Raw genomic sequence first — 57,671 nt, 5'->3', positions numbered from 1 at the left:
AAATATATAAAGGGTTTTTCTGAGAAAGAAATTGCTACTATCCTCGATTTGAATCAGAACACTGTGAAATCGAGGCTTTTTAACGGAAGAAACTTGTTAAAGACTCAATTAGAATTGCTGGAAATGGAGGGAAGTTAAAATGGACCAATTAGATGATCGAGTTAAGAAAGAAATTTTAGACCATACGAAAGATACTCCTTCTGCATTAAAAGATGATATTTGGAGCCAAATAGACCAAGAACTCTTCCAAACGAAAAGCCAAAAAGAGAAGAAAAGAAAATCCAAAATAATTCCAATCGCTATTGCTGCTGCAGCTGGAGTAATGATTCTATTTAGCACACAAACGGAGTCAGGTAATGCCTTTATTAAACAAATAAAAGATATGTTCGTTCCGGAAAAAGAGATTATACAAAGTATTGAAGGAAACAACGAAGAAACTAATGTAAATCTACAAGAAGGGAAGGATTCCAACTATATTATCTATATAGATGAAGACCGCTATAAACTTGTACCAGGTGAAACGTCTGATATTATCACAACTAAAGAGCCATTAGAAAAAAGGTATCCCGAAGTCTCAATGGAAATTAAACAGTATACAGATATCACTCCTCAAGAAATGGTCATGACCCTAGAAACAGACCTTGCTTCGGAATATACAAAGGTGACAGAAACAGAATCTGTGTCTGATCCAGTAGAAGGTTTTAAATTACACGGTATTAGCGGATCAGAATGGAATAGTCCTGTAACAAATGTATACGTTGTAGATAATTTAAAAGGTGGAAGCTTTGTCATTACGGAGAGATATTTTTTAGAAGCAGCGGAAGGCCATGGCGCAAGATTTTATGCTATGCTGCAAGAGTTTAAGATAGTAGAGTAAGTTTAAAACTTCTCCACCAGGGTATTTAAATAGTAGAGTATAAAAACTGAAGGAGGAATTTACATGAGTGGATTATCTGACAAAGTTAAAGGTGCCGTAAACAAAACAAAAGGTGAAGCAAAAGACCAAGTTGGAAATGCAACCAACGATCATAAATTACAAGCAGAAGGTAAAGTGGATAAGTTAAAAGGTGAAGTTCAACAAGAAGTAGGAGAACTAAAAGACCGCTTCGACCGCAAAGATAAACACTTATAAAAGCAAGACCGCTGGCTAATTAAATTAGTCAGCGGTCTTTTTCCTTTTAGATACTCTTTAATGTCACAACGACGATCTCAGGTGAATTGAATATTCTAAATGGAATTGCACTATTACCCAATCCCCTACTCACAACCATATGCGTACTGTTCTCGGTATACATTCCAGCAGTGTATGTTGGGAAAAAGCCTTGTCCTGGTGCCACTAGTCCCCCAAGTCCTGGAAGTCGAAACTGCCCACCATGTGCATGTCCAGTAAAAACAACATCCATTTTGTTCTCTACATAATCTTGAAAAGTCTCAGGTCGATGGGAAAGTACGAGAGTAAATAAATCATTATCCGCAAATTGACTTAAAGCCTCGCTTACTAAAACTCCATTTAGAGGATCTTCGATACCGATAATTCGAATGTCTTCCCCTTTATGTTCTATTATTTGTTCCTCATTAGACAGTACATTTACGCCAAGTTCAGTTAAGGAATTCTTTATGTTCTCGGTGTCATTAGTAGCGATTTCGTGGTTTCCCGTTACGTAATAAATGGGAGCAAAATCTATAATCTGCCTTACTAATTCTAAACTTTGGTCCAAATTATATCGGTTACTATCAACTAGATCTCCTGTGATAAAAATAAGTTCTGCTTTTGTTTTCTTTATCTTTTCAACTAAGTTCTCCTGGTTTTCTCCAAAGGTTGCATCATGTAAGTCCGAAATCTGCAGGATTTTCACTCCATCATAACTCATAGGAACTTTATCTGATTCTACAATAATTTCGGTAGTTTGAATCCTACTATTACTTATGTACAATAAAGTAATAACCACTACGATTAACATTAACAGTTTCTTCATTTATTTTCTCCTAGTATCGTGGACTCTTTATACCTACTCTGTAACCCAAATGTTCATTTTTCATTAGCTCTTTTACAGTGAATAAGGCAGTATCTCCAGTGGTAGTTTGCACAGCACCCTCTGGCAGGTAATCTCTCATTACAATGTAATCATCTGTAGAAGCTCCAGTCGGTAAATAGGTTGGACAAACAATTGTCCAATCGAGTGCAGTATCTTTTAATATATTGAAAACTTTATGGTGTTCTTGTGCAGCCGTTACCGATTTACGCTTAGATTCAGATGATTGATAACGAAGCAATCCTGGTTCTGCTCTACTATTTAATATTCCCGCAGTACCAATTGTAATAATCCGCTTTAGCTGCTGTTGGTGCATTATGGGAACGATGTGTGAGGTGAACTCTGTTAATACACTTGTTTTGTCGGTTCCAAGTGCACTTATAATTGCATTTACTCCTAGCGTAGCTTTTACAATATCTGCACTATTTTTTGCGTCGCCTTGTAGGACGGATAATTTAGCATGAGGTTGCATCTTTTCAGGGTTTCTTACCATTGCAGTTACTTCTATACCCTGTTCTAGTAATAACGTTAGAATAGCATGTCCCACACGTCCAGTGGCTCCAAAGAGTGCTACTTTCATCTATTTCATCTCCCTTAAAAAGAACTAATCTTATGTTTTTAGTTAGTTTCCGTCTAGTACTAAACTTCTCAAGTTACTTCTTCGGTATATAAAGGCAAAGAACGCCTTTATATGAAATCCTTCCAGTGCTAGTCGGAGGCCCGCAGGATGTGGGTCAGTCAGTCGCTGCGACACGATGTCGCGATCTTAGACTGACTTCCTAACTAGGCGATTTCGCTTTTCTTTATTATAACATCAAAAAGAGTATTCCTTCTTTTACAAAGAAATACTCGGTCGTGTCGAACTATGCTATTTCCCAGGAAATACTTAATAACTATTAAAAGAATTAAAAATAAATGCAATTGCTACTCCATAAAAAATAAGCATTAATACTATACTGATTGCCATCCAGATTAGTGAAGCTCGTGCGTAGTTACGTCTTGGGTCTGGATTTCCAAAACTCCAAATGAACAGCATAACAATATTAACAATTGGAATAATTAGTATAAGCGTCGTAATTAACCAATCCCCAACTGTCATCTCATTACTAGTCTTTTCAAAATTGTCATATTGCTGTTCTTGCACTTTCTCTAAAGAATCCACCAAATCCCCCCTTTTTCGACTTTCACATACTTTAGTGCCTACTTTATTATTATGACATAGCCCTAGAAAAAGACTACTTTTTTTAAGAATTATTCTATTTTCAGTAGACTCATTGGAGTAATAATCCCGATCAATTTATTACTTGCTTTTCCATCTTCTGTTATGAGCAGTGCTTCTAAGCGCCTCCCACGTGTAACAGAAGATTTAAATATATCTACTGCCTCAAAAACAGATGCTTTCGATTGTATAAATCGGTGATTATCTCTATTGCTTTCATGTGCCAGTATTTCTGATAACATTGTTCTCTTTCTTGAGAAGGAATCTGAATCCACTTTACTTGCCATCCACTTAGTTATGCCTACAGGGGTGATTAAACCTTTAAAAGTATTTCCCTTATATACTGGGAATTGATTGTACTTTTTATCTTTGATTACTTTTAGGGCATAGCTAAGTGAATCGGTCTCTTGAAAGATCGTCACATTTGTCTGGAACATTTGAGCTACTGTAATTGGCTTAGCTAATGCCCCTTCAATTTCCTCCATTTTTTTTACAACCTCATCATGAGGTTCAGCAATAGCGTATTCCAATGAGGTACGATGGTGTATAATGGCATTTCTTAAATCACCAAATTCTCGTAAATCTGCCTCATACCGTCTGATAATGGCGTTTTTCTTTTTAGCAAAATCAATTAATCTAAAAAATGCCATATGTTCATTTGTACCAAGAAGATCTTTCATCAATTGGTCTATTCGGTTGTAGGATACAATAAATTTATCAGAGTTACGAGCCACCATCTTAAATCACCTCATTATTATATTTTTGCCTTTGATACATTTCTTTTTGTTATAAAAGCTGCTCCGACGATTAATAGTACAATTATCACCAATGTTACAATCAAACTCCAAATATAAGGTGTATTGTCTATACTGCTACTTAATATTTGTCCCGCATACATTGGTAACTTCCATGGTGAAATAGTCCAGTAAGTACCTAAGAGACCATCTACTAACGGTACAATTATGAGAAAGAAAATCGATGTAACAGAAGCAACTCCTGTAGAAAAAGCTGCACTGCTACAAATAACAATACTAATGGCAAACAACATCCAAATACTGTATGTTCCTAAGAACCCAATAAATGCTGCCGTCTCCACTGCTCCATATAAAATATACGTGTAGTAGAGATTTGCCAACAGGCCTATACATGCACTTCCTACTATTAAGATGCCCATAATAGCTAACTTACTAAACACGTATGCGTTATAAGAAATTGGTCTTACATATAACATAGTTGCTGTTCCGTTTTTGCGCTCCCTAGCAATGATACCGGCAAACCCAAATGCTATGATTAACATTCCGATAAACTGATATTGCCCTACAGTTGACATAACAATTTGTTCTGGGGTGTACTCGGGAAGCTGAAACACCATATCACTTGGCATATTTCCTACCGTATTCAAAATTTGTGGCAAATAATAGTAAGTCAAAGGTTCAGAAATACCAAACAGGATAAATACAAGCGGTATCCATAAAATTTTGAAATTCCGTACATTTTCACGCCACTCTTTTTGAAATAGTATTGAGAAGTTACTCATGTTTATTCACCACCTGCAAAAAGATTTCTTCTAAACTAGCTGATGCTCGCTCAACCTTCGATAAGCGTAAATTTCTATTAGCTAGTACCTGTAATACTTCATTCATTATCGGTTTCTTATCTTCCAGATGGACAAAGGCAACCTCATTTTCCTGTCTAGCAGGCCATGGGCTAATTTCGACAAATTTTGCTGCTTCTTCCGTATCAGCGAATAAGATTCTATACTGGGGATTTGCGTATTTGTCTCGCACTTCCTTTAAGGATCCTTGCTCAACTAATTCCCCTTTTCTTAAGAACAATAACTGGTCGGTCATTTCTTCGGCGTCATTTAAAATATGAGTTGAATATAAAATAGTCGTATGTTCTTGTAGTTCTTTCAGTAAATTCAACACTTCACGTCTACCCATCGGATCTAATGCAGATACAGGTTCATCTAGCAAAAGCAAACCAGGTTTGTGGACGATTGCTTGCGCTAACCCAAGTCGTTGCTTCATGCCCCCAGAAAATGTTCCTACTTTCTTGTTTTTAGCATCTGCTAGACCAACAAAATCTAATGTTCTAACTGACTGAGATTTAATCATTTTCCCGTCTATTCCACTTAACTTCGCTACCATCTCGATAAATTCAAGTGCTGTTAACCACGAATAGAACTGAGGATACTGAGGCAAGAAGCCAATTTCACTTCTAATATCTCCTTGTATGTCTCCATCAATAACTACCGATCCGCTAGTCTGTTTTAATAACCCCGCTAGTATAGACAGAGTGGTTGTTTTCCCAGCACCATTAGGACCAATCAAAGCCGTTGCAGTATTTTTATATAATGAAAAAGTAACTTGATTTACCGCTTTTTCTTTGCCATATTCCTTTGTTAGTGCCTGTACATGTAGAAATGTTTTCAATCATTTCGCCTCCCCAATATAAAATACACAACTGGACCAATAATATTAATAAAAACAATGATAAGTGCCCACATCCACTTTGGTCCATTGGTGCTCTTGACACGTACTAGATCGATTAATGCGACCACTACTAATAATAATTGAATTACTAGAACAGGTAAGATGAGGTTCCAAGGTATTGAATTCAAGTCCATTGCTATTCCTCCTTTTCTCTTTCTATTCTACTATATATAGAACAGAAAAGTTTCATTTATTTTTTTAATTTTCCTATTATTTATAATCCTAAGTAGTCAACAAGTCTATTTAGACAACTTATGGTATAATTACGAGTTGGAAGGTGAACATTAAATGGAAATATTAATCAGAAAAGCTTACAAAGAAGACGCAGCTCAGGCTATTCCTCTTATCATGGAGGCTATTGGAGACATCTCTATGCAGATGACTGGTGAAACAGAAGAAGTAGCCATTACCAAAGAATTTATACACCTATTTACACGGACTGATAATCGACATTCTTATTTAAATACGTATATTGCAGAACTGAATGGTCATGTCGCGGGTGTACTGGTATTTTATAATTCGGAACAGGCAATTAGCCTTGATGCAAATTTAGAAGCTTATCTTTCTAACAAAAAAGGTGCTACTGTCACTATAGATCCGGAAACTGCCCCGGGAGAATGGTATATAGATACGGTTGTAGTTAATCCAGCCTACCGTGGTCATGGCATAGGCACGAAATTATTGAGTTATGCTGAACATTTAGTTAAAAATTCAGGTGGCGGTAAGCTAGCCTTGAATGTGGAGATGGAGAAAGATGCAGCAATTCGCTTGTATAATCGTCTAGGATTTGTTACCCTATGTCCTTGGACAATTATTGGTGAGCCTTTTCATCATATGGTGAAAACAGTAGTTGCAAATTAAAGGAGAATTTTTTATGAAATTATGGATTTACCCCCTAATGGTTGTGTTTGCTGCAAGCAGTTACGGGACATTATCAACTATGGTTAAACTAGCAATTGGAGATGGCTATACGGCTTCAGAAGCAATTTCTAGTCAATATATCGTTGGATTTCTTTTAGCATTATTAATATATTTGTTAACACAACGAAAACTGCCTCGTTTAAATGGTGGCTTTAAGATTATTTTATTGGCAGGTGTGTTTACCGCTACAACAGGAATTGTGTACGGGATGTCTCTCATATACTTACCTGCCTCTCTTGCAGTTGTTATGCTTTTCCAATTTACATGGATTGGAACACTAATCGATTGTATTATTAGAAAAAGACTTCCATCTAGAGCAGAAACTATTTCTCTTATTATCTTATTTATAGGAACTATTCTAGCTGCAGGAATACTAGATGTCGACTTAAGTGGAATTGACTGGAGAGGCTGGGTTTATGGTTTAGCTGCTGCCGTTTCTTTTTCCTTAAATATGAATGTCAACACAAAGCAAGTAGAAGGTATGAATACAACAACTCGTCTATTATTCGTCTCTTTTATCGCAATGATTATGATTGCCATCTTCCAAAGTCCAGAAATTATGTGGAATGGAAAACTGTTTACAGAACCACTATTGTTTTATGGACTAGCTCTTGGATTAATGGGTATCATCATCCCAATTTACTTCTTTGTAATTGCAGTTCCTAAAGTTGGCGGTGCGGTTTCTTCCATATTAAGTGCAATGGAGTTGCCAGTTGCTGTTATCGTATCAGTTATTGTGTTAAGTGAAGCTCTTTCTATATTACAAGTAGCAGGAATAGTGATCATTTTATTGGGAATGTGTATTCCATCATATGCCGATAATCGAAAAAACAAAAAGCTGAAGGTTAATATATAACCTCCAGCTTTTTTTTATTCTATTTTAATTGTAAAAGTCACGAGTACAAAGACTGCAAAGCTCAGCAATAAAGTAGATCCACCAATAATATACGCAACTAATGCAAACGTTTCGTTTATATTGAACGGTTGGATGAACTGTAGGTACATTCCTGCCGTTAAACCAATTGCCCCAATTATAGCTGACCACCCGTGAAACGCAACAAGCTTAGGAAACTTCACTTTGTATAATTTATAAAATAATCCATACACAAACAATGATAACCATCCTACCAATAATATATGGGCATGAATTGGACGAAGTGCATATGATCCCGCACCTGCCATATGAGAACCAAGATACGCTCCCAATAATCCAAATAATGCTCCTGCTCGAACTAGTCGTATACTCCATCTTTTTTGCATATTCATTTCCCCCTATTTTTCGTAGTAATTGTTAATAACGCAGGTAATAATAACGGTCGAACGATAAACGTATCCAACAATACCCCAACTGCGACAGCGAAACCAAATAGTTTAAGCTCTATAACTGGCTGTGATATTAAAACGGCAAATGTAGCCGCAAGTATTAATCCTGCTGAAGAAATAACACCACCTGTTTTTTCCACAGCCTTCGCAATTGCCATTCGTTCATCATACTGTTTTCGTTCTTCTTTCAACCTACTCATTAACATAATTGAGTAATCTACACCTAGTGCTACCAAAAAAACAAACGTGTAAAGTGGGATTCGATAACTAAAAGACATATATCCGTAAAATAACTCAAAAATCCATGTGGAAAATCCTAAAGCTGCTCCGAATGACAACAAAATAGAGAATATCATCAACAAGGATGCCCGAATAGAACGAGATTGAAAGACTAGTATTAATCCGATTAATAACGTCATCAACCCCATTACAAGTAAGGTATCTCTATTATTAATCTCTCGGATATCTACTTGTTTCACTGTCTCACCACTTACTAAAACCTGGCTGTCTTTCAATTCAGCCCTTATTGTTTCGACCTCATTCAAAGCCTCCATACTATAAGGGTTTGCTTTTAAAATGATGGAAAACTGTGTGTATAGATCGCTTTTGGAAGGAGATGGTCGTACCTCACTTATTAGTGGTCTATCTTCTATCTTCTCTCGAATATTGGCAATCGTATTCTCATCTTTTGACTTTATGAGAATTGTTGTTGGTGCTATTTCCCCTTCGGAAAATGCATCTCCAAGTTTCGCAAAGCCTTCTCTAGAAGATAACTCCTCTGGGAATGCTGCCAATAAATCGTATGAATAGGAGATTGTTGTTACATGCCACGTACCAATACCTAGCAGTAACAAAATTGGTATTGCTACTTTCCATGGTTTGCTAGTACTAATATATCCGACTTTTTCCCAAATCTTTGTTGTTTTTTCTCCTTTTTTCGGTGTTCTTACTACTGCAAACAAAGCTGGCAATAATGTAAGCCCTGCGATTAACATAATAACTATTGCAATCGCAAACACTGGAGCAAAATTTCGATATGGTTCATAAAGGGCAAAAGCAAGTGTTGCAACACCTACCAAAATAGTTCCACCACTATAAAGAATGGTTTCTTTCGTTTTAGTAAGTGCTATCTTCATGTCTTGCTCTTCTTTATATCTCGCATATACCAATAGAGAATAATCCGTTATCACGGCAAACAACAAGATCGTCATAATTGACAGTGCCTGGCTTTCAATCGTAATAGATGTGAACTTACCAGTAAGACCAATAATTCTATCCACTACTCCATACACTATACCTGCTCCAATTAAAGGAATAATAGCAAGTATGAATGAACGATAAATAATAATTAGTAGGATAAAAATAATCGCTACTGTAGCTAGGAGTAAAACTACATCTGCTTCTGAAAATAGCTCAATTGTATCGCTTGCGATTCCAGCCGGTCCAGTATAATAAATATTAAAATCAGATGGGATAATGTGAGATACATTACTCTTTATTTCTTCTACTTTTTTATGAATCTCTTTGCTTTCTAATTCTCCTTCTAAGATTAAAGGCACAAAGAATGTTTTTTTATCTTCAGACACAAAAGAACCTCTTTGCTCCAAAGGAATTTTAGAAAACTTCGTTATACTTGTGTAATTTTGTTCCATTAATTCTAATACACTTTGGATTTCTTCCTCAGTATTAGCCTTGTATTTCTCGAAAACAATGATTAGAGGTATTCCTTCATTACTAGAAAAATTTTCTTCTATAACTTTATCTGCTTGAATCGACAAAGAAGTTTCTGGAAGTCCACTATTTTTTGATGTACTTGCTACTTCTTTACTGGAAGGAGCAAAGAACGAAAGTAATCCTAACACTATAAGCCAACTAACTATTATAACTAGCCAGTTCCGTTTATTTTTCATAACTGTACCTCCTATTGTATTTCCTTATAAGAGGTACTATACAAGTTGAAAGTGAACGGAAGATGAACAGATAATTACAGCTTGTTTAATTGGATAATTACTTTGGTTCCATGAGGTACAACACTTTCAAAAGAAAGAATACCTTCATGTGATTGTATAACTTCCTGAACAATCGCTAGGCCTAGTCCACTTCCCTCAATCTGAGTAGAACGAGCCTCATCCTCTCTATAAAACCTTTCAGTCCATTGGTTATATTTAGTATGCTTACTCCCACTTCCCGTGTCCTGAACAGTGACAGTTACAAATTCTTCTCTTTCTTCTAAAGCAATATGTATTTCCCCCGGAGAGTGATTATACTTTATAGCATTAGAAATAATATTTTCCCAAACATACTCAAGCATTTCACTATCACCGTATATAATTACAGGTCTTAACTTTATATTAATAGATATCTCTTTTTCATCCAGTAGCCACCTAAATTTTTGAATGACTTGTTTTAACTGAATATCTAGTGAAAAGAATTCTTTTTTTGTACGGCTGTGAGCTTGATCAAATGAAGTAATAACTAGTAGCTGCTTCATAACATTTGAGAGCCGCTTGGATTCTTGTTGAATAATTGTAACGTACTTTAAATGATCAATCGGGTTTAGATCTCCCTCTTTTAATAAATGAGCATATCCTTGTATATTCAAAAGTGGTGTTTGAAAGTCATGGGATACTCTGGAGATGAATTCCTTTTTGTACCGATCAGTTGCATCCAGTTGCTTGGCCATATTTCGAACGCTATCTGCTAGTTGTCCTATTTCATCTCGCTGATATACCGGTAACTCTGCTTGGAAATCTTCATTAGCTATTTTATTTGTTGCTATCGTCAATTTAGTTAACGGCACAACCATTATTTTAGCCACTACCAACATCGCTATCACACTTAAAATAATCATTATCGCTACTAATCCACCTAATAACAGATGAATTTCATTGAATAAGAATTTAATATTCGGTCGTTGAAATAAGGCGTAATTTTCCCCTCCGTAGGTAAACGGGACACCAACCGTATTAGTTAATTCATTTGAAAAATAACCTGTTATAAAAGTTTCTTTAGGAAACTCTCTCATACCATGATAAGTTTCCCCACTTAAAACACTTTCAACAATTGTCTGATCAATCTTCTGAACTCGAAATTCACCCCCGTAAGCTCTTTTAAACCCATTTTCGCCTACGACGTATATCTGATATCCGGTATTGCCTAATGAGTGGAGAAGAGGATCCAGCTCACTATTAGACATATTAATACTTTCAACAATTGATCTTGCAACTAATACATTTTTTTCATCATTTTTCTCCTTAAGATTGTGGTGGTAATACGTATTTACTACCATAAATCCCAACGTTCCACTAGCGATCATTATCAACAGGGTCATCCACACGAACTTACTATATAAAGTTTTCATCATATAGACTCTTCCAACTTATAACCCACGCCACGGATAGTAGTAATCTGTACAGACGTTTCTAGTTTAGTTAGTCGCTCTCTTACCCTTTTTATATGAACACTTAATGTTTGTTCATCTCCTTCAAAATCAATCCCCCATACTGTTTCTATTAACTGATCTCGAGTAAACACCTGGTTTGGTTTAGAAGCCAACTTAGATAGCAACTCAAACTCTTTTAATGGTAAAACTAAAATTTCCTCTCCCACTAGTACTTCAAAGCTTTTACGATTGATTAACATATTACCAAAGCGGATGTTCACATCGCTTGTTTTATCATACCTTCTTAAAATAGCGCGGATACGAAATAACAATTCCTTAGGTTCAAAAGGTTTTACTAAATAATCATCTGACCCAGCAATATATCCTTTTTCTTTATCTTCTAGTTTTCCTTTTGCTGTTAAAAGCAATACAGGAATATTGTATTGTTCTCGTATTAACCTGGTTAGTTGAAGGCCATCCATAACAGGCATCATGACGTCAATTATTGCGAGATCTGGAAGTTGACGTTCCAACATATGTAGTCCCTCTGTTCCATTTACAGCTTTAATAACACGGTACCCAGATTGAGATAAATAAATCGAAATTAGTTCAAGTGTATGAATATCATCGTCTACTGCTAATATTACTGCCACTTTAACCCTCCTATATAAATGTAGTTACTACGTATTGTGTCTGTTTAATTGTAATACAGCAAGTAGTTAGTAGGGAAAATATAGAAGTACTTTAAAATAGACGTAAAAGCCGTTACCATTTTGCTTAGTAACGATTGCTTTTTACTGCCCATCGTACCCTACTCTGACAAGAGAGACCCCGGCTATTATTGGATACAAAGCTTAACCTCCATTTCCCCGGCTACAAAAGCAGATAGACGGCAGATTTCTTCTATAGAGGAACTGACTGCTGCTAACTTTTCGGGGGAATGTGTAAGGGAAAGGATTTTTATAGTAGAATGGGATGATGATACCTACTACTTTACTTCTGACTATAATTAATGGAGGGGATTAAATGAACATTGAGAAAATATATAGTGATTTACCTACCCTTGAAACAGAACATCTTATTCTTAGAAAAGTCACGAAAGAAGATATTGAGGATATGTATTTGTACGGTTCAGATGAAGAAGTATCTAAGTATGTAACTTGGAATACTCATGAAACAATAGCGGATACAAAAGGTTTTGTTGAATTTGTATTGAATTAATATGAAAATAAGCAGGTGTCACCGTGGGGAATCGAATATAAGGTAAACGGAAAATTTATCGGGACTATCGATTTTGTTTGGTGGCAACCAGATCATAAAATTGCTGAAATCGGATATGTTATTTCTAAAGACTATTGGGGAAAAGGCCTAACTACTGAAGTAGCAAAGGAATTAGTAAAGTTTGGCTTTGAAGAAATGGATTTGGTTCGTGTTCAAGCAAGGTGTGATGTAGAAAATATTGCTTCAGCACGAGTAATGGAAAAAGCAGGAATGACTTTTGAAGGAATAATTAGAAAAGGTATATTTGTGAAAGGAGAACATCGAGATTTAAAAATGTACTCTATCTTAAAAGAAGAGTTTTAATGATCTCGATGAAATTCCAGAATGCAGATTATTGCTAACTCACTTGGTGTGCATTTTTATTACAAACAGTATTGGTTCCCACATAATCCATGAACACTAGCTAAGATAAACATTCATTCTATTGTTAAAGAATTTGAAAACACACTAAATCATAAATATGTAAAAAGAAGTCGTTACCGATTTTACTCGGTAACGACTTCTTTTAGTGCCCAGCGACGTCCTACTCTCACAGGGGGAAACCCCCAACTACCATCGGCGCTGAAGAGCTTAACTTCCGTGTTCGGTATGGGAACGGGTGTGACCTCTTCGCCATCATCACTAGACCTTATTAACTTGAAAGACAATACTTAGTATAACACAACTTGAAAATAATTCAAGCTATTGTTATATTTTTTTTATTCTTTCAAAACTGGATAAACGACATTGTTACGTTAAACAAATTTGGTTAAGTCCTCGATCGATTAGTATTCGTCAGCTGCACGTGTCGCCACGCTTCCACCCCGAACCTATCTACCTCATCGTCTTTGAGGGATCTTACTTACTTGCGTAATGGGAAATCTCATCTTGAGGGGGGCTTCGTGCTTAGATGCTTTCAGCACTTATCCCGTCCACACATAGCTACCCAGCGATGCTCTTGGCAGAACAACTGGTACACCAGCGGTGTGTCCATCCCGGTCCTCTCGTACTAAGGACAGCTCCTCTCAAATTTCCTACGCCCACGACGGATAGGGACCGAACTGTCTCACGACGTTCTGAACCCAGCTCGCGTACCGCTTTAATGGGCGAACAGCCCAACCCTTGGGACCGACTACAGCCCCAGGATGCGATGAGCCGACATCGAGGTGCCAAACCTCCCCGTCGATGTGGACTCTTGGGGGAGATAAGCCTGTTATCCCCGGGGTAGCTTTTATCCGTTGAGCGATGGCCCTTCCATGCGGAACCACCGGATCACTAAGCCCGTCTTTCGACCCTGCTCGACTTGTAGGTCTCGCAGTCAAGCTCCCTTCTGCCTTTACACTCTTCGAATGATTTCCAACCATTCTGAGGGAACCTTTGGGCGCCTCCGTTACACTTTAGGAGGCGACCGCCCCAGTCAAACTACCCGCCTGACACTGTCTCCTACCCGGGTTACGGGTATGGGTTAGAATTTCAATACAACCAGGGCAGTATCCCACCGACGCCTCCTCCGAAGCTGGCGCTCCGGGCTCTAAGGCTCCTGCCTATCCTGTACAAGTTGCACCAAAATTCAATATCAAGCTATAGTAAAGCTCCACGGGGTCTTTCCGTCCTGTCGCGGGTAACCTGCATCTTCACAGGTACTATAATTTCACCGAGTCTCTCGTTGAGACAGTGCCCAGATCGTTACGCCTTTCGTGCGGGTCGGAACTTACCCGACAAGGAATTTCGCTACCTTAGGACCGTTATAGTTACGGCCGCCGTTTACTGGGGCTTCAATTCGCACCTTCGCTTGCGCTAAGCACTCCTCTTAACCTTCCAGCACCGGGCAGGCGTCAGCCCATATACTTCACCTTACGGTTTTGCATAGACCTGTGTTTTTGCTAAACAGTCGCCTGGGCCTATTCACTGCGGCTCTTCTAGGCTATGAACCCAAAAGAGCACCCCTTCTCCCGAAGTTACGGGGTCATTTTGCCGAGTTCCTTAACGAGAGTTCTCTCGCTCACCTTAGGATTCTCTCCTCGACTACCTGTGTCGGTTTGCGGTACGGGCACCTTTCACCTCGCTAGAGGCTTTTCTTGGCAGTGTGAAATCAGGAACTCTAGACATACGTCCTCGCCATCACAGCTCAATGTTAAAGAATGCGGATTTGCCTACATTCACACCTTACTGCTTGGACATGCATAACCAACAGCATGCTTACCCTATCCTTCTGCGTCCCCCCATTACTCAAACGGTGGTTTGGTGGTACAGGAATATCAACCTGTTATCCATCGCCTACGCCTATCGGCCTCGGCTTAGGTCCCGACTAACCCTGAGCGGACGAGCCTTCCTCAGGAAACCTTAGTCATACGGTGGACGGGATTCTCACCCGTCTTTCGCTACTCATACCGGCATTCTCACTTCTAAGCGCTCCACCAGTCCTTCCGGTCTGACTTCAACGCCCTTAGAACGCTCTCCTACCACTGATACCAAAGGTATCAATCCACAGCTTCGGTGATTTGTTTAGCCCCGATACATTTTCGGCGCAGCGTCACTCGACCAGTGAGCTATTACGCACTCTTTAAATGATGGCTGCTTCTAAGCCAACATCCTGGTTGTCTAAGCAACGCCACATCCTTTTCCACTTAACAAATACTTTGGGACCTTAGCTGGTGGTCTGGGCTGTTTCCCTCTTGACTACGGATCTTATCACTCGCAGTCTGACTCCCAAACATAAATCATTGGCATTCGGAGTTTGTCTGAATTCGGTAACCCGGGATGGGCCCCTAGTCCAAACAGTGCTCTACCTCCAAGATTCTAACGTTTGAGGCTAGCCCTAAAGCTATTTCGGAGAGAACCAGCTATCTCCAGGTTCGATTGGAATTTCTCCGCTACCCACACCTCATCCCCGCACTTTTCAACGTGCGTGGGTTCGGACCTCCAGTAAGTGTTACCTTACCTTCATCCTGGACATGGGTAGATCACCTGGTTTCGGGTCTACGACCACATACTCATTCGCCCTATTCAGACTCGCTTTCGCTGCGGCTCCGTCTTCTCGACTTAACCTTGCATGGGATCGTAACTCGCCGGTTCATTCTACAAAAGGCACGCTATCACCCATTAACGGGCTCTAACTACTTGTAGGCACACGGTTTCAGGATCTATTTCACTCCCCTTCCGGGGTGCTTTTCACCTTTCCCTCACGGTACTGGTTCACTATCGGTCACTAGGTAGTATTTAGCCTTGGGAGATGGTCCTCCCAGATTCCGACGGAATTTCACGTGTTCCGCCGTACTCAGGATACACTCAAGAGAGAATGAATTTTAGACTACGGGGCTTTTACCCTATCCTGCGGACCTTTCCAGATCGCTTCGTCTAACTCATTCCTTTGTAACTCTATGTAGAGTGTCCTACAACCCCAAAAGGCAAGCCTTTTGGTTTGGGCTATTCCCGTTTCGCTCGCCGCTACTCAGGGAATCGAATTTTCTTTCTCTTCCTCCAGGTACTTAGATGTTTCAGTTCCCTGGGTGTGTCTCAGATGCGCTATGTATTCACGCAAATGTACTGCTCCATTACGAACAGTGGGTTTCCCCATTCGGAAATCTCCGGATCAAAGCTCACTTACAGCTCCCCGAAGCATATCGGTGTTAGTGCCGTCCTTCGTCGACTCCTAGTGCCAAGGCATTCACCGTGCGCCCTTATTAACTTAACCTAAAAGTTAAAAAGTCTTACACGTCGTGATTACGTAAATAATCACAACAGAATTTCTTGTTGTTTATTGTTTCAATGTCGTTTTATCCAGTTTTCAAAGAACAAATTATAATCTTTGGTGGAGCCTAGCGGGATCGAACCGCTGACCTCCTGCGTGCAAGGCAGGCGCTCTCCCAGCTGAGCTAAGGCCCCGAAACAAAAAAAGGGTATGGTGGGCCTAAATGGACTCGAACCATCGACCTCACGCTTATCAGGCGTGCGCTCTAACCAGCTGAGCTATAGGCCCTCTTTGAATTTCCATATATTAATATGAACATTCAAAACTGAACTGCAAAACGTTAAGATACGAATAAAGATTCGTATTCCGATATTATCCTTAGAAAGGAGGTGATCCAGCCGCACCTTCCGATACGGCTACCTTGTTACGACTTCACCCCAATCATCTGTCCCACCTTCGGCGGCTGGCTCCCGTAAGGGTTACCCCACCGACTTCGGGTGTTACAAACTCTCGTGGTGTGACGGGCGGTGTGTACAAGGCCCGGGAACGTATTCACCGTGGCATGCTGATCCACGATTACTAGCGATTCCGGCTTCATGTAGGCGAGTTGCAGCCTACAATCCGAACTGAGAACGGTTTTATGGGATTTGCTCACCCTCGCGGGGTTGCGACCCTCTGTACCGTCCATTGTAGCACGTGTGTAGCCCAGGTCATAAGGGGCATGATGATTTGACGTCATCCCCACCTTCCTCCGGTTTATCACCGGCAGTCACCTTAGAGTGCCCAACTAAATGCTGGCAACTAAGATCAAGGGTTGCGCTCGTTGCGGGACTTAACCCAACATCTCACGACACGAGCTGACGACAACCATGCACCACCTGTCACCGCTGTCCCCGAAGGGAAAAGCCTATCTCTAGGCCGGTCAGCGGGATGTCAAGACCTGGTAAGGTTCTTCGCGTTGCTTCGAATTAAACCACATGCTCCACCGCTTGTGCGGGCCCCCGTCAATTCCTTTGAGTTTCAGTCTTGCGACCGTACTCCCCAGGCGGAGTGCTTAATGCGTTAGCTGCAGCACTAAGGGGCGGAAACCCCCTAACACTTAGCACTCATCGTTTACGGCGTGGACTACCAGGGTATCTAATCCTGTTTGCTCCCCACGCTTTCGCGCCTCAGCGTCAGTTACAGACCAGAAAGCCGCCTTCGCCACTGGTGTTCCTCCAAATCTCTACGCATTTCACCGCTACACTTGGAATTCCGCTTTCCTCTTCTGTACTCAAGTCCCCCAGTTTCCAATGACCTTCCACGGTTGAGCCGTGGGATTTCACATCAGACTTAAAGGACCGCCTGCGCGCGCTTTACGCCCAATAATTCCGGACAACGCTTGCCACCTACGTATTACCGCGGCTGCTGGCACGTAGTTAGCCGTGGCTTTCTAATGAGGTACCGTCAAGGTACGAGCAGTTACTCTCGTACTTGTTCTTCCCTCACAACAGAGTTTTACGATCCGAAAACCTTCTTCACTCACGCGGCATTGCTCCATCAGACTTTCGTCCATTGTGGAAGATTCCCTACTGCTGCCTCCCGTAGGAGTCTGGGCCGTGTCTCAGTCCCAGTGTGGCCGATCACCCTCTCAGGTCGGCTACGCATCGTCGCCTTGGTGAGCCGTTACCTCACCAACTAGCTAATGCGCCGCGGGCCCATCCTGTAGTGACAGCGAGATGCCGTCTTTTAACATCTCCCCATGAGAGGAAATGGATTATTCGGTATTAGCCCCGGTTTCCCGGAGTTATCCCAATCTACAGGGCAGGTTGCCCACGTGTTACTCACCCGTCCGCCGCTAAATCAGAAGAAGCAAGCTTCTTCGTCATTCGCTCGACTTGCATGTATTAGGCATGCCGCCAGCGTTCGTCCTGAGCCAGGATCAAACTCTCCATAATAGTTCACTTCCAGTATGCAGAGCACATTGAAAGCAAACAAATTAGAACTAGTTTAAAAGCTCATTTTGTTTTGCTGGCATCATCATTAAATGATGTCCAAAATTGTTTTGCTATCATCCTAACAAGTTAGTTGAAAGCTATGTTTCTTAACGTTTTGCATGTTCAGTTTTCAATGTTCAATGTTCATGGTGGAGCCTAGCGGGATCGAACCGCTGACCTCCTGCGTGCAAGGCAGGCGCTCTCCCAGCTGAGCTAAGGCCCCGAAAATAATAACTGGTCGGGAAGACAGGATTCGAACCTGCGACCCCTTGGTCCCAAACCAAGTGCTCTACCAAGCTGAGCTACTTCCCGTTATATGGTGCGCTCGGCAGGACTCGAACCTGCAACCTCTTGATTCGTAGTCAAGTGCTCTATCCAATTGAGCTACGAGCGCAATGTTTCAAAAAAGTGGTGCCGAGGACCGGAATCGAACCGGTACGGTAGTCACCTACCGCAGGATTTTAAGTCCTGTGCGTCTGCCAGTTCCGCCACCCCGGCACTTTAGTGAATCTTTGGAGCGGAAGACGAGGTTCGAACTCGCGACCCCCACCTTGGCAAGGTGGTGTTCTACCACTGAACTACTTCCGCTCGGTTATTAAATTAAATGGTGCGGGTGAAGGGAGTCGAACCCCCACGCCTTGCGGCGCTAGATCCTAAGTCTAGTGCGTCTGCCAGTTCCGCCACACCCGCAAAAAATATAATTCACTATAAAAAGTGATGAGCCATGTAGGATTCGAACCTACGACCCTCTGATTAAAAGTCAGATGCTCTACCAACTGAGCTAATGGCTCGAAAAAAGTGGTGCCGGAGAAAGGACTTGAACCCTCAACCTACTGATTACAAGTCAGTTGCTCTACCAGTTGAGCTACTCCGGCAGGAGTAAATATATGGTGGAGGATGACGGGCTCGAACCGCCGACCCTCTGCTTGTAAGGCAGATGCTCTCCCAGCTGAGCTAATCCTCCATGGGATATATAATTTTATTGCAAGCCCAGCGACGTCCTACTCTCACAGGGGGAAACCCCCAACTACCATCGGCGCTGAAGAGCTTAACTTCCGTGTTCGGTATGGGAACGGGTGTGACCTCTTCGCTATCGTCACTAGACTTGAATACTTTTGAAAGACACCCTTTATTATAACAACTCTGTAGAATAATGCAAGAATTATTTTAAAAAAGTTTTATTCTTTCAAAACTGGATAAACGACATTGTTACGTTAAACAAAATTTGGTTAAGTCCTCGATCGATTAGTATTCGTCAGCTGCACGTGTCGCCACGCTTCCACCCCGAACCTATCTACCTCATCGTCTTTGAGGGATCTTACTTACTTGCGTAATGGGAAATCTCATCTTGAGGGGGGCTTCGTGCTTAGATGCTTTCAGCACTTATCCCGTCCACACATAGCTACCCAGCGATGCTCTTGGCAGAACAACTGGTACACCAGCGGTGTGTCCATCCCGGTCCTCTCGTACTAAGGACAGCTCCTCTCAAATTTCCTACGCCCACGACGGATAGGGACCGAACTGTCTCACGACGTTCTGAACCCAGCTCGCGTACCGCTTTAATGGGCGAACAGCCCAACCCTTGGGACCGACTACAGCCCCAGGATGCGATGAGCCGACATCGAGGTGCCAAACCTCCCCGTCGATGTGGACTCTTGGGGGAGATAAGCCTGTTATCCCCGGGGTAGCTTTTATCCGTTGAGCGATGGCCCTTCCATGCGGAACCACCGGATCACTAAGCCCGTCTTTCGACCCTGCTCGACTTGTAGGTCTCGCAGTCAAGCTCCCTTCTGCCTTTACACTCTTCGAATGATTTCCAACCATTCTGAGGGAACCTTTGGGCGCCTCCGTTACACTTTAGGAGGCGACCGCCCCAGTCAAACTACCCGCCTGACACTGTCTCCTACCCGGGTTACGGGTATGGGTTAGAATTTCAATACAACCAGGGCAGTATCCCACCGACGCCTCCTCCGAAGCTGGCGCTCCGGGCTCTAAGGCTCCTGCCTATCCTGTACAAGTTGCACCAAAATTCAATATCAAGCTATAGTAAAGCTCCACGGGGTCTTTCCGTCCTGTCGCGGGTAACCTGCATCTTCACAGGTACTATAATTTCACCGAGTCTCTCGTTGAGACAGTGCCCAGATCGTTACGCCTTTCGTGCGGGTCGGAACTTACCCGACAAGGAATTTCGCTACCTTAGGACCGTTATAGTTACGGCCGCCGTTTACTGGGGCTTCAATTCGCACCTTCGCTTGCGCTAAGCACTCCTCTTAACCTTCCAGCACCGGGCAGGCGTCAGCCCATATACTTCACCTTACGGTTTTGCATAGACCTGTGTTTTTGCTAAACAGTCGCCTGGGCCTATTCACTGCGGCTCTTCTAGGCTATGAACCCAAAAGAGCACCCCTTCTCCCGAAGTTACGGGGTCATTTTGCCGAGTTCCTTAACGAGAGTTCTCTCGCTCACCTTAGGATTCTCTCCTCGACTACCTGTGTCGGTTTGCGGTACGGGCACCTTTCACCTCGCTAGAGGCTTTTCTTGGCAGTGTGAAATCAGGAACTCTAGACATACGTCCTCGCCATCACAGCTCAATGTTAAAGAATGCGGATTTGCCTACATTCACACCTTACTGCTTGGACATGCATAACCAACAGCATGCTTACCCTATCCTTCTGCGTCCCCCCATTACTCAAACGGTGGTTTGGTGGTACAGGAATATCAACCTGTTATCCATCGCCTACGCCTATCGGCCTCGGCTTAGGTCCCGACTAACCCTGAGCGGACGAGCCTTCCTCAGGAAACCTTAGTCATACGGTGGACGGGATTCTCACCCGTCTTTCGCTACTCATACCGGCATTCTCACTTCTAAGCGCTCCACCAGTCCTTCCGGTCTGACTTCAACGCCCTTAGAACGCTCTCCTACCACTGATACCAAAGGTATCAATCCACAGCTTCGGTGATTTGTTTAGCCCCGATACATTTTCGGCGCAGCGTCACTCGACCAGTGAGCTATTACGCACTCTTTAAATGATGGCTGCTTCTAAGCCAACATCCTGGTTGTCTAAGCAACGCCACATCCTTTTCCACTTAACAAATACTTTGGGACCTTAGCTGGTGGTCTGGGCTGTTTCCCTCTTGACTACGGATCTTATCACTCGCAGTCTGACTCCCAAACATAAATCATTGGCATTCGGAGTTTGTCTGAATTCGGTAACCCGGGATGGGCCCCTAGTCCAAACAGTGCTCTACCTCCAAGATTCTAACGTTTGAGGCTAGCCCTAAAGCTATTTCGGAGAGAACCAGCTATCTCCAGGTTCGATTGGAATTTCTCCGCTACCCACACCTCATCCCCGCACTTTTCAACGTGCGTGGGTTCGGACCTCCAGTAAGTGTTACCTTACCTTCATCCTGGACATGGGTAGATCACCTGGTTTCGGGTCTACGACCACATACTCATTCGCCCTATTCAGACTCGCTTTCGCTGCGGCTCCGTCTTCTCGACTTAACCTTGCATGGGATCGTAACTCGCCGGTTCATTCTACAAAAGGCACGCTATCACCCATTAACGGGCTCTAACTACTTGTAGGCACACGGTTTCAGGATCTATTTCACTCCCCTTCCGGGGTGCTTTTCACCTTTCCCTCACGGTACTGGTTCACTATCGGTCACTAGGTAGTATTTAGCCTTGGGAGATGGTCCTCCCAGATTCCGACGGAATTTCACGTGTTCCGCCGTACTCAGGATACACTCAAGAGAGAATGAATTTTAGACTACGGGGCTTTTACCCTATCCTGCGGACCTTTCCAGATCGCTTCGTCTAACTCATTCCTTTGTAACTCTATGTAGAGTGTCCTACAACCCCAAAAGGCAAGCCTTTTGGTTTGGGCTATTCCCGTTTCGCTCGCCGCTACTCAGGGAATCGAATTTTCTTTCTCTTCCTCCAGGTACTTAGATGTTTCAGTTCCCTGGGTGTGTCTCAGATGCGCTATGTATTCACGCAAATGTACTGCTCCATTACGAACAGTGGGTTTCCCCATTCGGAAATCTCCGGATCAAAGCTCACTTACAGCTCCCCGAAGCATATCGGTGTTAGTGCCGTCCTTCGTCGACTCCTAGTGCCAAGGCATTCACCGTGCGCCCTTATTAACTTAACCTAAAAGTTAAAAAGTCTTACACGTCGTGATTACGTAAATAATCACAACAGAATTTCTTGTTGTTTATTGTTTCAATGTCGTTTTATCCAGTTTTCAAAGAACAAGAGTTGAATCTTCATATAAAATGAACATTCAAAACTGAACTGCAAAACGTTAAGATACGAATAAAGATTCGTATTCCGATATTATCCTTAGAAAGGAGGTGATCCAGCCGCACCTTCCGATACGGCTACCTTGTTACGACTTCACCCCAATCATCTGTCCCACCTTCGGCGGCTGGCTCCCGTAAGGGTTACCCCACCGACTTCGGGTGTTACAAACTCTCGTGGTGTGACGGGCGGTGTGTACAAGGCCCGGGAACGTATTCACCGTGGCATGCTGATCCACGATTACTAGCGATTCCGGCTTCATGTAGGCGAGTTGCAGCCTACAATCCGAACTGAGAACGGTTTTATGGGATTTGCTCACCCTCGCGGGGTTGCGACCCTCTGTACCGTCCATTGTAGCACGTGTGTAGCCCAGGTCATAAGGGGCATGATGATTTGACGTCATCCCCACCTTCCTCCGGTTTATCACCGGCAGTCACCTTAGAGTGCCCAACTAAATGCTGGCAACTAAGATCAAGGGTTGCGCTCGTTGCGGGACTTAACCCAACATCTCACGACACGAGCTGACGACAACCATGCACCACCTGTCACCGCTGTCCCCGAAGGGAAAAGCCTATCTCTAGGCCGGTCAGCGGGATGTCAAGACCTGGTAAGGTTCTTCGCGTTGCTTCGAATTAAACCACATGCTCCACCGCTTGTGCGGGCCCCCGTCAATTCCTTTGAGTTTCAGTCTTGCGACCGTACTCCCCAGGCGGAGTGCTTAATGCGTTAGCTGCAGCACTAAGGGGCGGAAACCCCCTAACACTTAGCACTCATCGTTTACGGCGTGGACTACCAGGGTATCTAATCCTGTTTGCTCCCCACGCTTTCGCGCCTCAGCGTCAGTTACAGACCAGAAAGCCGCCTTCGCCACTGGTGTTCCTCCAAATCTCTACGCATTTCACCGCTACACTTGGAATTCCGCTTTCCTCTTCTGTACTCAAGTCCCCCAGTTTCCAATGACCTTCCACGGTTGAGCCGTGGGATTTCACATCAGACTTAAAGGACCGCCTGCGCGCGCTTTACGCCCAATAATTCCGGACAACGCTTGCCACCTACGTATTACCGCGGCTGCTGGCACGTAGTTAGCCGTGGCTTTCTAATGAGGTACCGTCAAGGTACGAGCAGTTACTCTCGTACTTGTTCTTCCCTCACAACAGAGTTTTACGATCCGAAAACCTTCTTCACTCACGCGGCATTGCTCCATCAGACTTTCGTCCATTGTGGAAGATTCCCTACTGCTGCCTCCCGTAGGAGTCTGGGCCGTGTCTCAGTCCCAGTGTGGCCGATCACCCTCTCAGGTCGGCTACGCATCGTCGCCTTGGTGAGCCGTTACCTCACCAACTAGCTAATGCGCCGCGGGCCCATCCTGTAGTGACAGCGAGATGCCGTCTTTTAACATCTCCCCATGTGAGGAAATGGATTATTCGGTATTAGCCCCGGTTTCCCGGAGTTATCCCAATCTACAGGGCAGGTTGCCCACGTGTTACTCACCCGTCCGCCGCTAAATCAGAAGAAGCAAGCTTCTTCGTCATTCGCTCGACTTGCATGTATTAGGCATGCCGCCAGCGTTCGTCCTGAGCCAGGATCAAACTCTCCATAATAGTTCACTTCCAGTATGCAGAGCACATTGAAAGCGAACAAATTAGAACTAGTTTAAAAGCTCATTTTGTTTTGCTGGCATCATCATTAAATGATGTCCAAAATTGTTTTGCTATCATCCTAACAAGTTAGTTGAAAGCTATGTTTCTTAACGTTTTGCATGTTCAGTTTTCAATGTTCATGTTGTTGTAATGTCGTTTTGGCGACTTTAATATCATACCAAATCCTGATATCGTTGTCAACAACTTTTTTTAATTTGTTTTTCGTGTAAGTCACTAATGAAAATGACAACTTGATAACTATACCACCTGTGAAACGTTCTGACAAGTGGTTTTCTTAAATTTTATTTAAAAACTTCTAACGACTATTCTACACACAATATATAGTATAAATATAAAAAGTGAGCCACTACTAATAGTAGTAACTCACTTTTTATAATACCTATCTTAATCTTTATGACGCATTGTCGGAAATAATAGTACATCGCGAATAGAGGCCGAGTTAGTTAATAACATCACTAATCTATCTATACCGATACCTAGACCACCTGTTGGCGGCATTCCATACTCAAGCGCTTCTAAGAAATCTTCATCCATTTCATGCGCTTCGTCATTACCAGCTTCTTTTTCTACCATTTGTGCTTCGAAGCGCTGACGTTGATCAATAGGATCATTTAACTCTGTAAAAGCATTCGCATGCTCACGACGGACGATGAATAATTCAAAACGATCAGTAAAGCGGCCGTCTTCTGGATTTTTCTTCGCAAGTGGTGATACTTCTACTGGATGACCAAAGATAAATGTCGGTTGCACTAGTGTTTCTTCTACTTTTTGTTCGAAGAATTCATTTAATACATGTCCTACTTCCATAGATGGTCTTACATCTACTCCGTGCTCCTTAGCTAAAGCGTGCGCCTCTTCCTTTGTAAGCTCTGCCCAGAAGTCAACACCCGTAGTTTCTTTTACCGCATCAGCCATATGCCAACGTCTCCAACCCGGCGCAAGATTAATCTGATCTTCCCCGTAAGTTACCGTAGTTGTCCCTAAAACATCTTGCGCTACATGAGCAACTAAGTTTTCCGTTAGATTCATAATATCATTATAGTCTGCATAAGCTTCATACAATTCAATCATCGTAAACTCTGGGTTATGGCGTGTAGATACACCTTCGTTACGGAATACACGACCAATTTCATAGACTTTCTCTAATCCACCTACGATAAGGCGTTTTAAATGTAATTCAATTGCGATACGCATATATAATTCCATATCTAACGCATTATGATGCGTTATGAAGGGACGAGCTGCTGCTCCACCTGCTATTGTATGTAACATTGGTGTTTCCACCTCTAAGTAGCCTTCGTTATCTAAGTAACGACGCATAGCACGAATAATACGACTTCTCGTTATAAATGTATTTTTACTTTCTTCACTAGTCATTAGATCTAAATAACGTTGACGATAACGTTGCTCGACATCTTTTAAGCCATGGAATTTCTCCGGCATCGGTCGTAGAGATTTAGTTAAGAATGTGAACTCAGTTGCTTTTACAGATAGCTCTCCAACTTGTGTACGGAATACATTTCCACGTATACCCACTATATCTCCTAAATCAGCTGTATTAAATAACTCATAAGCGTCATCACCAATAGCATCTTTACGTACATAAATTTGAATTTGGCCACCAAGATCCTGAATATGCGCAAATCCTGCTTTTCCTTTTCCACGCTTCGTCATAATTCTACCAGCAATAATCACTTCATGTAGTGTTTCTTCTAATTGTTCTTTTGTAAATTGATCAAACTCAGCAACTACTTCATTACTTAAATGTGAACGTACGAATTTACTACCAAAAGCATCTAGCCCTTTTTCTTGTATTGAAGCCATCTTTTGTCTTCTCACCAAAAGTTGATCGTTTAATTCTTCCATATTAGACATGTTCGTCACTCCTCCACTATCTATTATCCATAATTACTTTTTCACGTTGCATTTATTGTACACAATTTCTGCATTCTAATCATCTTTTTCTAATAGAAGAATACTTTTTCTATTATTCTGATTATGGTTTTAAACGGAAAAAGCTGCCACCTATAGTGACAGCCCTTTGGTTTATCGATTAAATCAGGATAGATTCTGCAGCCTCATATTCTTTAGAAGACTCCTCTGCAAAGTAACGTAAATAGTCTTTTAACTCTTGTGCAGATTCAGTTTGATTAATCTTGTTTCTTGCTATACCATTGCCCCGAATACCTTTTAAGTACCAAGATGCATGTTTGCGCATTTCTCTAACCGCAATATTTTCACCTTTTAGGGCCATTAAACGTTCAAAATGCAGTAAGCATATGTCCATTTTTTCTTGTACAGTTGGTTCTGGTTTTAACAGACCCGATTCCAAGTACTCTACTGTACGGTAAATCATCCACGGATCACCTAGCGCAGCACGACCAATCATAACTGCATCTACACCTGTCTCATCTAGCATACGTTTTGCATCTTGAGGTGTATTTACGTCACCATTTCCGATAACAGGAATATTCACTGCCTCTTTCACTTGACGTATTAAATCCCAGTTTGCATGTCCTTCATACATTTGGACGCGTGTACGACCATGGACAGCTACTGCTGATCCGCCAGCACGTTCTATAGCTTGGGCATTTTCCACCATATATAGATGTTCTTCATCCCAACCAGTACGCATTTTCACACTTACTGGTTTTTTAACGTTATCTACTACCGCTGCAACCATTTCATAAATCTTGTTAGGATCCAAAAGCATTCTAGCTCCGGCCTCGCATTTAATGATTTTGTTTACAGGACAACCCATATTGATATCAATGATATCCGCTGACGTGTTTTGGTCAACATACTTAGCTGCTTCTACAAGAGTTTCTTTTTCTCCACCAAAAATCTGAAGTGATAGTGGATTTTCACGCTCGTCAATATAAAGCATACTCAAGGTTCTTTCGTTTTTCTGTACAATCCCTTTATCCGAGATCATCTCAGCGTATACTAAGCCAGCTCCGAATTCCTTTACAGTCAATCGAAATGCTGAATTACAAATACCAGCCATTGGTGCTAATACTACTCGATTATCCATTATGTGATTACCTATTTTAAATGGTTTTGTCGATGCATTTGCCATCATTGTTCACCTACCTTTGTTTCTCCTTTTAATTCTTCTACTTGTATATGAAGTATAGAGGCAACCTTTTCTAATTGCTCCTCACTCGGAATTCGTTTACCCTGCTCAATTTGACCAAGTATAGACACAGACATTTCCATTTCTTTTGCAAGTTCAACCTGCTTTACCATTTTTAACCTACGAAATGCACGAATGCGCCGACCCCATCGAATGTTCTCCATAAATGGACGCCTTCTTTCTGAACTTGCGCAGCATCTGCTATTAACTGCTTAGATTGTGGATCTACTAAATCCGCTTGTAATTCCACAAGTGGTATAAGCACGAAGCCTCTTTCCATCATCCGTGGATGTGGGATAATAAGGTCCTCCGTTTTCATATTCTCTTTATTATACAACAAAATGTCAAGGTCTACAGTTCGGGGCCCCCAATGGATTTCTCGAGTTCGCCCTAATTGTACCTCTATCTCATTACACTTTTTTAATATTTCATGTGGACTACATAACGTTTCAATCTTTACTACCATATTCAAAAATGCAGCCTGATCCTCATACCCCACCGGGTCTGTTTCATAAACCGAAGATACTTTGACTACATTCACTCCTTCTACTTGCTGCAACAACCGCACTGCTTGCTGAAGGAACTCCAAACGATTTCCTATGTTTGATCCTAGCGATATAAATACAGGATTCATCATAATGTCCCTCTAGTAATATCGACGGCCACAGAAGCATAATGTCCAACAATCGGGGGATTCGGTTTTACTAATTGGATACGGCAGCCACTAACCTTCTCTGCATATTCTTGTAAGATAGATGTAGCGACTTTTTCTGCAACTGCTTCTATTAATAAATACGGTTTGCCTTCTACTATTCCTTTGCATAGCTCAAAGACCTCTGCATAGTTTACAGTTTCCTCTAAATTATCGGTTTCACCTGCTTTTTTCAAATCACATGCTAACGTGATGGTTACTCTAAATATTTGACCTAACTTTGTTTCCTCTGGCAATGCTCCGTGAAATCCGTAAAATTCTAAGTCATTCAAATGTATATAATCCATTTATATTACGCCTCACTTTCCATATACTTCACTTTTCCAGTCAATACATCCATCATTTTCGTCATACGAGTTATTTCTTTTACATCATGTACTCGCACCAAATGACACCCAACTTGAACACCATAACAAACTGTTGCTCCAGTACCTTCCATTCGTTCATCGACAGGAAGATTCAAAACGTTACCGATTAATCGTTTACGAGACGTTGCCAATAATACAGGGTAACCCATCTCAACTAAATCACTTAAATGCTGTATCATCCAGATGTTTTGAGTAGTTGATTTGGCGAAACCAATACCCGGATCCAACCATATATGCTCGTCCGGAACTCCAGCCGCTTTCGTTATTTGAATACTCTCTTCTAAATCTTGTTTTGCTTCTGACCAGAAATCAGCATACTCTTCATTGTCTCTATTGTGCATCAATATTATCGGAACTCCATGATCAGCTGCAATTTTTGCTATTTCAGGATCTCTCTTAGCTCCCCAAATATCGTTTATCACATGTGCACCCGCAAGTACTGCAGCTTTTGCAACTGCAGATTTATATGTATCAATCGAGATTACTGTATTTACTTCTGCTCTTATCGCTTGAATGACAGGAACAACACGAGCAATTTCTTCATCATCTGAAATACGGGTATAGCCAGGTCTTGTAGATTCACCGCCAATATCTATTATTTTGGCACCATCAGCAACCATTTGTTTCGCTCTTGCAACAGCAGTTTCTATTTTGTTAAACTTTCCACCGTCTGAAAAAGAGTCAGGAGTAATATTTAATATACCCATCACAATCGTTTCCTTCTGAAAGTCTAACGCAACTCCACCAGCTTCAAACTTGCCACTATTTTTGTGTAAATTCATCATTCGATCCCTTCTTGCTGTATGCATCTTTTATAGCTATCATGTAACGCCTTATAAACTGGTCCCGCATTACCCCAAAACTGGAATTTCCCCAATTGCTTAATCGGTATTATTTCCTGTACCGCATTAGTGATAAATACTTCATCCGCCTTTTCTAATTCATCCTTTGTGAAGAAACCTTCTTCCACTTCAAATAAAGAACAGTTTCTCACCCACTCACGTGTCGTACCTGCTAAAATACCCGTTTGTAAAGATGGAGTATACAACTTCCCATTAGTGGACCAAAAAATGTTCGATGTTATTCCCTCCGCTACAAACCCATCTACCGTTAGGAAAAAACCTTCACAAGAAGCTAGCGACTCTAACTCGAATCTAGCTTGTACGTTATTCGCATAGTGGTGGGATTTATGACGCATACCACTTTCAGGAGTATTTCTAACTGTCTCTAGCCAGATAGCAGATTTCTCTGTGCCCCTAGTTGCAATTTGCAATGCTTTACGATATAAAATTACTGTCGGCTTCTTATAATACGAAGGTTGCAAACCAATGTCGTGGGGACCAGCCGAAATATTCAACCGAAAATAGCCATCCTCCCCATGATTCGCTTCTGTAAGTGCTGCTACCGCTGCAATTAGCTCCTGTTCTTCACAGGGCAACTCTATTCGGAAGTCGGAAAGTGCCCGGCATAAACGATTCCAGTGCGCATCCCATAAAAAAACTTTTCCATTGTATGTACGAAACGTTTCAAAAAAGCCAAGTCCATATAAAAAGCCGTGATCATATGCAGATACCATTAGTTCGTCTGCGCGGTAAAGTCTTCCATCTTTCCATGCATCCATTTAATGACTCTCCTTAGCGGTAAAGTTATACGTTTCAACAAAGTTACGGATGATTTTTTTACCTTCTTCGGTCATGATTGACTCCGGATGGTATTGAACTCCCTCTACAGCATACTTTTTATGACGAAGTCCCATTATTTCCCCTTCTTCTGTCCAAGCGGTAATCTCCAAACAGTCCGGTAATGATTCTCTTTCCACAAGTAAGGAATGGTACCTTGTCGCCTGAAAAGGATTTGGCATATCGCTATTCACACCAGTTTCGTCATGGAAAACTGGAGAAACTTTCCCATGCATTAATCGTTCGGCACGTATAACCTTTCCTCCAAATGCTTGTCCAATAGCCTGGTGACCTAAACAAACACCCAGAATAGGAATCTTCCCTGCAAAATACGTAATTACCTCCAAACTAATACCAGCTTCATTTGGTGTACATGGTCCAGGCGACACAACAATGACTTGAGGGTCTAGTTCTAGAATATTCTCTATAGTTATTTCGTCATTACGAACCACCTTTACTTCAATTTCTAACTCTCCTATATATTGAACGAGATTATAAGTAAAAGAATCATAGTTATCAATCATTAAGATCATTTGTACCCTCCTTCTGCCATAGCCTTCGCCTGCCACACTGCTTTTGCTTTGTTTAATGATTCCGTATATTCCGCGCTCGGTACCGAGTCAATGACAATGCCAGCACCAGCTTGTATATGAGCCATCCCGTCTTGAATAAATGCAGTGCGTATTACAATATTAAATTCTAAATCTCCGGAAAATCCTAACCACCCAATTGACCCAGTATATAGCCCTCTACGCACTGGCTCTAGCTCTTCGATTATTTCCATCGTCCGAATTTTAGGTGCACCGGTTATCGTACCTCCAGGGAACATTGCACGAATGATCTCTTTATTAGATGTACCAGATTGAAGTGTCCCTTTTACATTAGAGACAATATGCATCACATGAGAGTATTTTTCTATAACCATAAACTCATCCACTTCCACTGTTCCATAGGACGAAACACGGCCAAGGTCATTTCGCTCCAAATCGACAAGCATGACATGCTCCGCACGCTCTTTTTCATTTTCAATCAATTCATTTGCTAACAAGATATCTTCCGAGTCACTTTTCCCCCGTGGTCTTGTTCCAGCAATTGGTCTAGTAGATAACTCAGTCCCCTTTTTCTTTACTAATAATTCGGGTGATCCTGAGACAACAGAGAACTCTGGTGCTTGTATATAAGCCATATAAGGAGAAGGGTTGAATGCACGCAATGCTTCATACATTTCTATTGGACTTACTTTCAATTGTTTCGATTGTCTGACAGATAAGTTAACCTGGAAAACGTCGCCTTGCGCTATGTATTGTTGAACTTTCGATACGGCAGATTCAAACTCACTTGAGCTTACCGACACCTTTAACTCAGCTGGGTCTTCCGCTACTTCCATTGCAGAACCAGGATGAAACTTCCTTAAATCCATTCCCTTTTCAGCTGCTTCCATATACTCTTGCTCTAGTTCCATTAAATCTACATCACAAGTAGAGAGCTTCATTAACGTGACCACTTCTGTTTTTATATCTAATACTGCCCAACAATCGTATAGATGGAAATAGATATCTGGAATATGTAAATCATTCTCAGCCAAATCCGGTAAAACTTCTATCTTCCTTGCATAATCATAACTAATAAAACCAATAGCCCCACCTTGGTAGTCGGGTAGATTTTGCTGAAAAGGCAACTTATATTCAGAAACTAGTTTTTCTAACTCCTCTAGCGCCTCTCCTTCACGAACTTCTCTTTCTCCACTTCTCCAATGAATCTGCAAGCCATTTTCTACTGACTTTGCTATAGCTACAGGATTCCAAGCTGCAACAGATAAGTGACCACCCCTGCCACTCTCTAAAAACACGTTATATGGTTGCTCTTTTGTTAACATTTTATAAGCATAGAAAAAAGTTTCCTTTGTCATATGAAAGGTATGTGTCTCTAGTTTGATATTCACTTTCTCAAATCCCCCTATAAACGATTTGATTTCATCTTAACTTGAAACTACTCCTTTTCGCCACTAAGAAAATAATTGAAACTATTTATAAAATAGAAATACAGAAAAAAAGAGGAAGCATTAACTGCTCCCTCTCTTCATATTTTCTATCTATTTGTTATTAATCTTCGAATTTGTATAAAGGTGTGCTTAAGTAACGCTCTCCATTATCCGGAACAATCGCTAATACCTTTTTCCCTTTTCCAAGTTCTTTAGCAAGTTGAAGGGCTGCATAAATTGCTGCACCTGCAGAAACTCCACCAAGAATACCTTCTAGTTTTGCTACTTCACGAGAAGTGGCATACGCATCGTCATTCGTTACTTGAATGATTGAGTCATAAAGCTTTGTATCCAGAACTTCTGGTATAAATCCTGCACCAATCCCTTGAATTTTATGAGGGCCTGGTTTACCACCAGATAATATATTTGAATCAGTTGGCTCTACCGCAGCAATATGGATTCCTGGGAAGTTTTCTTTTAACACTCCACCCGCTCCAGTAATTGTTCCACCAGTACCAATACCTGATACAAATCCATCTAATTGATCGAATGCCTCTACAATTTCAGGACCAGTTGTTAAGCGATGGATTTCTGGATTTGCTCCGTTATTGAATTGTTGGGGCATAAACCAACCATTTTCTTTTGCAAGCTCTTCCGCTTTTGCAATAGCACCCTTCATACCGTCAGCACCAGGAGTTAATACAAGGTCCGCTCCGTAAGCGCGAAGTAGGTTTCTACGCTCTAAGCTCATAGTATCAGGCATAACTAATACAGCGTTATAGCCTTTTGCTGCCGCTATCATAGCAAGACCAATCCCTGTGTTACCACTTGTAGGCTCTATAATTGTGCCATTTTCTTTTAACTTACCTTCTTTTTCAGCAGCTTGAATCATGGCCATTGCGATACGATCCTTTACACTACTCCCTGGATTAAAGTATTCAAGTTTTACATATACCTCAGCATCTTCAGGGTTTCCTACACGGTTTAATTTTACGATTGGTGTATTTCCGATCAAATCCAATACAGATTGCGCTAACTTCGTCATTTCTCCACTCCCAATCCCTACTTGTCTAATAGGTTTTATTTCTTAATCATACCAATGATTCAGTGAAAATGTCAATAAATTTACATTCAATATTTCTGAATATTCCATCATGCAAATTTATCCATATTATCATTTAAGCGATAGAATACTAAAAGTAACTCGTGTATAATTGATTATTTACAATGATTATACTTCGGAGAATTTTTTATACAAATGTCAACTTAAATTTAATGAAAACAAATCTAAGATGATCGGGGTTTTTTTAATGAATAATATACTAGTTAGAAATAATGTGAAAATTTTAGGTGAAGGCGACCGTACTATTATATTCGCACATGGTTTTGGATGCGATCAAAATATGTGGAGATATATTACACCATTTTTTGAAAAAAATTATCAAATAATTTTGTTTGATCATGTAGGGTCAGGAAATTCAGATTTAACTGCGTATGATTTCGAAAAGTACAGCACACTTCATGGCTACGCTCAGGACGTTTTAGACATTCTGGAAATACTCAAATTAAAGAATGTTATATTTATCGGACATTCGGTCAGTTCCATGATTGGCATGCTTGCATCTATTGAACGCCCTGAATACTTCAGTAAAATGATAATGATTGGACCTTCTCCTTGCTATATCAATGAGGGGGACATATATCATGGTGGGTTCGAAAAAAAGGATGTCCTAGAACTACTCACTATGATGGAAATGAATTATTTTAGTTGGGCTAGCTTTATGGCACCTCTCGGTATGAAAAACCCTGACGTTCCTGCACTAACAGAAGAACTTGAAAAGAGCTTTACTCGATCAAATCCTTTAATAACTAGACAATTTGCTGAGACTACGTTCTTTTCTGACCATCGTGCAGATTTAGATAAAGTAACAACACCTACGTTAATAATGCAATGTTCTGATGACAGTATCGTACCTCTAGTAGTAGGCAATTATTTACACGAGCATATGAAGAATAGTACGCTTTACTTAATGGAAGCTAAGGGGCATTACCCTCACCTTAGCCATCCCAAAGAAACGATTAGTTATATAAATAATTTTATATTGACGTAAATATTTGTATTGAAAGGATGTACTTTGATGGATAAGAGATTGCATAGTTTGCCGTGTGGTTACATTTCCATGACGCCACAAGGAGTAATTTTAGATGTAAATAGAACATTCCTTGAGATGGGAAACTACACACAAGACAATTTAATCTCCAATCATATTGAATCTATTATGTCCGTTGCCAATAAATTATTGTTCCACTCCTGTTTTTATCCTTTTATCCAACTAAATGGATATGTGGATGAAATATATTTAAACTTAAAAGGAAGTAACGGTACAGATATTCCAGTATTATTTAACGGAAAATATTATGAGGAAACTGATGTTGTAGATTGTATTTTTGTACATATGGGTAGACGAATAGATTATGAACAAGAAATACGTCAAGCTAAAATACTAGTAGAGGAAGCATATCGTGAGAAGAATGCCGCTTTAGTAAAAATGGAAGAACTACATCTTGAGCTTGAACATAAGCAAATAGAATTACTAAAACTAAACAATAAGCTCGAGATACTTTCCATTACTGACGGGCTTACTGGTTTAAAAAACCGCAGATACTTCATTAAAAAATTAGATGAATACTTAGTGCAATTTAAACAAACCAATTGCCTCTTTTCACTGTTAATATTAGATATTGATCATTTTAAAACGGTCAATGATACACACGGACATCTTGTAGGTGATAAGGTTTTAATCCAATTAACTAAGCTATTGACCGATTTTTTCCCAGAAGAGTATACGATCGCTCGGTACGGCGGTGAGGAATTCGTTGTAATTTTGCCTTTGAGAGATGAGGAAGAGTCTTTAAAAGAAGCAGAACTATTAAGAAGTACCATTCAATCAGCTCAATGGGAGATCATGAAAATTACCGTGAGTATTGGTGTAGCAACTAGTAATCCTATGGATACAACCTCTTCTATTATGGCACATGCAGATAAAGCACTCTATTCTTCTAAGGAACGCGGAAGGAATAAAGTGACACACGCTACTTTTCAGATCATCTAAATTAGAAAAGACCATCTTTATTATTAAAGATGGTCTCTAAACATATGAATTACTCACTATAAACCCAATCTGCATCAAACTCTTCCCAAAAAGCTTCTTGTGTAACTGATTGCGGAATTTGATCAAGCGCCAGTTCTCTGCGAATATGACCTTTTACATCAGGATAGGAAAAGGATTTACCTTCGAATATACTCTTCACCATTGCTACAGCGAATCTTCCATCCGCTAATGTAATTGGTTTACTCCATTTACCTTTTTTCGTCTTCTGAATTGCATCAATTAAAACTTTATCCACCGATTCATTTCCTTCGGAAATATACCCGATATCTCCACCTAGACTTGCCGAACTTGGATCAGCAGATCGTTCTCTAGCAAGTCCTTCAAAAGACGAACCATTTTCTAACTCTTTTGCAACTTTTTCGGCTTCAGCCTCTGTGTTTACATAAATGACACTTGTTCGATAAGATGTTGCAGTATTGTATAGATTTTTGTTATTGTCATAAAATGCTTTAATCGCCTCGTCCTCAATGACAATATCCTTGGCTAATACTTTTTCTAGAATTAAGCGAGAACGAATACTCTTTCTAACAAGGTCTTCATCATTGGTTTGTAAGGACACGCCGTCTTGCGTTGAACGTATTAAAGCAAGTTCTAAATCCACTTCGTCATCCGTTACTTTAATCTTATATTTTTTAGCCGCAGCTTCCATAACTTCTGCATTCACAATATCTAACAAAACTTCTTTACCATAGATAGACTCCATAGAAGCCATCCATTGTTCTTTCGTAATAACTTTTCCCGCTACGGACGCAACTTCTTCCGAATCATTAAATTTAGTCGTATCGTTTGGTATTAACCATGCGATGAACCACAGTAAATTACCTAGCAACAGGATACTCAGAACAACTAATACCGGTTTAGTTTTTAAGCGCTTTTTAGTAGGGGCATTATTATCATGCGTTAATTTCATCGATAAATGACTCCAATTCATCTACTGAATAATTGTATTTCTCCATACAGAAATGACAGTGTGCTTCGGCCCCTCCGTCTTCTTCGATCATTTCACGAATTTCCTTTTCACCTAGTGTGAAAATGGCCTTCCCGAATCTTTCTTTAGAGCAATTACAATCAAAAGAAACTGGTGCAGAATCTAAAATCCGAACATTATCTTTACCAAGAATTTCAAATAGTATTTCTTCTGGAGTTAAACCTCTTTCGATTAGTTTAGAAACAGGCTCCATTTTAGATAAATGCTCTTCAATAATTGTAATCGTTTCATCATCTGTTCCAGGTAGTAATTGTATTATAAATCCGCCAGCCGCCAGAATAGTGTTGTCTGGATTTACAAGAACGCCAAGTCCAACAGAAGAAGGAACTTGTTCAGAAACAGCAAAATAATAAGTGAAGTCTTCGCCAAGTTCACCCGATACAATTGGAACTTGTCCTGTAAAAAAGTCTCGCATGCCCAAATCTTTTACAATCGTAAGTGTACCTTCTGTTCCTACAGCACGACGAACATCTAATTTACCATGTTCGTTTAAATCGAAATGGGTTTGAGGATTAGTTACATAACCACGTACTTCACCTTTTGCATTACTATCAATAATCATTGGACCAATTGGACCATTTCCTTCTACTTTTACCGTTATTTTATCCTCACCTTTTAACATAGCACCCATCATTAGTGAAGCCGTCATCGATCTTCCAAGTGCAGCAGATGCGGTTGGCCAAGTCCCGTGACGTCTTTGTGCTTCTCCTACTGTGTCAGTTGTACGAACCGCAAAGGCACGTACACTCCCTTCAAACGCTATAGCTCTTACTAAATAATCACTCATCTATTTATTACCTCTTTCATCAATATTTCGTTGATATATTAAATATAAACCTTTCAACGTTAAGAATGGATCAATAACATCCATTATAGTCGTTTCGTCCCCTATTAAGGAAGCCATACCACCTGTAGCTATTACTTTAGGTGTTTTCTTTGATACTTGCTTCATACGGTTTACGATACCTTCCACTTGCCCTACATAACCGTACACGATTCCTGCTTGCATTGCAGCAACTGTATTTTTCCCAATGACATTTTCAGGCCTTGTCAACTCTATACGCGGAAGCTTACTAGCTCTATTAAATAGGGCATCTGTTGAGATACCTATACCCGGAGCAATGGCCCCACCCATATACTCTCCAGATTCATTGATAAAACAATAGGTCGTAGCAGTTCCAAAATCTACAATGATTAGAGGACTTCCGTATTCATGAATAGCAGCTACCGCATTTACTATTCGATCGGCCCCGACTTCACGCGGATTTTCATATTTAATATTCAATCCCGTTTTGACTCCAGGACCAACCACAATGGGCTTAATGCCAAAATATTTTTTACACATAGCTTCTAAGGAAAACATAATAGGTGGAACAACAGAAGAGATTATGATGCCTTCTATTTGATCAAAAGAAATGGCGGCATGAGTAAATAATGCCTTCACCTGCATTCCATACTCATCTTCCGTTTTTAAACGATCTGTCTCCATACGCCAGTGATGTATCAGCTTATCGTTTTCGTAAACCCCTAACACAATATTAGTATTTCCTGTATCTAAAACAAGTATCATCTAGCTTATCCTCACCTTTTTGTTGCGTTTCCCACACATCATACCATATATATATACGAAGAAAAAAGCTGATTGCCTCGAGTTATAAGGAGGCAATCAGCTTATTCTTATCTATTAATCTCTACGTTCTTCTTGAACTGGGCTTTCTGTTTCTCTTAGTGAACCCTCTTCTTTTGGTAAATCACTAATAGATGGATCCGCAGGTGCACCTACTGCATCCGATACTTCTTCTTTCTTCAGCTCAATAGCAGCTTTTTGATCTATCTCATCATATGAGCGTTCAGGAAGGGTACCATGCTCTTGTAAATGCATTATTTGAGCAGCATCTAGTGTTTCTACCTCTAGTAACGTTTTTGCGATTAATGTTAATAATTCACGTTTTTCCGTTAATATTTGTTTCGTACGAGTATACTGATCTTTAATCATTATTTGCATTTCTTGATCTATTTCATAAGCAATTGCATCCGAATAGTTTTGTTCAGAGTTAAAATCACGACCTAAGAAGACGTTGCCTCCTTGTGCTTGACCGAATTGCATTGGCCCAAGCTTGTCACTCATCCCATATTCTGTAACCATTTTTCTTGCAATACCTGTTGCGCGTTGGAAGTCATTATGTGCTCCGGTAGAAACTTCACCGAAAATAATATCCTCTGCTACACGACCACCAAGCAAACCAGCAATCTTATCTAGTAATTCCGGTTTTGTCATGAAATAACGATCTTCTCTAGGAAGCATAACTGCATATCCACCTGCTTGACCACGAGGAACGATTGTTACTTTATGAACGATATCTGCATCATCTAAAGTTAAACCAACAACCACATGCCCTGCTTCATGGTATGCAACAATATTTCTTTCTTTTTCAGAAATGACTTTTCCAGCTTTTGCCGGACCTGCAATAACACGGTCAGTCGCTTCATCTATATCTCGCATATCGACTTTTTTCTTATCACGTCTAGCTGCTACTAAAGCTGCTTCGTTTAATAAGTTTTCTAAGTCTGCTCCAGAGAATCCTGGTGTACGCTGTGCAATCGCTTTTAAGTCAACTGATTCATCAAGTGGCTTATTACGAGCATGTACTTGAAGTACCGCCTCACGACCTTTAACGTCTGGACGACCTACAGTAATTTGACGGTCAAAACGACCTGGACGAAGAAGTGCTGGGTCTAATACGTCTGGTCTATTTGTTGCAGCAATGATAATAATACCTTCGTTTGCACCGAAACCATCCATTTCAACAAGTAGTTGGTTTAGTGTTTGCTCACGTTCATCGTGACCTCCACCAAGTCCAGCTCCACGTTGACGACCTACTGCATCAATCTCATCTATAAAGATAATACATGGTGCATTTTTCTTAGCATTTTCAAACAAATCACGTACTCGGGAAGCCCCTACTCCAACAAACATTTCAACGAAATCCGATCCACTAATAGAGAAGAACGGCACGCCAGATTCACCCGCAACTGCACGAGCAAGTAATGTTTTACCAGTACCTGGAGGACCTACTAATAGAATCCCTTTAGGTATACGAGCTCCAATTTCCACGAATTTGCGTGGATCTTTTAAGAAATCTACTACTTCAACTAGTTCAGCTTTTTCTTCATCTGCACCAGCAACATCATTAAATCTAACTTTTTTCTTATCATTATCGTATAACTTTGCTTTACTCTTACCGAAGTTCATCACACGGTTACCACCGCCTTGTGATTGGCTTAATAAGAAGAAGAATAAAATGATAATAATTAAGAACGGCAATAATCCAGTGAAGAATTGAACCCAACCACTTGTTTTAGGAGTTTCTTTATATTCCACAGGCACTGAATTGGATGTTGCCAATGTATAAATTTTTGTTTGTAAATCTTCGCTATTATATGGGAGAATCGCTAAATATTTTTCTCCTTTTTTATAGCCTTTCATTTCACCTTCAGCGTAATATACACCTGATTCAGGTTGTAATGTAACACTTGTTACTTCTCCTTTTTCCAGAGAAGTCATAAACTCGTTAAACTTAATATTTTTAGTAGTCGTATTGCTCGTGTTGAATGTAGCAAAAATCCCAACGATTACAAAGAATATTAATAAGTATAATATGGCGTAGCGCAATGCTCGATTCATTCCCAGCCTCCTCACAAGGTAAACAGAAAAACTAATGATTATCTTATCATACGAATTTTTGGACGTACAATGAAAAGCCTTTTAACTAGGCTTAAAACTAAAAACTGTAAACTTCTTTCTTCAATACACCTACATATGGTAAGTTACGATACTTTTCTGCATAATCTAATCCGTATCCAACCACAAATGCATCTGGAACTTCAAAGCCTACAAAGTCTGCTTTTAAGTCTACTTTTCTACCAGTTGGTTTGTCTAACAAAGTAACAATTTTAATCGATTTTGCTTTACGATATTTGAAAAGGTCCACTAAGTAACTTAATGTCATCCCGCTATCGATTATGTCTTCGATTATTAAAATATCTCTTCCTTCCACACTTGTGTTCAAATCTTTTACGATTTTAACCTCTCCAGAAGAAACTGTTGCATTGCCATAACTTGATACATCCATATAATCCATTTCAATGTATGTATCCACACGTTTCATCAAATCAGACATGAAAGGCATTGCACCTTTTAAAATTCCAATTGCTAGTGGGTATTGATCCTTGTACTCTTCAGTTAATAAGGCTCCCAATTCACGTGTTTTTTGATTGATTTGTTCCTCAGATAACAGAACTTCTAAAATATCCTTTTCTAACATCATTAAATCCTCCTATGGCTTAATATCTCTTCACGTATAATACAAAATTTTGCGTAGTTCTATTCTTTTCAAGTTGCTGCCCGCAACGAAGACCTATTACAGCCATTATATCATTTTTAGCTGATATAAGTATTGGCCAACCCTCTCGTTTTTCACTCGAAATTTTTTCATCAATAAACAATCGTGAAACTTTTTTTGGAGTAGACATCCCTTTTAAATGTATTCGATCTCCTTCTATCTTCGTTCGTATAGAAAGAGGTAAAGAATCACTGTCCAATTGGATAAACCACTTTTCATCGGAAGGAATCTGCTCGTTTAAGTTTCTAGTCAAGTATATCGAATAACCAGTGCCAACTTCTACCCAACAGTCTTCATCAATTATTTGACTTTGAATTGGTAGAGACTTTAGGGGAGTGGAGGAAAACTGGATTTGACTGTAATGACGTATGAGGGAAAAATCTTTTGGTAAATGAATCACTGTATTCCCATCCTGCTCATTACAAGCAGTTAAAATAGATTCAATTAAGCGATTATTTAATAGCGCACTAGAGCTATCATACAGATACTTTAATAGTATTAGAATCACTCTTCTTTGTAAAGCAACTGGAATTCCCCTGAACTGCTTTGAATCCATAAAAAAGCTCGATTTACTTTTAACTGTCACAAGCTGGTCAAACTTCTCTTTTGCAAGTGTCTGTAAAAAGTGGTCATCTTGTTGTTGTTTTTCTACGAACGTCCGGATACTATCGGCCACATGTACATTTTCTTGACGCAAAAGAGGTACAACAGTATGGCGTAAACGATTTCTTGTATATGTATGTTTATCGTTACTGGGGTCATGTCTAAATGCTTGTTTTTGGAACTGAACATAATTCAAAATCTCTTCCTTCGTTACACATAGGAATGGACGAATGATGCTACCGTTTGAAAAAAGTCTTGTTATCGGTATTCCTGTAAGAGAAGATGCCAACGTCCCTCTTACCAATGACATTATTATTGTTTCTATCTGGTCATCTGCATGGTGACCGAATACTAGCTTATCAAAGTTTTCTTGTTTCATAACAGTATCAAAGTAAGCATACCTTTCTTCTCTACATATCACCTGAACATTTCCACCTTCTGCCTCGACTCTAGAAGGCACTTCCAGTGTAGTACCATAAAAAGAAATGTCTAATCGAATAGCTAATTGTTCAACAAAGTCCATATCTTCTGCCGACTCTGCCCCTCGAAGCTGGTGATCCGTATGAACAATACCCAGCTGTAAGTTATATAACTTCTTAAGTTCATGAAAGGTAAGAACCGCAGCAACCGAGTCTGCTCCTCCAGAACAAGCTAGAAGAAGACGATCACCCCTTTGTATTAGCTGGTACTTATCTATATATTTTTTTACTTTTAAAATGAAAGGATGCATTTTTCCACCTCTATTATTGGTCCCTCTCCTAGTGAATACCCGACCTGACGGGTCCGCACGATGAGGGTTATGCAGTCTAGGACACGATGTGCATCCTAGACTACCCTTCCCTATAGGAGCTTTCGCTTTTCTATTCTGTCTAGCTACAGCGCCTTGCCCCTCGGGTCACTTCAGAATTTCGAGAAAGGCAAGGTCGCCTTTCCACGAAATTCTTCCAGTGCCTGCCAGGGCAGACATAGGCGCTTTCGCTTTTCTATTCTGTCTAGCTACAGGTGCCAGCCTCTCGAGTCGCTTCAGACAAGCGGTTAAGGCAAAGTACGCCTTTACCGTTTGTCTTCCAGCGCTTGTCGAGGCTTACGGGCACCTTTCGCTTTTCTATTAGTGTACCATTCTTTCTTGGTGTTTGGCTGCTTGGCGCGGTGTGAATAGGGACCATTCTGGTACTACATGCTCTACATGCATGAAAATAACTGTGCGGTCGTCTCCTGGTAGTGAGTAAGTTTGTTCTAACATTTTCACAAAGCGTTCTGCATTCATCGTTGGGTCTTGTAGTATTTTTTGATAATATTGCTCTTGTTTCTCGACAGTCGTGTTTCCTGAGAATACACCGTCTGATAGCATAACCAATACATCTCCGTCTTTTATGTCCATTTTTCTGGCTTCTATTGAGAAGGTTGGTAGGAATCCGAATGGGACATGTTTGCTTTCTATTTTTCTCATTTCATTTCCGCGAATTAGATATGTCGACATACTTCCGGCCTTCCAAGACCACAATTCTCCTTTTTGCAGATCTATCAATGCAAGGTCTACAGTTGCATAGCTATCATTGTCGTTTTGTAGACTCATCATGTAGTGCAGTGTATGCATGGTTGTTTCTGGGTCCATTTTTTTATTTAAACACTCCCTCATGAACTGCATGACACGTCTACTTTCTCTATGCGCCTCTACATCATTCCCCATTCCATCTGATAAAATAACTGCCATCAATCCTGGATGCAATGGGAATACTGCATGAGCATCCCCCGAATAGATGGTGTTTTTACTTGATGATGTATACACATCATGTGTAAGTTGAAAACGAACAGACGATTTGCAAGTTAATTGAATATGCTCGTATGGGTGATGGATTTCTTTCATAGCTGTAATTTCAAACGGTTCGTTCAACAGGTCATATAATAATGGAACAATTAAACGTTCCCCTACCATTTTTGCTCTTGCTTCAATTGGTAAACAACAAACAATCTCCATTTGTCCTATCTCAATATTCAACACGTCTATTTGGAAGAAGGGAATATTTGCTTGTTGGAACTTTTCTTTAATCACTTCTTCATGAGAAGAATACATAGTTATATTATTTTCTAAATTGCTCATCAACCCACTCATGTGATTGCCCATGTCTTTCAATTTGAGCGCAAACATCTTCTTTCCATGCTGTAATTCATACGTGAGCTGTTGTTTAGCTTCTTTTTCCTTCAGCTCATGCATCACTTGTATTGGTTTTACGCATTTATATTGAATACGATTCTCTGTTTGCATTCTAGACTTTTTAGGTTGGTCTTCCCATTCCTTTATCAATACAGGCATACCATTGGATTTTTCTCCCCAACATTTTTCATATTGAAAGCATGAACGACAAATTGGGAGTGGCACTGTTTTTTCATCCTTTCTCAGCGCCTTCGAATCAAATTTCTCCGATATAAACCGAGTGATAAAGTCGACAAAATGCTGAAACTCTTGGAGCTGATGATTTACTTTTTCTGTCATCCACTTTTGTCTTCTTAAAAGAACACTTGTTGTATCAGGATACAATTGATCTTTCAATTGCTTAATCCACGCAGAAGGAACCATAAAGAATAATAGAGAGGCAATGACAAGTGATCCTATATACACAGAATCTAAAGGTAAGGTGCGATCATATAATATAAAGAAAAATGTAGCACCGAGCATACTAAACGCTTGCCACAGTCTCCCAAAAGGCTTATGAAGTCCTGCCAAGAAGCCAGTTACCGCGTAGACAGCAATCATACCGCTAAAGCTAAGCTTCGAAATACTTAATATTGTTCCAGAAAGTACGGCTACTACCGTTGCCAGTTGGACTCCTCCGATTGCCGCTGATACCGCTATGACCAAATGAGCCGCCATTAACGGAATTGATACGTAACCAAATATATACGAAGACATTCCAGTCAAGACAAGTGCTCCTATAAGTAATGCAGCACCCATTCTTTCTCCTGTCCACCTTTTGTGCAATAGGTCCGGAAAGGGAAGAAATAACTGAAACAAAAATATGGTCATAAATAGACTTAGTATGCCTTCATATCCAATGGCTAGCCAGATTGAAACTGGAATCTCTCCCCCATAAGAAACGAACTGCCACACAATTTGTATACATACGACATCTATTAGCACATATAAAGGTAGTGGGATCTTCCTAATAAATCGATTTTGATAAAACGGAAATAATAAGGCCTGCATAGCATGAATAATTACTTGTCCGAATCCGAGAGTAATGCTTCCTAGAATAGCACCTGCAACTGTCCAAGGTACGAAACGTTGAAACCTCAGATTAACCAGTGCCCAAAGAGGAAGGAAAAATGGAACCGAGGCCTCGAACAATACAACTTGTGCTAGAAAAAATGATAGAAGTAGAAAAATGATAGAAAAGAAAAGCGTTACTCTCTTGGCTTTGAAACCCTCCATAATCTTTCTTATCGATATACCGCGTTTTTGTTCCTGTTCGTAAACCTTCAAAGCGAATACCTCCTATTCAACTATTGATGGAAGTATACCTAGTATTACTACAAAAAGTATGTCTGTTTCTGACGTGAACTTAAAATAACTTTTCGACTTCATCAGCTAATAAATTAAATAATTTAAACATTTAAAACAAACTTTCTTTTAATCTTTTTAAAATTCTTTTAAAGAAGCATTGACACTTTGGCAAAACGCTTGTAATATATAATTTGTTCGTTAAAACGGCGGCCTAGCTCAGCTGGCTAGAGCGTACGGTTCATACCCGTGAGGTCGGGGGTTCGATCCCCTCGGCCGCCATATTTTACGGCCCCTTGGTCAAGCGGTTAAGACACCGCCCTTTCACGGCGGTAACACGGGTTCGAATCCCGTAGGGGTCATCTCAAAAAGCAGTTCCTAAGAATTTTAGGAACTGCTTTTTTATGTTGAAAAGTATGCAATTTGTCGAAGTTGTTTAAAAAGATTCCTTTTAACCTTACAAATGCAAGACCCTTCATAGACCCGAGATTTGTTTTCTATGGTGCGCATCATGCTCCAAAAAGTCTGTGAAATAACTACGAACAGTACACTCACTATTACCAATATAAAAAACTTTGTTCCAATCTATTTCATCAATTTGCTGAAGTTTTTCGATAATTTTTTGACGTTGTTTTTTGGCATAAGAAAGGGTTTCTTTAAATGTTTGTTCATGAGCAAGGGCTGCGGCCTTTGCGTTAAATGCTTCAAAATCAGGATACCCTTCACACCTTTCCCCTTCTTTCATATTTGGTAGGCGCTGTTCCACAGTAAATCGATCCCATTCTGCAAGATGCATCACTATTTCATTTGGGGACCATTTTCCATTCGTATATGGTGCAGTTGCTCTTATTTCGTCTAATATATATAAAGAATCCAGCCAATTGATATATTCATTATAAGATTTTAATAGTTCCTCTTTCGTCACAAGCTTAGCCCCCATTATTTATGAGTTTACCTAAAAATATTATATTTAAATAAATAGTCGTATGAGATATCAATAAACAAATATTCCCTATCGTTAAGTGGAATGGAGAATGTACGCATCATTTCTCCTGTTTCAATGTCGCTATACATGTCCGAAAATACACCACTTTGGTCATTACGCATTTTTATTATTGTTTTTAAGAAGTATGGACGCCAACTCCAATTTTTGTTGACAGCATCCTCTTGCACTGTCCAATTTTTGTCGACTTGCATAATATTAGGGGATAGTTGAAATCCATCTTCATTACAAATATATATTCGGAATGAGCAATCATTTAACTCTTCTGCAAGTAATAAAAGCTGCTCTATATTGTCACTCGTTGGATTTATATGTCCAATTGCTGTTTCTAACATATTCTGCAAATTTTTTAATTCATTATATTTCTCTTCAAGTAATCGCTTTTCTGTTGTTATAAATTGCTGAAACTTTTCTTTAAAATGATCTTTTAACAATTCTCTTGAAACTGTATCTGCTTGAGCTGTTGCTAGATATTTCCCCTGATAATATCGTCCGCCATTTTTCCAAGCAAATTGAAGTTGGTGTACACTATCGATCCCTTCAAACAGCATATTAGCCCCTATCTTCCGAGCAAGCGATCCTAAGGATGTAAATAAGTCATTTTGCGCACTCCAAGACTCATAACTCAATTTTTCTATATTTACTTTTAATATATTTGGTGACAACATTTTTATATAATCTATATGACTTTCCGAACCTACCTGATTTATAGCTATCTTTATACCGTAAGTACGGTAATATTTCAGTATATTACTAAGTTTACCAAAATCACCTTTATAATCATGTTCTGAAAGGACTAGTACAATTCTTGAAAGGGAGTCTTCTGAGACAAACTCATTAATAATATCTAAGTAACTCTCTCCATAGTCTAGTATTAGTAAATTCGCGTTGCACGGCAAGTATATATCATAGTCATTAGTCTTTTCCATTAACTCTGATAGAGCTAAGCGCAATATTTTACGTTCAACTTCTAATCGATACTCTACCGGAATATCCTCATCATATGCAAAGGTATTTAAATTTATAAGCCGCTCTTTGTTGACTAACTTTCCTAATACTTCATACGCAATTACAATATGTTCGTCCGCACTAAAAATTGGTTGATAATATGCTTTAACATGTTCTATATTCGTTAGTACATCCATTGCATCCATCTAATAACCTCCTTGAAAGTTCAAACATATCTATGTTTTTAATGTTACCTTACTTTAAGGATATGCTTAATCTTCTATTTTGTGTACAAAAAAAAGGTGTTAGCATAGCCCAACACCTTTTCATCTATATGACATTTTTTCTACCTATAAAACAGACAGCAAATTATCCTCTTTTAGCGCCTCTGCCACCGCGCTTAGATTCTGTCGCGCGCTTCAACGTAGACAAACGATCTTCGCTATCCTTCAAGAATCTAGTCATTTTTTGCTCAAAATTCTCTTTCATTGGACGATCGCGATCATTTGGACGATTATTACCACCACGTGGACGTTGAGGACGTTCGGGTCTCTCTGGTCTTTCCGCTTGAGGCTTTGCTTTTCGAATAGATAATCCGATTTTGCCATCCGCTTCAACATTCATCACTTTAACTTCAACCACATCTCCAACCTTCAGATGCTCATTAATATCTTTTACATAATTGTCCGCCACTTCACTAATGTGAACAAGACCTGTTGAGCCTCCTGGTAGTTCGACGAATGCTCCGAAATTTGTGATTCCTGTTACTTTACCTTCTACCTTGCTGCCTACTTCAATTGACATAAAAAAAATGCTCCTCCTTAAAATTTAAGCGACTCTTTTTTCGAACTTATACGCTTTTCCGTACAAATCCCTACCTTTATTATAGCTAACAAAAAAAGAGTGTCAATAAGACTACTCTTTTGCTTTTGTTTTTTAAAAGTTATTTTTCTTCTTTTCCAGGCAAAGTGAATATTATTTCACCCTCCTCAGAAAGGAAATATTGCTTTCTTAATAGTTTGCCAATGTACTCATCATCGTTAAGTTTTGAAATTTGCACTTTAAGAATTTCTTGCTCTTCCTTAACTTGTTCCAACTCCTGAGCCACTTGCTCTTTTTGTAATTGTTTTTCTTCATATGCACTTTTGCTATTCAATAGGGTAGATACTAATAATCCAACTAAAGCAAAAGATAAAATTGTAAATAATACTAATCGTCTAGCTAAACGAACCTTTTTTGCTTTGATCCGATTTTCTTGGCGTTCGATAGAGCGAACATAATCAGTATTAATCGATGCAATTTGTTTCCGTGTAGGTATGTTTCTTTGCTTCTCTCCCATTTTGCTCTCTCCTATCAAACTATTTCAATTTTTTTGTGTACTTTCTATTATAACGGAAGTTTGGCTTTTTCTGAAGGGCCAAATGCCACGTTTTTCGAAATATATATTGAAATGGTTTTAAGATGAAGGAGATGAGCATCCAAATAAGATGAATAACTTTATTAATAACTATCCAAATGAAATGAATTATCCACCAAATTGGTTGGATGATCAAACGCAAGATAATTCTACCTGTTAAACGAAACACTGGCTGAAATAATTGATCGTATAAGAGAATACCTACTATTTGTGCCAATGGGTCGTAAATTCTCCATACGCCATCCCGCACATCAAAAAGTATATAAAATGAGCCTAAACCCAGTGCGATCCAAACAAATACCTCCAGCACTACACGATATTTATAAACGTAGGAACGCCTCGGGAAACTTTCCGTTATAAAGCGCGTTCCTTCGATTATTGCCCCTACCAATACCCCACTACAGACCATTAGTAATAGACTAAAGAATTGTAATGAGAGTGTCATCCGAATAATTTATGAAGTAATCCTCTAGCTCCGTCTAAACTTTGCTCATCATCATATTGCATTGCCCGAACGATTCCTTCCAAAGTTAATAATCCTTTATCAACATCAAGATGGACAATTTTTAAGTCTTCTCCTTTGATGTGAAGTATACCTTGAGAAGTTCTCACATAAAATTCTTGTTGATCAAATTTTTCAATAGATTTTACAGACGTTAAGTCCATGCGCTTACGATTTCTAAGCGAAATCAAATGGTCCCCCGATGGAATAGTAATTGTTTGATTTTCTGCTTGATATTGCATATATACTCTCTCCTCTCTTGTCCTATTTTATTGTATGCTCCAAAAAAAAAAGCATGACAAACTACCATGCTTTTTTTCACAAGAAACTATTTAATTTCTATTTGGTACTTCTCTAGATTCTAGAGTACCTGAATACTAAAGAATTAGATCTATGGAATAATAATACTACTACTGATTTCCGTTACAGGTGGAGTTCAAAGGCTAAGAGCGCCACTCGTGTGGCAACGCCTTCGTGACCAACATCCTGTTGGCCTCCGAGGGGTGAGCGATGAGCTATCACCGTCGGAGTCGCCACCTTTCACTACAATCATTTATGTGAGTAGTACATTACTATAAGATAGAGCATAGCCTATCGCTTAGATGAGAAGAGTAACCAAAGCAATTATAATAAATAACCGTCTGTTGAATTAGGAATACATTTTATCATGAAGGATGAAGAAAGTAGATTTTCTATTATCTAGTGGAAATCTAGAGAAATAGTAAGTGTATAGCCCATAGAGAAGAGAAGTAGCTCACGAAATTGTATCTTCGTGAGTTTCCTCTTTAAGTAGGAAAGTATTATATCTCTAGTTATCTCAAAATGCACTAACCTGTTTCTAAGAGTTATAGAAGGACGGCGGACAGACAAACGCCATAAAATTATCAATAGAAAAAGAGGCATGATGTGACTTCTGTCACAACCACCTCTTTAAAGATTCACTCGGTAATAATGTAGCGACCCGCCAGTCCAAAGCCATTCGAATACTACAGAAACAGGTTTAGACGTAAAATATCTAACTAATCTTCATCATCAATAAATTCTGGATCTACTTTTTCTAATCTCTCTTCTTTTATAATTGTAAACATCAATGATGCCTCTTCTTTTTTCGCAGAATCTCTAACCGCATCTACCGTTGCAGTTACTACTTTTTGACCAAATCTAATGGACAATTCATCCCCAGCTTTTACATCTGCGCTTGCTTTTGCTACTTTGCCATTAATCGTTATTCTACCTTGGTCCGCTACTTCTTTCGCTAATGTTCTACGCTTGATAAGTCTGGAAACCTTTAAGTATTTATCTAATCTCATTTCGTCACTGCCCTTCTACTTTTTTAGCTTCTTTCCAAAAGATATCTAACTCTTCTAAAGTATAGTGAGAAAAGTCTCCTTTTCCACTCTTCACACTTCTCTCTATAAATTGGAATCTGCTTTTAAACTTTTTATTAGCCTGAATCATTGCCTGCTCGGGAGATAAACTATAAAAACGCGCTAAATTTACAATAGTAAATAGCAAATCACCTAATTCATCTACTTGCGAATCTTTTGTACCCTCCGCTAATTCTTTCTTCCATTCGCCGAGCTCTTCCTCAAACTTTTCCCAAGCCCCTGAAACGTCTGGCCAGTCAAAACCAACCTTCGCAACTTTCCTTTGATAATTAAAAGAAGTAAGCAAGGAAGAATCCGCTCGCATTTCTCCTTCTAATAAAGAATCACCAGAATCTCTTTTTTCTTCTGCCTTTATTTGTTGCCAATTACGGAGAACGTCTTCCGTGCTATCTACTGCTACTTCACCAAATACATGAGGGTGTCTACGAATCATTTTGTCAGAAATAGCATTTAATACGTCTTCCATACTAAAATATCCGTTATCTTCTCCTATTTGTGCATGTAAAAACACTTGTAACAGAACGTCGCCTAATTCTTCTACAATATGATCATCGTCTTCCTCGTCAATCGCCTGTAGAAGCTCATACACCTCTTCTACAGCGTATTTCTTTAAGGTTGTATGTGTTTGTTCCTTATCCCACGGACACCCGTTAGGACCCCTTAGTTCAGAAACAATTTGACGAAGTGTTTGCCACTCTTTTAAGCGATCTTCTTTTTTATAGATTGGCGGAACGTATAATGTAGTAAGATTATCTAACTTCATCACTCGGTCCAGTTCAAATAACGGGACCTTCGTTAAACTTTCTGTAGCAGACCCTGCAGCAGTTACAATCGTTACCTCATAGTCGTCAGGATACTTTTCCATTAGAGTTAGTTTTACTTCGGAAGCACTAAATGCATCATATACTTGTCCAATTAGCACATGTGCATTCATTTGAACTTCATCACGCTTAAAGCTTGTTCCGTCTAGTAATTGAAACCCTTCAATGGGATCAATCCGTAAAGCGCCAAAAATGGGGTCTAGAAAACTTTGTCCACCTTCTATACGGATTTTAACTTCCCCTTGTTTTTCCGCTTCAATTAAGAGCTGAACTGTTTGTTCGGCAACTAATGGATGTCCAGGTACTGCGTATATAACTGGTTGTTCTTGTGCGTATTCTAGAAGCCGTTTTACAATTTCTTCATAGACACCTTCGAATTGATCATTATTTTCGTACACTGTATCGAAACTAGTGAAGGAAAGTCCTTCTGCTTTTAGCTCTTCTAAAACTGGGTGCTGCTCCGTCCGAACATACAAGTACTCAGCTGTTTTTAACTTTTTATATATACCTAATGGCAGCTGATCTAGGTCACCCGCTCCAAGACCAATAATCGTAATTTCATTCATATTACTCACAACCTTACTTTTCTTTATTTAACCAAAGCTGAAAAGTCGCCATTCGTCTACCAAATGGCAATAAAAACCACTCTTTCTCTGCTATCACACGATCTTTTGCTATACTTACTAAAAAAATTGCCGCACCCAACATAACTGCAGTTAACGAAATGATAACCGATTGTATTCTACTAGAAATATTATCAAATAACACGGCATCAGCCAATACTACATAAGCAACAACACAAACGATCATTAATAGGGAGGCTTTTGTAATCCCTTTATAGAAAACTGCAGGAGCAAATTGGATATTCCAAGTCTTTTTAAAATAATAACACATCAACACATAGATAATCGCTAAACTAACATTACCTGAGATAGCTGCTCCTAATACTCCATAAGCGGGGACCAGTAAACTATTTAACAACCACTTACACAAAACTCCAAGCAGCAAGAAAAACGTAGGTATCTTCACCATTCCACTGCCCTGTAACATTGCCATTAATGTTAGTATTAAAGACATCCATACAATTTGAAAAGAAAAAACCATTAACGTCATAGATTCCTCTTTTGTTTGAAATAGCATCTCGTTTACATATGGAAGTACAACAATTAGCCCTAGAGCTGCCGCAATTCCAAAAGTAAATGCTACTCGGTATGTTAGTTGCATGAAAGGCACTGCTGTTCTTCCCGAGTTTTTACCCATCCGGTGCGCTACCAGAGGAACGATTGCTAAAGAAAGCGTAGACGCTATGACAATACCTAATTGGACAAGTGGTTGTCCTCGGTCATAGACGCCTTTTTTCTCCATTGCCTGTTGTCTTTCCATACCACTTTCCATCAGGACTTGAAAGACTGTAAACGAATCGACTAGCTGAAACAGTAAGAATAATAGTGCACTTATACTAGCACTTAAGCTCAGTAGCGTTAAGTTCTTTATAATTGGCCACACAGGTACATTTTGTTGAGCCTTTTCAGTCTTTGTATGTTTCATCGATTTCCAATAAATAAAGGATAGTAGTACGACGCCAGCTAATTCACCTGCCACTGCACCATACATAGCCATACTTCCCGCCTTATATAGATCAAAACTTGTAGACACGATAATCCAAGTACCAAATAATATGACAAAAACACGCACTGCCTGTTCCAACACCTGTGCATAAGCCACTGGCTGCATGCGCCCATCCGATTGAAAATCCCCTTTTAATACAGCAAGCATGGGCATTAGTAAAATGACGAAAGAACCAGCTTTTAATAACTGCGCAAGATTTGCATCACCCATAGCTTCAGCTAAGAATCCAGCTCCCATAAACAATAAAATAAAAAATAAAATAGAAATAAATCCTATATAATAAAAAGTAATTTTTTTTATCCTTGGAATAGCATACTCTTTTCCAAGCGCTTTATAATCCGATAGTATTTTAGACAACGCAACTGCGAAACCAAACGATGTCCAAGTAGTGATAATGCCAATGAATGGATACACTTGTTGGTATATATAAAATCCTTCATCGCCTACTAGATTTTGAAAAGGCACCCGATAAACCGCACTTAGTAACTTGACGATAATAGCAGCAATCGTCAGCATAGCTGCACCCTTCATATAAGTTTTCATATTCCAGTCATTACTCATAACCAATCCTACTCCCATAATACGATAGGAATAGTATACCAAAAAAAATCTTCCTCTTTTGTAGAAGAGGAAGATTTTATTAACTTTCCATTTGTTTTGCCAAAAAGTTTGCTGCAGTTTCAATTGCTTTTAGTTCAGCTTCGCCTATAAAATGTACTTTTGAAATAATGAGTACAGCTCCAATTGGATCCCCCGAAGCAATAATAGGGGCAATACAATATGATTTTACAGTTTCAACTACTCCAGGAATCCACTCAACTGAGTTTTCATGTTTCTCCATTACGATAGAGCGCAGACCTATAATGTCTTCAATCCCAGGACTTAACCTACGATTCAAATAATCCTTCTTTGAGAGTCCCGCTGCTGCAATCATTTCGTCACGGTCACATATTAATACTGGAGTACCTAAAGTTTCATATAAGGTTTCCGCGTATTCTTTCGCAAAATCTCCAAGCTCACTAATAGGTGAATATTTTTTTAAGATTATTTCTCCTTCTCTATCCGTGAAAATTTCCAATGGATCTCCTTCTCGGATTCGAAGGGTTCGACGTATCTCTTTGGGAATTACTACTCTACCTAAATCATCAATACGACGTACGATGCCTGTTGCTTTCATGTAATATGCCTCACTTTCGACAGATTGGAAACTAAAGTTCATTTCTGCCATAGTATGCATCATGTTAGCCAAAAATATGCAAAGACCTATTTAACGTCTGCTATTTCTTTTTTAGATTCAGGCAAAAGTCTCATCATTTCTTCCAATACATCAAATGGATTAAATTTACCTGTTTTACGTTCATCAATTGTCAGTACTAAACTACCGTTATCCATATTAAAACCAACCGCACGTCCATACTTCATAGATTCTTCTACCAGTTTCGCTCCATTAATATCCCTTGTTCCTTCTGCACTTATAGAAATTGATATAATTTTGTTTACTTCCTTAATAGACTCTACTCCTACTTCTATGCCCCAAATTTTCATACGGGCTATACGAAGTAATTTTTCTGCTTCGAGAGGTATATCCCCGAACCGGTCTTGGAATTCATCTAGGAGATCAAAATATTCCTCTTCTTTTTCCATTGCTTTAACACGTTTATACATTTGGATCTTTTGGTATCCATCAGGAATATATTCATCGGATATATAAGCATCCGTAGATAGGACAATTTCCATATCTGGTATATCTTCTTTTTTAATACCAGTACGTTTTTCCGCAATAGCTTCTTCTAACATTTGTGTATAAAGGTCAAACCCAACTGAGTCAATAAAACCATGCTGTTGAGAGCCCAATAGGTTTCCGGCACCCCGAATAGATAGATCACGCATTGCAATTTTAAAGCCAGAACCAAGCTCTGTAAATTCTTTTACAGCCTGCAATCGTTTTTCTGCGACATCCGTCAAAACTTTATCTCTTTGATGCATTAAATAAGCATAAGCAACACGATTAGATCGTCCTACCCGACCACGTAGTTGATATAATTGGGAAAGTCCCATTTTATCAGCGTCTTGAATAATAAGTGTATTTACATTTGGGATATCGATACCTGTTTCGATGATGGTCGTAGTAACTAAAACATCGTATTCTCCCTCTATAAAGCTAATGATAACGGACTCTAATTCCGTTTCACTCATTTGTCCATGTGCAAATCCTACCCTTGCAGTTGGAACTAACATTTGTATTTCATCGACTTTTCTCGTAATATCTTCCACTCGATTGTATAGATAAAATGCCTGTCCCCCGCGAGCAAGTTCTCTTTCAATTGATTCACGGACTAGCCCACTATTTTGCTCCATCACATAGGTTTGAACCGGGAAACGGTTTTTAGGGGGAGTTTCAATGACAGAAAGATCACGTACTCCAATCATCGACATATGTAATGTACGAGGTATAGGTGTAGCTGTTAACGTCATGACATCTACATTTGTCTTCATTTGTTTAATCCGTTCTTTATGTTTAACTCCAAATCGTTGTTCCTCATCCACAACTAAAAGACCTAGGTCGTGATACTCCACGTCTTTGGATAGAATTCTATGCGTACCTACCACTACATCTACTAGTCCTTTTTTCAACCCACTAATTGTTTCAGTTTGTTGTTTTTTGTTGCGGAAGCGGCTTAGTAGACCAACTTCAATCGGAAAATCTTGAAAACGTTCTAACATAGTCTCATAATGCTGTTGGGCCAATATAGTTGTTGGGCAGAGAAAGGCTACTTGTTTACCTTCCATGACGGCTTTAAATGCTGCTCTGATGGCAACTTCCGTTTTTCCATAACCTACATCTCCACAGACTAGACGATCCATTGGTCTAGGTTTTTCCATATCCTTTTTCACTTCTATTATAGTACGAAGCTGATCCTCCGTTTCCTCATAAGGAAACGCTGCTTCAAAGGACTGCTGCATATCGCTATCTGGTTCAAATGCATAACCTACTTCTGCTTCCCGTTTTGCATAAAGCTTTATTAACTCATCCGCAATATCTTGAACTGCTGCTGATACCTTTGTTTTGGTCTTCTTCCAATCTGCTCCGCCTAGCTTATGAAGTTTTGGATCTTTTTCACCAGATGCCACATACTTTTGAATAAGATCTATTTGATCAACAGGAACAAATAATTTGTCCTCTCCACGATAACGAATATGAAGATAATCTTTGTGAACTCCATTAACATGCAATGTTTCGATTCCAATATATTTCCCAATACCATGATGTATATGTACAACGTTATCTCCTGGTTTTATCTCGGAGTAACTTTTTATACGCTCCGCATTCGTTACCTTTTGAGCTCTCGTTTTTTTCTTATGCTTTTGTTTAAACAACTCAGAGTCGGTAATAACAGCTATTCTTTGTAACGGAAGTTCAAAACCAGCTTCTAAATCTCCCTCTATGATAAAAATACCAGGTGACATCATATCATTGGCTGAAGCACCTAGTTGTGAGGGAATCTCATAATCTTCTAACACTTCATGTATTTTTTGGATGCGATCTTTCCCATCCGCTAGTATAAACAAGCGGAACTTTCCTTGCGTAAATCGCTCGATTTCATTCTTCAATAAATGCATTTGTCCATGGAAGTTTTGCATTGGCTTACAAGAGAAACTAATATTCTTTTTAATCGAAATTCCTGAAAAAGTACGAGAGAATAACGAAAAGTATAGCTTTTCGTTAGAAAACATCTGGATGATTTCTTTTAGATTAAAAGAGGGTTTTACACGGTGTACAGTTTTACCTTCTTCTAATAATGAAAGAATCCAATCATTTTCCTCTCTTTCTAAAGTCTCTGTTACTTCTTGAATTCTTCCAAGCTCATCAAATAAAACGGTTCCATTTTTGTTAAAGTAGTTCCCTAAAAAACTACTAGTCTCTTCCAGCAAGGAAACATATTTCATATACTCTTGCGGTTGTTCGCCTTGCTTTAACAACTCAATATCTTGCTGAATATTTTGGTAGAAGAGATCCCTTACTTCTGGTATTTTAACTTTTTCTAGACTTTCGGCTAATGCCTCTTCTAATTTCTCTGCTAACAGCATTTTTTTCTCTTCAGTTAACACAAATTCTGTAGCGGGTAAAATTCGTATATCTTTTCGTTTTTCCAACGAGCGTTGGTCTTCTGCAGAAAAGGTCCGAATAGAATCCACTTCTGTATCAAATAGTTCTATACGAATAGGATTTTCTAGATAAAGTGGATAAATATCGATTATTCCTCCGCGTATAGCGAATTCTCCAGGTGCTGTCACCATAGACTGGCGTACATACCCCATATTTACAAGCCTTTGTAAAAAGGAATCTAAACTGATCTCTTCCCCTTCTACAATCGATATGCTACTAGCTTGCCAGTCTTTTTTGGAGGGCATATGTTTTTTTAACCCCGCAATAGGAACGATATAAACACCTTTATCATGTGTTAACATATGATCTATTGCTTCTAGTCTTTGTGCACGAAGTTCTGGACTGGCAACAGATATATCAGCTGCAATTAACTCATCCGCAGGATATAAACGTACATGGTCCTCCCCAATTAGTTTTACTAGATCCTCTGTTAGTTTTTGAGCATGCAAAAGGTTAGGCGTTACGATTAGTATAGCTCCCTGCCTTGTGTTATAAAGCATATTAGTAAAGACAGCTCTAGCACTAGGAGTAAGACCGGTTAATAACTGTTGGTCTCTACCACTCTCTAATTCGTTTACTAGCTTTTGTATTTGTGTGTCTTCCATCAATAAGTTACTTAAAGGTTCCATCTGTATACCTCCAATCTAAATAGAAAAAGGCTTTGTGCACGAAATTCGTGCCAAAGCATCTACTGTATCCATTTTTTTAACGCATAGTAATTTGGGAATTTTTGAAGGGACTCCTGGCACTCTTCACAAATACACTGCACAGTGTAGTCGCCCTCTGCTCCATTTTTAATGTATATATGTTGATCTTCTTTTGTAAGCTCATGTTTTTGTAGAAACTGGTCATCTATGTGATCGAATGGCAACTGCCCAATTTCTGTTTCACAATGGCGACATTTATAACGAATTGGCATAGCCATAAAACCTCCTTTTTAGGAAGTATAGGCTTTTTCTTTACTTTTTATGCACCATTGTATGTATTCA

At 39.7% G+C, this 57,671-nt stretch carries 47 protein-coding genes, 13 tRNA genes, 6 rRNA genes and 2 pseudogenes (2 of these 68 cut by a window edge); 10 read left to right on the top strand and 58 right to left on the bottom strand.

Going from position 1 to position 57,671, the window contains the following annotated elements; translation table 11 throughout:
• The 3 genes and pseudogenes from MKX53_RS00605 to MKX53_RS00595 all read left to right on the top strand — a co-directional run.
• Positions 1-138: pseudogene (locus MKX53_RS00605) on the top strand (RNA polymerase sigma factor); its annotated part reaches 330 nt to the left of the window's first position; the annotation flags it as partial.
• 1 nt (position 139) lies between these two features.
• Positions 140-877 (top strand): hypothetical protein, encoded by a 738-nt coding sequence (locus MKX53_RS00600; protein ID WP_340908309.1) that lies wholly within the window; start codon positions 140-142, stop codon positions 875-877.
• Positions 878-940: 63 nt separating this feature from the next.
• A complete protein-coding gene (locus MKX53_RS00595; RefSeq protein ID WP_093536676.1) occupies positions 941-1,132 on the top strand; it encodes a CsbD family protein in 192 nt (63 codons plus the stop codon).
• 46 nt (positions 1,133-1,178) lie between these two features.
• Here the strand turns inward: MKX53_RS00595 and MKX53_RS00590 are convergent, their stop codons facing one another.
• From MKX53_RS00590 to MKX53_RS00560, 7 genes are all read right to left on the bottom strand, one after another.
• Positions 1,179-1,976 carry a metallophosphoesterase gene (locus MKX53_RS00590; RefSeq protein ID WP_340908305.1) on the bottom strand — a complete coding sequence of 266 codons (798 nt, stop codon included), beginning with the start codon at positions 1,974-1,976 and terminating at the stop codon, positions 1,179-1,181.
• A 10-nt stretch (positions 1,977-1,986) separates the two neighbouring features.
• Entirely contained in the window at positions 1,987-2,613 is a 627-nt protein-coding gene (locus MKX53_RS00585) for an NAD(P)-dependent oxidoreductase (RefSeq protein ID WP_340908304.1), read from the bottom strand.
• A gap of 306 nt (positions 2,614-2,919) precedes the next feature.
• On the bottom strand, positions 2,920-3,195 hold the full coding sequence (locus MKX53_RS00580; protein WP_340908302.1) for a hypothetical protein: 276 nt from the start codon (positions 3,193-3,195) through the stop codon (positions 2,920-2,922).
• A gap of 89 nt (positions 3,196-3,284) precedes the next feature.
• Positions 3,285-3,989 carry a CBS domain-containing protein gene (locus tag MKX53_RS00575; RefSeq protein WP_340908299.1) on the bottom strand — a complete coding sequence of 235 codons (705 nt, stop codon included), beginning with the start codon at positions 3,987-3,989 and terminating at the stop codon, positions 3,285-3,287.
• Between the two features lie 17 nt (positions 3,990-4,006).
• Entirely contained in the window at positions 4,007-4,789 is a 783-nt protein-coding gene (locus tag MKX53_RS00570) for an ABC transporter permease (protein ID WP_340908297.1), read from the bottom strand.
• Positions 4,782-5,687: an ABC transporter ATP-binding protein gene (locus MKX53_RS00565; RefSeq protein WP_340908295.1), complete on the bottom strand. Its 906-nt coding sequence runs from the start codon at positions 5,685-5,687 to the stop codon at positions 4,782-4,784. The genes MKX53_RS00570 and MKX53_RS00565 overlap by 8 nt, the downstream gene beginning before the upstream one ends.
• Positions 5,684-5,881: a PLD nuclease N-terminal domain-containing protein gene (locus MKX53_RS00560; RefSeq protein WP_093536688.1), complete on the bottom strand. Its 198-nt coding sequence runs from the start codon at positions 5,879-5,881 to the stop codon at positions 5,684-5,686. The genes MKX53_RS00565 and MKX53_RS00560 overlap by 4 nt, the downstream gene beginning before the upstream one ends.
• Positions 5,882-6,035: 154 nt before the next feature.
• On the opposite strand from MKX53_RS00560, the gene MKX53_RS00555 reads away from it, so the two are divergent.
• Positions 6,036-6,608 carry a GNAT family N-acetyltransferase gene (locus tag MKX53_RS00555; RefSeq protein ID WP_340908293.1) on the top strand — a complete coding sequence of 191 codons (573 nt, stop codon included), beginning with the start codon at positions 6,036-6,038 and terminating at the stop codon, positions 6,606-6,608.
• A gap of 13 nt (positions 6,609-6,621) precedes the next feature.
• Positions 6,622-7,524, top strand: coding sequence for an EamA family transporter (locus tag MKX53_RS00550; RefSeq protein WP_093536692.1), 903 nt, complete (start codon positions 6,622-6,624; stop codon positions 7,522-7,524).
• Positions 7,525-7,538: 14 nt separating this feature from the next.
• Here MKX53_RS00550 and MKX53_RS00545 read toward each other — a convergent pair whose 3' ends face one another.
• From MKX53_RS00545 to MKX53_RS00530, 4 genes are all read right to left on the bottom strand, one after another.
• Positions 7,539-7,928 carry a hypothetical protein gene (locus MKX53_RS00545; protein WP_340908291.1) on the bottom strand — a complete coding sequence of 130 codons (390 nt, stop codon included), beginning with the start codon at positions 7,926-7,928 and terminating at the stop codon, positions 7,539-7,541.
• Positions 7,929-7,930: 2 nt separating this feature from the next.
• The gene (locus tag MKX53_RS00540; RefSeq protein WP_340908289.1) at positions 7,931-9,901 is read right to left on the bottom strand and encodes an MMPL family transporter; all 1,971 of its coding nucleotides are present in this window, start codon (positions 9,899-9,901) and stop codon (positions 7,931-7,933) included.
• Between the two features lie 74 nt (positions 9,902-9,975).
• On the bottom strand, positions 9,976-11,355 hold the full coding sequence (locus tag MKX53_RS00535; protein WP_340908287.1) for a sensor histidine kinase: 1,380 nt from the start codon (positions 11,353-11,355) through the stop codon (positions 9,976-9,978).
• Positions 11,352-12,026, bottom strand: coding sequence for a response regulator transcription factor (locus tag MKX53_RS00530; protein WP_093536698.1), 675 nt, complete (start codon positions 12,024-12,026; stop codon positions 11,352-11,354). The genes MKX53_RS00535 and MKX53_RS00530 overlap by 4 nt, the downstream gene beginning before the upstream one ends.
• A 373-nt stretch (positions 12,027-12,399) precedes the next feature.
• Here MKX53_RS00530 and MKX53_RS00525 point away from each other — a divergent pair.
• Positions 12,400-12,957, top strand: a pseudogene (locus tag MKX53_RS00525) (GNAT family N-acetyltransferase).
• 207 nt (positions 12,958-13,164) lie between these two features.
• On the opposite strand, the gene rrf (MKX53_RS00520) reads toward MKX53_RS00525, so the two are convergent.
• The 27 genes from rrf (MKX53_RS00520) to cysK all read right to left on the bottom strand — a co-directional run bounded on the left by rrf (MKX53_RS00520) (position 13,165) and on the right by cysK (position 33,185).
• Positions 13,165-13,280: ribosomal RNA gene (gene rrf / locus MKX53_RS00520) — 5S ribosomal RNA — on the bottom strand.
• Positions 13,281-13,398: 118 nt separating this feature from the next.
• Positions 13,399-16,327 (bottom strand): 23S ribosomal RNA (locus tag MKX53_RS00515).
• Positions 16,328-16,442: 115 nt separating this feature from the next.
• Positions 16,443-16,518, bottom strand: a tRNA-Ala gene (locus MKX53_RS00510).
• A 17-nt stretch (positions 16,519-16,535) separates the two neighbouring features.
• Positions 16,536-16,612, bottom strand: a tRNA-Ile gene (locus MKX53_RS00505).
• A 94-nt stretch (positions 16,613-16,706) separates the two neighbouring features.
• Positions 16,707-18,261 (bottom strand): 16S ribosomal RNA (locus MKX53_RS00500).
• 186 nt (positions 18,262-18,447) lie between these two features.
• Positions 18,448-18,523 (bottom strand) — tRNA-Ala (locus MKX53_RS00495).
• Between the two features lie 12 nt (positions 18,524-18,535).
• Positions 18,536-18,612, bottom strand: a tRNA-Pro gene (locus tag MKX53_RS00490).
• A gap of 5 nt (positions 18,613-18,617) precedes the next feature.
• Positions 18,618-18,694 (bottom strand) — tRNA-Arg (locus MKX53_RS00485).
• Positions 18,695-18,709: 15 nt separating this feature from the next.
• Positions 18,710-18,798 (bottom strand) — tRNA-Leu (locus tag MKX53_RS00480).
• Positions 18,799-18,813: 15 nt separating this feature from the next.
• Positions 18,814-18,888, bottom strand: a tRNA-Gly gene (locus MKX53_RS00475).
• 17 nt (positions 18,889-18,905) lie between these two features.
• Positions 18,906-18,990: transfer RNA gene (locus MKX53_RS00470), tRNA-Leu, on the bottom strand.
• A 28-nt stretch (positions 18,991-19,018) separates the two neighbouring features.
• A tRNA-Lys gene (locus tag MKX53_RS00465) sits at positions 19,019-19,091 on the bottom strand.
• Between the two features lie 8 nt (positions 19,092-19,099).
• Positions 19,100-19,175 (bottom strand) — tRNA-Thr (locus tag MKX53_RS00460).
• Positions 19,176-19,188: 13 nt separating this feature from the next.
• Positions 19,189-19,264, bottom strand: a tRNA-Val gene (locus MKX53_RS00455).
• A 24-nt stretch (positions 19,265-19,288) separates the two neighbouring features.
• A 5S ribosomal RNA gene (gene rrf, locus MKX53_RS00450) occupies positions 19,289-19,404 on the bottom strand.
• Between the two features lie 121 nt (positions 19,405-19,525).
• A 23S ribosomal RNA gene (locus MKX53_RS00445) occupies positions 19,526-22,454 on the bottom strand.
• Positions 22,455-22,649: 195 nt separating this feature from the next.
• Positions 22,650-24,204: ribosomal RNA gene (locus tag MKX53_RS00440) — 16S ribosomal RNA — on the bottom strand.
• Together the 16S, 23S and 5S rRNA genes with 11 tRNA genes alongside form the textbook arrangement of a ribosomal RNA operon.
• A 444-nt stretch (positions 24,205-24,648) precedes the next feature.
• Positions 24,649-26,139, bottom strand: a complete 1,491-nt coding sequence (gene lysS / locus MKX53_RS00435) for a lysine--tRNA ligase (protein WP_093538665.1) — start codon at positions 26,137-26,139, stop codon at positions 24,649-24,651.
• Positions 26,140-26,317: 178 nt separating this feature from the next.
• Complete coding sequence (gene dusB, locus MKX53_RS00430) at positions 26,318-27,343, bottom strand: tRNA dihydrouridine synthase DusB (RefSeq protein WP_340771281.1); 1,026 nt, start codon at positions 27,341-27,343, stop codon at positions 26,318-26,320.
• Positions 27,343-27,513, bottom strand: a complete 171-nt coding sequence (locus MKX53_RS00425) for a helix-turn-helix domain-containing protein (RefSeq protein ID WP_340908284.1) — start codon at positions 27,511-27,513, stop codon at positions 27,343-27,345. The genes dusB and MKX53_RS00425 overlap by 1 nt, the downstream gene beginning before the upstream one ends.
• Positions 27,514-27,515: 2 nt before the next feature.
• Entirely contained in the window at positions 27,516-28,037 is a 522-nt protein-coding gene (gene folK, locus MKX53_RS00420) for a 2-amino-4-hydroxy-6-hydroxymethyldihydropteridine diphosphokinase (protein ID WP_340908282.1), read from the bottom strand.
• Complete coding sequence (folB, locus tag MKX53_RS00415) at positions 28,034-28,399, bottom strand: dihydroneopterin aldolase (RefSeq protein ID WP_093538661.1); 366 nt, start codon at positions 28,397-28,399, stop codon at positions 28,034-28,036. Before folB ends, folK begins: the two co-directional genes overlap by 4 nt.
• Positions 28,400-28,404: 5 nt before the next feature.
• Complete coding sequence (folP, locus tag MKX53_RS00410; RefSeq protein WP_340831969.1) at positions 28,405-29,262, bottom strand: dihydropteroate synthase; 858 nt, start codon at positions 29,260-29,262, stop codon at positions 28,405-28,407.
• Positions 29,262-30,101, bottom strand: a complete 840-nt coding sequence (pabC, locus tag MKX53_RS00405) for an aminodeoxychorismate lyase (protein ID WP_340908280.1) — start codon at positions 30,099-30,101, stop codon at positions 29,262-29,264. The genes folP and pabC overlap by 1 nt, the downstream gene beginning before the upstream one ends.
• Positions 30,102-30,692 carry an aminodeoxychorismate/anthranilate synthase component II gene (gene pabA, locus MKX53_RS00400; RefSeq protein WP_093538659.1) on the bottom strand — a complete coding sequence of 197 codons (591 nt, stop codon included), beginning with the start codon at positions 30,690-30,692 and terminating at the stop codon, positions 30,102-30,104.
• Complete coding sequence (locus tag MKX53_RS00395) at positions 30,689-32,068, bottom strand: anthranilate synthase component I family protein (RefSeq protein WP_340913191.1); 1,380 nt, start codon at positions 32,066-32,068, stop codon at positions 30,689-30,691. Before MKX53_RS00395 ends, pabA begins: the two co-directional genes overlap by 4 nt.
• Before the next feature lie 193 nt (positions 32,069-32,261).
• Positions 32,262-33,185: a cysteine synthase A gene (gene cysK / locus MKX53_RS00390; RefSeq protein WP_093538658.1), complete on the bottom strand. Its 924-nt coding sequence runs from the start codon at positions 33,183-33,185 to the stop codon at positions 32,262-32,264.
• Between the two features lie 265 nt (positions 33,186-33,450).
• On the opposite strand from cysK, the gene MKX53_RS00385 reads away from it, so the two are divergent.
• Both MKX53_RS00385 and MKX53_RS00380 read left to right on the top strand, forming a co-directional pair.
• The gene (locus MKX53_RS00385) at positions 33,451-34,251 is read left to right on the top strand and encodes an alpha/beta fold hydrolase (RefSeq protein WP_340908278.1); all 801 of its coding nucleotides are present in this window, start codon (positions 33,451-33,453) and stop codon (positions 34,249-34,251) included.
• A gap of 27 nt (positions 34,252-34,278) precedes the next feature.
• Positions 34,279-35,253 (top strand): sensor domain-containing diguanylate cyclase, encoded by a 975-nt coding sequence (locus MKX53_RS00380; protein ID WP_340908277.1) that lies wholly within the window; start codon positions 34,279-34,281, stop codon positions 35,251-35,253.
• Between the two features lie 49 nt (positions 35,254-35,302).
• Here the strand turns inward: MKX53_RS00380 and MKX53_RS00375 are convergent, their stop codons facing one another.
• The 7 genes from MKX53_RS00375 to MKX53_RS00345 all read right to left on the bottom strand — a co-directional run bounded on the left by MKX53_RS00375 (position 35,303) and on the right by MKX53_RS00345 (position 44,788).
• The gene (locus MKX53_RS00375) at positions 35,303-36,223 is read right to left on the bottom strand and encodes a peptidyl-prolyl cis-trans isomerase (protein WP_340908274.1); all 921 of its coding nucleotides are present in this window, start codon (positions 36,221-36,223) and stop codon (positions 35,303-35,305) included.
• Positions 36,207-37,088 carry an Hsp33 family molecular chaperone HslO gene (hslO, locus tag MKX53_RS00370; RefSeq protein ID WP_093538654.1) on the bottom strand — a complete coding sequence of 294 codons (882 nt, stop codon included), beginning with the start codon at positions 37,086-37,088 and terminating at the stop codon, positions 36,207-36,209. The genes MKX53_RS00375 and hslO overlap by 17 nt, the downstream gene beginning before the upstream one ends.
• Complete coding sequence (locus tag MKX53_RS00365) at positions 37,089-37,871, bottom strand: type III pantothenate kinase (RefSeq protein WP_340908272.1); 783 nt, start codon at positions 37,869-37,871, stop codon at positions 37,089-37,091. It lies immediately after the preceding gene.
• A gap of 114 nt (positions 37,872-37,985) precedes the next feature.
• Positions 37,986-39,986, bottom strand: coding sequence for an ATP-dependent zinc metalloprotease FtsH (ftsH, locus tag MKX53_RS00360; protein WP_340761088.1), 2,001 nt, complete (start codon positions 39,984-39,986; stop codon positions 37,986-37,988).
• A gap of 97 nt (positions 39,987-40,083) precedes the next feature.
• Positions 40,084-40,626: a hypoxanthine phosphoribosyltransferase gene (hpt, locus tag MKX53_RS00355; protein ID WP_093538651.1), complete on the bottom strand. Its 543-nt coding sequence runs from the start codon at positions 40,624-40,626 to the stop codon at positions 40,084-40,086.
• 19 nt (positions 40,627-40,645) lie between these two features.
• Positions 40,646-42,037, bottom strand: coding sequence for a tRNA lysidine(34) synthetase TilS (gene tilS, locus MKX53_RS00350; RefSeq protein ID WP_340908271.1), 1,392 nt, complete (start codon positions 42,035-42,037; stop codon positions 40,646-40,648).
• A gap of 378 nt (positions 42,038-42,415) precedes the next feature.
• Positions 42,416-44,788: a SpoIIE family protein phosphatase gene (locus MKX53_RS00345; RefSeq protein WP_340908269.1), complete on the bottom strand. Its 2,373-nt coding sequence runs from the start codon at positions 44,786-44,788 to the stop codon at positions 42,416-42,418.
• Positions 44,789-45,014: 226 nt separating this feature from the next.
• Here MKX53_RS00345 and MKX53_RS00340 point away from each other — a divergent pair.
• Together MKX53_RS00340 and MKX53_RS00335 are read left to right on the top strand one after the other, a co-directional pair.
• Positions 45,015-45,088, top strand: a tRNA-Met gene (locus MKX53_RS00340).
• A gap of 8 nt (positions 45,089-45,096) precedes the next feature.
• Positions 45,097-45,168 (top strand) — tRNA-Glu (locus tag MKX53_RS00335).
• 113 nt (positions 45,169-45,281) lie between these two features.
• Here the strand turns inward: MKX53_RS00335 and MKX53_RS00330 are convergent.
• The 13 genes from MKX53_RS00330 to pth form a co-directional block, all read right to left on the bottom strand.
• A complete protein-coding gene (locus MKX53_RS00330; RefSeq protein ID WP_340908268.1) occupies positions 45,282-45,731 on the bottom strand; it encodes a DinB family protein in 450 nt (149 codons plus the stop codon).
• 26 nt (positions 45,732-45,757) lie between these two features.
• On the bottom strand, positions 45,758-46,963 hold the full coding sequence (locus MKX53_RS00325; RefSeq protein WP_340908266.1) for an EAL-associated domain-containing protein: 1,206 nt from the start codon (positions 46,961-46,963) through the stop codon (positions 45,758-45,760).
• Between the two features lie 163 nt (positions 46,964-47,126).
• On the bottom strand, positions 47,127-47,561 hold the full coding sequence (locus MKX53_RS00320) for a S1 domain-containing RNA-binding protein (protein WP_093496479.1): 435 nt from the start codon (positions 47,559-47,561) through the stop codon (positions 47,127-47,129).
• Between the two features lie 139 nt (positions 47,562-47,700).
• Positions 47,701-48,096: an FtsB family cell division protein gene (locus MKX53_RS00315; protein WP_093538646.1), complete on the bottom strand. Its 396-nt coding sequence runs from the start codon at positions 48,094-48,096 to the stop codon at positions 47,701-47,703.
• A gap of 19 nt (positions 48,097-48,115) precedes the next feature.
• Complete coding sequence (yabQ, locus tag MKX53_RS19665; protein WP_350474192.1) at positions 48,116-48,619, bottom strand: spore cortex biosynthesis protein YabQ; 504 nt, start codon at positions 48,617-48,619, stop codon at positions 48,116-48,118.
• Entirely contained in the window at positions 48,616-48,918 is a 303-nt protein-coding gene (gene yabP / locus MKX53_RS00310) for a sporulation protein YabP (RefSeq protein WP_093538644.1), read from the bottom strand. The genes yabQ and yabP overlap by 4 nt, the downstream gene beginning before the upstream one ends.
• Positions 48,919-49,695: 777 nt before the next feature.
• Positions 49,696-49,986, bottom strand: a complete 291-nt coding sequence (locus MKX53_RS00305) for an RNA-binding S4 domain-containing protein (RefSeq protein WP_093538643.1) — start codon at positions 49,984-49,986, stop codon at positions 49,696-49,698.
• A 4-nt stretch (positions 49,987-49,990) separates the two neighbouring features.
• Positions 49,991-51,451, bottom strand: a complete 1,461-nt coding sequence (gene mazG, locus MKX53_RS00300) for a nucleoside triphosphate pyrophosphohydrolase (protein WP_340908264.1) — start codon at positions 51,449-51,451, stop codon at positions 49,991-49,993.
• A gap of 13 nt (positions 51,452-51,464) precedes the next feature.
• Positions 51,465-53,075 (bottom strand): putative polysaccharide biosynthesis protein, encoded by a 1,611-nt coding sequence (locus MKX53_RS00295; RefSeq protein WP_340908262.1) that lies wholly within the window; start codon positions 53,073-53,075, stop codon positions 51,465-51,467.
• A gap of 79 nt (positions 53,076-53,154) precedes the next feature.
• Positions 53,155-53,691: a stage V sporulation protein T gene (gene spoVT / locus MKX53_RS00290; RefSeq protein ID WP_340764319.1), complete on the bottom strand. Its 537-nt coding sequence runs from the start codon at positions 53,689-53,691 to the stop codon at positions 53,155-53,157.
• An 86-nt stretch (positions 53,692-53,777) separates the two neighbouring features.
• Positions 53,778-57,311 carry a transcription-repair coupling factor gene (mfd, locus tag MKX53_RS00285; RefSeq protein WP_340908259.1) on the bottom strand — a complete coding sequence of 1,178 codons (3,534 nt, stop codon included), beginning with the start codon at positions 57,309-57,311 and terminating at the stop codon, positions 53,778-53,780.
• A gap of 59 nt (positions 57,312-57,370) precedes the next feature.
• Positions 57,371-57,607 carry an anti-sigma-F factor Fin gene (locus MKX53_RS00280; RefSeq protein WP_340908256.1) on the bottom strand — a complete coding sequence of 79 codons (237 nt, stop codon included), beginning with the start codon at positions 57,605-57,607 and terminating at the stop codon, positions 57,371-57,373.
• A gap of 41 nt (positions 57,608-57,648) precedes the next feature.
• Positions 57,649-57,671, bottom strand: the final stretch of a protein-coding gene (gene pth / locus MKX53_RS00275; RefSeq protein WP_340764317.1) for an aminoacyl-tRNA hydrolase. Its footprint extends 541 nt past the window's final position; the window shows 23 of its 564 coding nt (coding positions 542-564); its start codon lies beyond the right edge, outside the window; it ends in the stop codon at positions 57,649-57,651.

It is taken from the genome of Psychrobacillus sp. FSL K6-4615, from assembly GCF_038008225.1.
Taxonomy (GTDB): domain Bacteria; phylum Bacillota; class Bacilli; order Bacillales_A; family Planococcaceae; genus Psychrobacillus; species Psychrobacillus psychrotolerans.
This window is presented reverse-complemented; position numbering and strand designations above follow the sequence as displayed.

Excerpts from the sequence above, each read along its gene's own strand:
- MKX53_RS00600 (WP_340908309.1), top strand. The coding sequence starts at position 140 with ATGGACCAATTAGATGATCGAGTTAAGAAAGAAATTTTAGACCATACG.
- MKX53_RS00595 (WP_093536676.1), top strand. The coding sequence starts at position 941 with ATGAGTGGATTATCTGACAAAGTTAAAGGTGCCGTAAACAAAACAAAA.
- MKX53_RS00590 (WP_340908305.1), bottom strand. The coding sequence starts at position 1,976 with ATGAAGAAACTGTTAATGTTAATCGTAGTGGTTATTACTTTATTGTAC.
- MKX53_RS00585 (WP_340908304.1), bottom strand. The coding sequence starts at position 2,613 with ATGAAAGTAGCACTCTTTGGAGCCACTGGACGTGTGGGACATGCTATT.
- MKX53_RS00575 (WP_340908299.1), bottom strand. The coding sequence starts at position 3,989 with ATGGTGGCTCGTAACTCTGATAAATTTATTGTATCCTACAACCGAATA.
- MKX53_RS00570 (WP_340908297.1), bottom strand. The coding sequence starts at position 4,789 with ATGAGTAACTTCTCAATACTATTTCAAAAAGAGTGGCGTGAAAATGTA.
- MKX53_RS00560 (WP_093536688.1), bottom strand. The coding sequence starts at position 5,881 with ATGGACTTGAATTCAATACCTTGGAACCTCATCTTACCTGTTCTAGTA.
- MKX53_RS00555 (WP_340908293.1), top strand. The coding sequence starts at position 6,036 with ATGGAAATATTAATCAGAAAAGCTTACAAAGAAGACGCAGCTCAGGCT.
- MKX53_RS00550 (WP_093536692.1), top strand. The coding sequence starts at position 6,622 with ATGAAATTATGGATTTACCCCCTAATGGTTGTGTTTGCTGCAAGCAGT.
- MKX53_RS00545 (WP_340908291.1), bottom strand. The coding sequence starts at position 7,928 with ATGCAAAAAAGATGGAGTATACGACTAGTTCGAGCAGGAGCATTATTT.
- MKX53_RS00540 (WP_340908289.1), bottom strand. The coding sequence starts at position 9,901 with ATGAAAAATAAACGGAACTGGCTAGTTATAATAGTTAGTTGGCTTATA.
- MKX53_RS00535 (WP_340908287.1), bottom strand. The coding sequence starts at position 11,355 with ATGATGAAAACTTTATATAGTAAGTTCGTGTGGATGACCCTGTTGATA.
- lysS (WP_093538665.1), bottom strand. The coding sequence starts at position 26,139 with ATGTCTAATATGGAAGAATTAAACGATCAACTTTTGGTGAGAAGACAA.
- dusB (WP_340771281.1), bottom strand. The coding sequence starts at position 27,343 with ATGGCAAATGCATCGACAAAACCATTTAAAATAGGTAATCACATAATG.
- MKX53_RS00425 (WP_340908284.1), bottom strand. The coding sequence starts at position 27,513 with ATGGTAAAGCAGGTTGAACTTGCAAAAGAAATGGAAATGTCTGTGTCT.
- folK (WP_340908282.1), bottom strand. The coding sequence starts at position 28,037 with ATGATGAATCCTGTATTTATATCGCTAGGATCAAACATAGGAAATCGT.
- folB (WP_093538661.1), bottom strand. The coding sequence starts at position 28,399 with ATGGATTATATACATTTGAATGACTTAGAATTTTACGGATTTCACGGA.
- folP (WP_340831969.1), bottom strand. The coding sequence starts at position 29,262 with ATGAATTTACACAAAAATAGTGGCAAGTTTGAAGCTGGTGGAGTTGCG.
- pabC (WP_340908280.1), bottom strand. The coding sequence starts at position 30,101 with ATGGATGCATGGAAAGATGGAAGACTTTACCGCGCAGACGAACTAATG.
- pabA (WP_093538659.1), bottom strand. The coding sequence starts at position 30,692 with ATGATCTTAATGATTGATAACTATGATTCTTTTACTTATAATCTCGTT.
- MKX53_RS00395 (WP_340913191.1), bottom strand. The coding sequence starts at position 32,068 with ATGACAAAGGAAACTTTTTTCTATGCTTATAAAATGTTAACAAAAGAG.
- cysK (WP_093538658.1), bottom strand. The coding sequence starts at position 33,185 with ATGACGAAGTTAGCGCAATCTGTATTGGATTTGATCGGAAATACACCA.
- MKX53_RS00385 (WP_340908278.1), top strand. The coding sequence starts at position 33,451 with ATGAATAATATACTAGTTAGAAATAATGTGAAAATTTTAGGTGAAGGC.
- MKX53_RS00380 (WP_340908277.1), top strand. The coding sequence starts at position 34,279 with ATGGATAAGAGATTGCATAGTTTGCCGTGTGGTTACATTTCCATGACG.
- MKX53_RS00375 (WP_340908274.1), bottom strand. The coding sequence starts at position 36,223 with ATGAAATTAACGCATGATAATAATGCCCCTACTAAAAAGCGCTTAAAA.
- hslO (WP_093538654.1), bottom strand. The coding sequence starts at position 37,088 with ATGAGTGATTATTTAGTAAGAGCTATAGCGTTTGAAGGGAGTGTACGT.
- MKX53_RS00365 (WP_340908272.1), bottom strand. The coding sequence starts at position 37,871 with ATGATACTTGTTTTAGATACAGGAAATACTAATATTGTGTTAGGGGTT.
- ftsH (WP_340761088.1), bottom strand. The coding sequence starts at position 39,986 with ATGAATCGAGCATTGCGCTACGCCATATTATACTTATTAATATTCTTT.
- hpt (WP_093538651.1), bottom strand. The coding sequence starts at position 40,626 with ATGTTAGAAAAGGATATTTTAGAAGTTCTGTTATCTGAGGAACAAATC.
- tilS (WP_340908271.1), bottom strand. The coding sequence starts at position 42,037 with ATGCATCCTTTCATTTTAAAAGTAAAAAAATATATAGATAAGTACCAG.
- MKX53_RS00325 (WP_340908266.1), bottom strand. The coding sequence starts at position 46,963 with ATGGATGCAATGGATGTACTAACGAATATAGAACATGTTAAAGCATAT.
- MKX53_RS00320 (WP_093496479.1), bottom strand. The coding sequence starts at position 47,561 with ATGTCAATTGAAGTAGGCAGCAAGGTAGAAGGTAAAGTAACAGGAATC.
- MKX53_RS00315 (WP_093538646.1), bottom strand. The coding sequence starts at position 48,096 with ATGGGAGAGAAGCAAAGAAACATACCTACACGGAAACAAATTGCATCG.
- yabQ (WP_350474192.1), bottom strand. The coding sequence starts at position 48,619 with ATGACACTCTCATTACAATTCTTTAGTCTATTACTAATGGTCTGTAGT.
- yabP (WP_093538644.1), bottom strand. The coding sequence starts at position 48,918 with ATGCAATATCAAGCAGAAAATCAAACAATTACTATTCCATCGGGGGAC.
- MKX53_RS00305 (WP_093538643.1), bottom strand. The coding sequence starts at position 49,986 with ATGAGATTAGATAAATACTTAAAGGTTTCCAGACTTATCAAGCGTAGA.
- mazG (WP_340908264.1), bottom strand. The coding sequence starts at position 51,451 with ATGAATGAAATTACGATTATTGGTCTTGGAGCGGGTGACCTAGATCAG.
- MKX53_RS00295 (WP_340908262.1), bottom strand. The coding sequence starts at position 53,075 with ATGAGTAATGACTGGAATATGAAAACTTATATGAAGGGTGCAGCTATG.
- spoVT (WP_340764319.1), bottom strand. The coding sequence starts at position 53,691 with ATGAAAGCAACAGGCATCGTACGTCGTATTGATGATTTAGGTAGAGTA.
- mfd (WP_340908259.1), bottom strand. The coding sequence starts at position 57,311 with ATGGAACCTTTAAGTAACTTATTGATGGAAGACACACAAATACAAAAG.
- MKX53_RS00280 (WP_340908256.1), bottom strand. The coding sequence starts at position 57,607 with ATGGCTATGCCAATTCGTTATAAATGTCGCCATTGTGAAACAGAAATT.